This window comes from Tessaracoccus pujii (assembly GCF_054483895.1).
The window spans coordinates 340,587-394,882 of record NZ_CM137012.1 but is presented as its reverse complement, the minus strand read 5'-3'; the positions used below and the strand labels follow the sequence as shown (position 1 = coordinate 394,882).

The following is a 54,296-nucleotide window of genomic DNA, read 5'->3' as shown; positions in this document are numbered from 1 at the left end:
GTCGGCCAGGAGTTCCCGAAGCCGCTGACCGACGACGTGGTGCGCGCGGCGGACGTCGTCGTCACCATGGGCTGCGGCGATGCCTGCCCCATCTACCCAGGCAAGCGCTACCTGGACTGGGAACTGCCCGACCCCGCCGGCCAATCCACCGACGACGTCGGCCCCATCCGCGACCAGATCTCAGCCAAGCTCCGCACCCTGCTCGTCGAGCTGGGCATCCCCACCACCTGAAAGGCACGCACCCCATGACCGACAAGCCCAGCGTCCTCTTCGTCTGCATCCACAACGCCGGCCGTTCCCAGATGGCCGCCGGTTATCTGCGCCACCTCGGCGAGGGCCGCATCGAGGTCCGCTCCGCCGGATCCGCACCGGCGGACAGCATCAACCCCGCCGCCGTCGCCGCCATGGCGGAGGAAGGCATCGACATCTCCGCCGAGCAGCCCAAGATCCTCACCACCGAGGCGGTCGAGGTCTCCGACGTGGTGGTCACGATGGGCTGCGGCGACACCTGCCCCTTCTACCCTGGCAAGCGCTACGAGGACTGGACTCTCGACGACCCGGCCGGCCAAGGCGTCGACGCAGTGCGCCCCATCCGCGACGAGATCCGCCGCCGCGTCGAACAGTTGATCAGCGAACTGCTGCCGACCGCGGTCTGACCTGCGGCGCTCTACGTGGCCGACGGGGAGTTCAGCCCCCCGTCGGCGCGTATCCGGTGCCGTAGCGCTCCACGTAACCGGAGACGTCGCCCGCCTTCAAGGCGGCCGCCAGTTCCCGCGTCCGCCTCTCATCCACCCTGTTGACCGAGGCGCCGCCCACCGTGTCGAACCCCGTGATCGGCACCATCAGCGACACGACGCCGCCCGCCCCCACCGCCTGGATGGCGGGGATCAGGCCGCCGAGGTTGTCCGGGTCCAGACTCCCGGTGACCTTGACGTTGCCCACCAGGTTGGCCAACAGGTCCAGGAAGCCTGCCGGATCCTCGGCGACGCGCGACTGCAGCCGCGCGAGCATCCCGGTGAGCACGGCCCGATGCCGCTCGGCGCGGTCGAGGTCGCCCAGCGGCATCGTCTTGCGCTCACGGCTGTAGATCAGCGCGTCGGTGCCACCCAGCGCGAGGGGCCCCGACGGGAACACCACCGTCCGGCCGGTGCTCTGCACGATCACCCTCGTCGCCTTCTGGTTCTGGACCTCGAAGCCGCCGAGCCAGCGGGTGATGTTGATGAAGCCCGTGAAATTGGACTGCACGGCGTAGTGGATGGGAAGACCGCCGAGCAGGGCCGAGACGCTGCCGCTGAGGTTGTCCGTCCCACCCGCCGCGAAGCTGCCGTTGATCTTGCCGCGCCCGCCCCCGGCGTACGGCACGTAGGTGTCGCGTGCGATCGAGACCAGCGTCATCGAGCGCCGGTCCGCCGACAGCTGCGCCACCACGATCGCGTCCGCATTGCCCTGCAGGGACGTCGGTTCGCGCGAGTCGGTGCCGAAGAAGAGCACGTTCACCACACCGGCGGGCAGAACGTCGACCGGCGTGGGAGAAGGCGACGGGGAGGGGGACGCGGAGGCAGCCGGTGAGGGGCTCACGCCCGCCGCCGGGGTCGCGGCCGGCGTGGTCTCCGGATTCGACGGTAGGGACGTGGAGGATTGAACCCCCGACGGGGCGGAGCAACCGGTCAGGAACGTGGCGACCACAGCCAGCCACGTCAGGAAGGTGCGGAGGGCCGGGGAACCCCCACTCACCGGGTGATCGCCCGGCGGGCACGCGCCTCGAGCGACGTGCGACGCTTGGCGATGGTGTTGATCGTCACCGCGAAGACGACGAGCCCCAGCAGGGCACCGCCGATGGCCATCAACCGGTCCGTGCGCCAGCCGCCCTCCTCGTCGCGGACCTGGGAGGCGGCCGCGTCGAACTCGGCCTTCGCGAACCCCTTCACCTGCTCCACGCCTGCGCGGGCGATGTTCTGGGGCTTGACGGACTCCACGGCGTCCGACGTGGCCTGGGCGAGCTTCGCCCGGGCCGCGGCAACATCGGCGCGGATCTCATCGACGGATCGCTGTGAGCCATTAGACATGCGGTTCTCCTCCACTGACAGCCCCAGCCTAGTCAACCAGACCACCTCTCGGTCGAGGCCCCTAGAATGTGGCGCATGACCGCACGCCTCACCACCGGCTCCACCGCCCCCGCCTTCACGCTTCCCAACCAGGACGGCGACGACGTCTCGCTGGCGGACCACGCCGGACGCGCGGTGATCCTCTACTTCTATCCCGCCGCCATGACCCCTGGCTGTACGACGCAGGCGGTGGATTTCTCGTCCGCCCTGGACGCCTTCACGGCTGCCGGTTACACGGTCCTCGGCTGCTCGCCCGATCCGGTGGAGCGGCTGGCCAAGTTCAAGCAGAGCTCGGAGGTGGGCTTCACCCTCCTGGCGGACCCGGAGAAGACGGTGCACGATCTGTACGGCGCCTACGGACCGCGCAAGCTGTACGGCAAGGAGATCGAGGGCGTCCTGCGTTCCACGTTCGTCATCGACGTCGACGACGCCGGGGTCGGGACCGTGCGCCTGGCCCAGTACAACGTGAAGGCCACGGGGCACGTGGCGAAGCTTCGCCGCGAGCTTGGTGCCTGACACCGTTTTCCGCACCATCGACGCGGACTCCGGTGGGGGCGTCGACGTCGAACTGGAGGTGAGGCGGTCGCGGTTCCTGACGCGGCTGCGCAGGGTGGCGACGGAGGATGCCGCCCGCGCCGTCGTCGAGGACCGGCGCTCGGTCCACTTCGAGGCCCGGCATCACTGCTCGGCGTTCGTGCTGGGTCCGGAGTCCCGCACCGCGCGGAGCTCGGACGACGGCGAGCCCGCCGGGACCGCCGGGGTGCCGATACTCCAGGTCCTGCAGAAGAATTCGCTCACTGACGTGGTGGCCGTGGTGTCCAGGTACTTCGGGGGTGTCAAGCTGGGCGCCGGCGGCCTCGTGCGGGCCTACTCGGACGCGGTCGCGGCCGCCGTCGACACCATCGGCGTGCGCGAGGTTCGGCTGTGCCGGGTCCTGCGCGTGGACGTCGCCTTCGCGGATGCGGGCTCGATCGAGGACCAGTTGCGCGGGCTGGTGCTGCCGTCCGGCGCGCCGGTGGTGGTCGACGGCGTCGAGTGGACCGACGGCGCGCACATCTCGCTGGCTGTGCCCGCCGGTCGGGAGGCCGAGGTTGCCGAGGCCCTGGCGACGATGTCCGCGGGTCGGCTGAGTCCCGTCGCCACGGGCGAACGCTGGGTCGGATAGACGCGGCACTGCCTGGGTATCAGGAGCCGGCCGCGATCCTCCTGCACCATGAGACCGCCGGACGGCGGCCCTCTGGGAGGGAAACCATCATGAGCAACGAACCTATCCCCTATGCCCGCCTCGCCCGAGTCGTCGCTACGCGTGAGGCCTTGACCGAAGCCCCCGACGAGGGGGTGACTGAGACGCTCTTCCTCACCGGCCGGGAACCCATCCCCGAGGTGCGGCAGGTCGAGGTGGTGGAACCGTCGGTCTCCCTGACCGGCGAGAAGACGTTCCGCGTGGATCTGGCCATACCTCGCCAGGCCATCGGGGTCCACTCGTTCGGCCCCGGTGTGCAGAGCACCAGGCTCTCGGGCCGCCGAACCCTGTTGACCGAGGACGAGCACGTCGACGCGGTCACCGGCTTCCTCCCGGACCACCTGGATCTGCGGGTCAAGCCGGAGAAGCTCGATCGCAGGCTGCGCCGTCGTCTCAAGGGACGTATCCCGCGCCTGGATGATCCGGACGCCAAATGGGCCACCACCGTCTTCGGTACCGACGACCGCTACGACTTCAGCGACACCGGCTTCCCCTGGTGCACGGCCGGCCGGGTCGAGACCTCGAACGGAGGGTGGGCCTCGGGCGCCATGGTGGGCCCCCGCCACCTCCTCACCTGCAGCCACGCCATCGGCTGGACCACCAACCCGGACCCGTACGTGGCCGGCTGGATCAAGTTCATGCCCAGCTACTTCGACGGCAGCACCCCGTTCGGCACCGCCTGGGGCATCCACATCTACTGGCAGGAGCAGGTCTTCGGGCCCACCATCGAGGGAACCGAGGAGCGCCACGACTACGTGGTGGTGGTGCTCGATCGCCCCATGGGAGCCCTCACGGGCTGGATGGGATCGCGCACCTACTCGGACTCCTGGGACGGCGGCGCCTACTGGAGCCACATCGGCTACCCGCAGGACATCGCCGGTGGAAGCCGTCCCTGCTTCGTCGGCGACTTCAGCCTCAACGGACACGACTCACAGCCGGAGACGGCGCAGGCCATCATGCACCAGGCCGACGTCATCCCCGGCCAGTCCGGTGGGCCGATGTTCGGGTGGTGGGACGGGGAGCCTTGGCCGAGGGTGGTCGCGGATCAGAGCTGGCAGAGCGCCACGACCAACGGCGCCAGCGGCGGGTCGCACATGGTGGACCTGATCATCCGGGCCCGCAACGACTTCCCGTGACTCGCTCGGTGCGCGGCCACCGGTGGCATCAGTCCTCGGGCGCCTCGGCGAAGGCCCGCTTCGTGCCGTTGTACCAGTCCAGCGAAAGCTTCGGGGGCATCCAAAAGTCCGCGCATCTCGTTGTTGTCGCACGTGGAGGGTACGGAGACGCGAGAACGGCGTCGATCGTCCATGACCGGGGTAGTCAGAGCCATTACCCGAAGTACCGAAGAAGGGACTTGAACCCTCACGCCCGAAGGCACAGGATCCTAAGTCCTGCGTGTCTACCAATTCCACCACTTCGGCTCGCCCCGGAGGGCCCGTCCAGTCTAGGCGACCCACCGGCGCCTCGACCACTCGATCGCTGAGCTGCGCCCTTGCGCGACGGGGCGCCCCCTGCCGTTCGTCGCGATGAGCCGGATCTGGATCTCGTGAGGAGTTGAACGCTCAAAAGGGGCGCCGCCGACGTCGACCCTGGAGTCAGGCTCATGCACCTTCGATGAGAGCCGTGTCCGGCTCCACGCACGTCGTTGAGAGCCGTGTCCGGCTCAACTTCCTGCCTCCCCCAGCGGGAACCGCGACACCACCCCGTAGCGCGCCCCCGAACCCCGGGACTCCACCAGGCATACCTCCTGAGCAAGCCAACGCCAACCGGGAAAGGAATCCAGCACCTCCAGCCATCGGACCGCCACCACGCCGCGGCCGTGCCTCGCCAGGGTCAGGTGCCCGACGAAGCGGGCGCCGTCGGCCTCCACCCCTGCCCGGCTCGCGGCGGCACGGCACGACGCCGACAGCGCGGCCAGCTCGTCGTGGCCCTCACGGACTCCCAGCGCCAGCACCTTCGCCTTCGCCGCGTGCGGGAACGCCAGCCCGCCCCCGACGCCCACCCCGAAAGGCCGCGACCGTGCCGCGACGCCGGCCAGGTTCTCCTCCAGCCGGTCCAGGGCGTCCGCCGGGACGTCGCCCATGAACGACGTGGTCAGGTGCCAGCCCTCCGGCCGCGACCATCGCAGCGTGGGATCCACGTCACGGCGGGGCTCCAGCAGGGCGCCGAGTTCCGCGACCAATGAGGCGGGCGGAAGGACGGCGGTGAACATGCGCGCTCCCATGCCGCCAACCCTACCGAGGCGCCTCCGCGCGCAGGGATGGGAAGGTCCGCGGCTGGTGAAGGGCGTTCCAGGCCTGAGTCCTAGCGCTCGTCGTCGAGGACGGCGCGCGGCAGCGGATCGATGTCGGCCGGGCGGAGGGTCGGGTCGTCGAGCGCGAACGTCCGGATCGGCCCCGGGCCGGAGTGGCGGGTCTCGAACCGCACCGTGACGCGCCCCAGCCCCGATCCCCACACCCAGCCGCGACCGTGCTCGTCATGCACCACATCCGCCCCGGGATGGAAGCCGCGACCCCTGACGCCGCTCAACCCCACGTCCTCGCCATGGCTGATCTCCGTGACCGAGGCTGCCGCCTCCTCGTCGCCGAACAACCGTTCCTGCGCGGAGGTGGCGAAGTTGGACACCCCGATCCCCAGGAGCCGGACCCCGGCCCGCACATCCACCTCGCCCAGCAGGTCGAGCCCCGCGGCGGTGATCACGTCGACGGCGTCGGTGGCCCCGCCGAGGCTGCGCGCGACGGTGCGGGTGGTGAAGTCCGGGAACCGCACCTTGACCGTCACCGTCCGGGCGAAGTAGCCGGCGCGGGTGAGCCGCCCGGCCACGGACGCCGCGTCGCGGCGGAGGATCATCTCCAGCTGGGTGCGGTCCGTGAGGTCGGTGGCGAACGTGTCCTCCGTCGAGATGGATTTGGGGTCGCGCTGCGGGTGGACGACGCGGTCGTCACGGCCCCACGCCAGCGCGGCCAGCCCTTCGCCTGCGGCCTGCCCCACCTCGCGGATCAGCTCGGCGGGGTCGGCGGCGCGCAGGTCCTCGACGGTGTAGGCCCCGATGGCCACCAGGCGTTGCTCCGTCGCCGGCCCGACGCCGGGGATGGCCCGCACCGGGAGGGGCGCCAGGAAGCCGAGCTCCTCCCCGGGGTCCAGGATCCGGGCACCGTCGGGTTTGGCGGCCTCCGAGGCCAGCTTGGCCAGGAACTTCGAGGTGGCCACCCCGACGGAGGCCGTCAGTCCCTCAGTCCGCTCGGTCAGCTCGGCACGCAGCGCGGCCACGCGCTCAGCCAACTCAGCCTCGCCCCACCCTGTGGGCGCCAGGTCCACGAACGCCTCGTCGAAGCTGAGGGGCTCCACCAGCGGCGACACCTCCCTCAGGAGCTCCATCACGATCCTCGACGACTCGCGGTAGGCCGCGAACCGCCCGCCCAGGAACGCGGCGTTCGGCGCCCGTCTCCGCGCCTCCGCCCCGGACATCGCGGAACGCACCCCGAAGCGGCGCGCCTCGTAGGACGCCGTCGCCACCACCCCGCGAGGCCCGGCGCCGCCCACCACGACCGGCCTGCCGCGAAGGCTGGGCTTGTCGCGCTGCTCGACTGCGGCGAAGAAGGCGTCCAGGTCGAGGTGCAGGATCCGACGCGCCATCGGGGCGTCAGCCGACGGCCGGGGTGGGCCGGTACTGCGCGAAGTCGAACCCCTGCCTGATCTCGCGGGAGACCTCGGTCCATTCCCGCGGCGAGATCATGGGGAAGCGGGCCCCGCCGTCGGGGTCCTGGTGGACGTGGGTGATGTCCAGCTCGGTGAGGTACGGCCACGCCGCCTCGTAGACCTGGGCGCCGCCGCCTACGTAACACACCCGCTCCGGGGTCTCGGCCGCCAGGTCCAGCGCCTCGGTGATGGAGTGCGCCACCTCGACGCCGTCGTCGCTCCAGCCATGGTCGCGGGTGACGACGATGATCCGACGGTTGGGCAGCAACCCGATCTGCTCGTGCGTGCGGCGCCCGAAGATCACCGTGTTGCCGGTGGTCACCTTCTTGAAGCGGCGGAAGTCCTCGGGGATGTGCCACAGCATGTCCTCGCCGGAGCCAATCACCCAGTTGTCGGCCACGGCCGCGATCGCGACGATCCTCATCGCGGTTCCATCGGCCGGACATCGATCGTCTCGCCGGCGGCGTCGACCTGGACCGACCCGGACTCACGGCCGTCGACGGCCGTGACCCGCACCGTGGGATCGCCGGCGTCCGTCCACAGCAGCAACACCTCAGTGACTGAACCGGTGAGATTGAGCGCAGCCGTCTCCAGCGCCTTCGGGACGAGCCCGTTGACCAGATCCAACTCCGCGAGGTTGACCGGCCCGGCCACGGTGGATCCGCTCATCTCGATGGGCCCCATGCCCAGACGGGAGAAGGTGGTGATCTCGCCGGGCGCCCGGGCCTGCGACCCGACGCCGGCGATCTCGTCGACCGTGATGCGCAACTCGACGAGGGAGTCCAGGCCGTGATCGAGCAGCAGCGCCGAGGTCTCGGCCCAGCCCTCGAAGAACATCGGGTCCAACTCGAGCGATCCCCCGGCCCACTCGGGCTCCGGCATCATCGGGTTCATACCCCCCGTCACGGACTCACTCATCATCATGCCGGAGAACCCGATCACCCCCAGAACCCCCAGCCCCACGACGGTCGCCCCGACGCCCAACAGGACGCGGCGGCCCACGTCACTCGACGGCACGCCGCGATACACCTCCGGCAAGGGCTGGAACGCCTGCGGCGGCCCAGGTTGGGGGCGCGGAAACGCCGGCGTCACCGGAACGATGTTGGGCTGCGGCAGGCCCTGGAACTGGGCCATGGCATCGCGGTGGGTCACCGCGGCGAGCACGGCGTTGCTGCGCGTCTCGAACTCGGACTCGTCGAGCCGGCCGTCCGCGTACGCCGTGGACAGCAGCTCGAGATACCGGTCCCGCTCCTGGAAGGAGGGCCGCAGTTCGCTCATGAGGGTTAGGGTAGCCCGCCTACACGGCGATGGGCGCCTTGATGGCGGGGTGCGGGTCGTAGCCGACCACCTCGATGTCGGCCAGCGTGAACGCGTCCAGCTCGGTCACCTCGGGGTTGAGCCGCAGCCTCGGGAGTGCCCGCGGTTGCCGGGTCAGCTGCTCGGCCACCTGGTCCACGTGATTGGAGTAGATGTGCGCGTCGCCCAGCGTGTGCACGAACTCCCCCACGCGCAGCCCCGTCACCTGCGCGACGAGGTGCGTCAGCAGAGCATAGGAGGCGATGTTGAACGGCACGCCGAGGAAGACGTCCGCCGAGCGCTGGTAGAGCTGACAGCTGAGCAGGGAGGGCCCACCGTCGTCCGCCGGCGCCACGTAGAACTGGAACATCATGTGGCACGGCGGCAGGGCCATGGCGTCCACGTCCGCCACGTTCCACGCGGAGACGATGTGACGGCGGGAGTCCGGCCTGGTCTTAAGGGACTCGACGACGGCCGCCAGCTGGTCGATGTGGCGACCGTCCGGCGTGGGCCAGGAGCGCCACTGGTAGCCGTAGATGGGGCCCAGGTCGCCGTCGGCGTCGGCCCATTCGTCCCAGATGGTGATCTTGTTCTCGTGCAGCCAGGCCAGGTTCGTACTGCCTCGGAGGAACCACAGCAGCTCGCCGAACACCGACCGGGTGTGGACCTTCTTGGTGGTGAGCAGCGGGAAGCCCTCGGCCAGATCGAAGCGCATCTGGTAACCGAACACGGACCGGGTGCCGGTGCCGGTGCGGTCCGGCTTGTCCACGCCGGTGTCCGTGACATGGCGCAGCAGGTCCAGGTACTGCTTCATGCGGCCCCCTCCGCCTCGAGGCTCTTGAGGTAATCGACGAAGGCGCGCACGGCGTTGCCGCGGTGGCTGATCGAGTCCTTCTCCTCGGCCGTCAGCTCGGCCGACGAGACGGCCAGGCCGGCGGGGATGAACAGGGGGTCGTAGCCGAAGCCGTTCTCCCCGTCCGGCGCCTCCGCGATGCGGCCGGGCATCGTGCCGTGCCAGACCCTCCGCTCACCGGTGGGCGCCACCATGGCCAGCGCGCAGACGAAGCGCGCGGTGCGGCGCTCGGCCGGCACGCCGTCGAGTTGCGCCAGCAGGAGCTGGTTGTTGTCCTCGTCGTCGCACGCCGGCCCGGCCCATCTGGCCGAGCGGACGCCGGGCATGCCGTTGAGTTCGTCCACCTCCAGGCCCGAGTCGTCGGCGACGGCCATCAGCCCCGTCTCCCGGGCGGCGGCCGAGGCCTTGAGGAACGCGTTGCCCTCGAAGGTGCGCTCCGTCTCCGGCGGCTCGGGGTAGCGCGCCACGTCGCCGAGCCCCAGCACCTCGACCCGCACGCCCTCGCTCACCAGGATGCGGCGCAGCTCGGCGAGCTTCTTCGGGTTGTTGGTGGCCAGCACCAACCGCTCGGGCAACCTCATGCCAGTGCCTCGCGCTGCAGGCTGGTCAACTCCGCACAGCCGGCCGTGCCCAGATCCAGGAGCGTGCCCAGCTCGTCGCGGGTGAACGGCGTGCCCTCCGCGGTGCCCTGCACCTCGATGAACGTGCCCGAGCCGGTCATGACGATGTTCATGTCCGTGCCCGCCGCGGAGTCCTCGTCGTAGTTGAGATCCAGCAGTGCGTGTCCGTTGGCGTTGAACCCCACGGAGATCGCCGCGACCGAGTCCTTCAGCGGCTCGCCCTTGAGCGCCCCGAGGCGCCGCAGGTGCTCGACGGCGTCCGCCAGTGCCACATAGGCGCCGGTGATGGCCGCGGTGCGGGTTCCACCGTCGGCCTGGAGCACGTCGCAGTCCAGCACGATGGTGTTCTCGCCCAGCGCCTTGTAGTCGACGACGGCGCGCAGCGAGCGTCCGATCAGGCGCGAGATCTCATGGGTGCGGCCGCCGAGCCTGCCCTTGACGGACTCCCTGTCCGACCGGGTGTGCGTGGCCCGGGGCAGCATGGCGTACTCGGCGGTGACCCAGCCCAGGCCGGAGCCCTGCCGCCACCGGGGCACGCCGACGGTGACGGAGGCGGCGATCAGGACCCGGGTGCGGCCGAACTCCACGAGCACCGACCCCTCCGCGTGGTCCAGCCAGTTGCGGGTGATGCGCACCTCGCGCAGTTCATCGGGGGCGCGGCCATCGCCACGGCGAAACGTCATGGCGCCCAACTTAGTCGATCGTCACGTGCTCGACATTCGTGACGAACCCGCCCAGCAGGCGCCGCCCGATGCCCTGGAAGTCCGAGGCGTCTCCTGTGGTGAGGAACCTGCGCTCGGCCTCACGCGGCTGGTGGTGCAGCAGGCCGGCCTGGGTGAGCTGGGCGTAGGTGGACTGCGCGCACGCCTCCGCCGACGACACGAGCGAGACGCCCGTGCCCAGCACATAGCTGATCACCCCGCTGAGCAGCGGGTAGTGCGTACATCCGAGGATCAGCGTGTCCGCGTGCGCCTTGATCACCGGCTCCAGGTATTCACGGGCCACGTCGAGCAACTCGTCACCGCCCGTGATGCCGGCCTCGACGAATTCCACGAACCGGGGGCACGCCTGCGCGGTGAGGGTGATCTGGGGAGCGATGGCGAAGGCGTCGTCGTAGGAGCGCGAGTTCACCGTCGACTCCGTGGCCACCACCGCCACGCGACCGTTGCGGGTGGCCGCGACCGCACGGGTGGCGGCGGGTAGCACCACCTCGGTGATGGGCACGTCGTAGCGCTCCCGCGCGTCGCGCAGCACGGCCGACGAGGCGGAGTTGCAGGCGATCACGAGGGCCTTGACCCCCTGCGCGACGAGGTGGTCCAGGCCCTGCAGCGCGAAGCGGCGGACCTCGGCGATGGATCTGGGGCCGTAGGGCGCGCGGGCGGTGTCGCCCAGGTAGACGAAGTCCTCGTTGGGCAGCTGCTCCACGAGGGAACGCAGCACGGTGAGGCCGCCGAAGCCGGAGTCGAAGACGCCGATGGGCCGCTCGATCAGGTCACTCATCGGCCGGCTCGAAGTCCATGGGGTCCAGGCTGGCGTCCAGCCTCAGGCAGGTGGCGCGTGACTCGAGCAGGTCCTCCAGCAGGTAGCCCAGCCATTCGATGAGGTCGTGCAGCCCGCTGGCCTCGACGTTGGGGTCCGGTTCCGCGAGGCGCTCGGGGCCGGCCAGTTCCGTGTACCAGAACAGCCGCACCGCACCGAGCACCTTCACCCAGGCGTCGGCGCGCCCCAGCGCCACCGGCACGAACTCGTCCCAGCCCTCGAGGTCCTCCACGACGATGCGCGCGGCCGCCGTCCGGGCGCGGGCCTGGTTGTGGATGGAGTCGCGCCAGAAGTCGTCGGCGCCCTTCGCGTCCGGCATCGCGGGCGGGAACAGCCGGATCAGGCGGGGATTGCCGAGCATGCGGTTGGTGGGGTCGTCGGAGAGGTCCGCCACGATCTGCTCGAACGCGTCGTCGCTCTCGGCCGGCAGCAGGGTGGCCAGCTGGGAGGTGTAGAGCTCGATCATGTTGCGCAGCCCCTCGGCGCGGCCGTCGCGGCCGTCGAAGGCCCACACGATGTCCTCGTTCTCCAGCGTCATGCCTGCTCCATCGAGGCCCACAGGTTGTAGCCCTGCATCGCCAGCACGTCGCGCTCCATCGCCTCACGGTTGCCGGTGGAGACCACCGCCTTCCCGTCGTGGTGCACCTTCAGCATCAGCTCCTCGGCCTTCTCCAGGGGGTACTTGAAGTACTCCTGGAACACGTAGGTGACGTAGCTCATGAGGTTGACCGGGTCGTCCCAGACGATGGTCACCCACTGGCCCACCGTGCCCGGGGCCTCGGTGGGGGCCTCGAGGACCTCGACTCCGGCATCGCCTGCACTGCTCATGGCCCCAGGATAGGGTGCCGTGCATGACCACCGCGCTGCTCACCGACCACTACGAGCTCACCATGGTGCAGGCCGCGATGAACGCGGGCACAGCCAACCGGCGCAGCCTCTTCGACCTGTTCACGCGCCGCCTGCCGGAGGGGCGTCGCTACGGCGTGGTGGCGGGGCTGGGGCGCGCCGTCGAGGCCATCGAGCGCTTCCGCTTCGACGAAGCCGAATTGAGCTGGCTTCTGGAGCGCGGGATCATCCAGGACAACCTGGCCGAGTGGCTGGCGAACTACCACTTCTCGGGAGACATCTGGGGCTACCCCGAGGGCGAGGTCTACTTCCCGGGCTCACCGGTGCTCTCCGTCGAGGGCACCTTCGCCGAGGCGTGCCTGCTGGAGACGGTGCTGCTGGCCATCTACAATCACGACTCCGCCATCGCCGCCGCTGCGTCGCGGATGACGTCCATGGCCGGCGACCGGCCGTGCGCGGAGATGGGGTCGAGGCGCACGCAGGAGTGGTCGGCCGTGGCCGCTGCCCGGGCCGCGTACGTGGCAGGATTCGCCTCCACGTCGAACCTCGAGGCGGGGCGCACCTACGGCGTGCCGACCATCGGCACCGCGGCGCATTCCTTCACCCTGCTGCACGACACCGAGGAGGACGCCTTCCGCGCACAACTCGCGACACTGGGCGAGGCCACCACGCTGCTGGTGGACACCTACGACATCGACGCCGCCATCCGGCTGGGCGTGGAGCTCACGGGCGGGCGGCTGGGAGCGATCAGGCTGGACTCCGGCGACCTGGCGCTGGTGGCGCGCGAGGCCCGTGATCTCCTCGACGACCTCGGCGCCACCCACACCCGGATCATGGTCACCTCGGACCTCGACGAATGGCAGATCGCCGCGCTGCAGGGCGCCCCCGTGGACGGCTACGGCGTGGGCACCGCGCTGGTCACCGGCTCCGGGCACCCAACCTGCGGGTTCGTGTACAAGCTCGTGGCGCGCGCCGCCTCGGACGATCCGAACGCGCCGATGACGCCGGTGGCGAAGAAGTCCAAGGGCAAGAACACGCTGGGCGGCCGGAAGTTCGCCATGCGCCGCCGCGGGGCCGACGGCAGGGCCGAGTCCGAGGTGATCGGGATGGGCACCCCGCCCGCCAACGACGGCAACGACCGCGACCTCCTCGTCCCCGTGTTCCGCGGGGGCGAGCTGGTCTACCGCGCCACCCTCGACGACGCGCGCCGCCGGCACGTCGAGTCCCTGGCGGAGCTGCCGGTGGGCGCCCACCGGATCTCGAAGGGCGATCCGGCCCTGGAGACCCTCATCCTCGACGAGACCGGCAACCAGTCCACCAACCCGTATCAGGCCGCGCCGCTGGTGCCGAACCTCTGACCGGGCGCTCCGACGTGCGCTGTCCCCGGTGGGCGGGGGAGTAATCAGGGAGTCAGGCCCGGGATCCCGGGCCGTGAACTCCTGCCCGCGGGGCCGAGGGTGGCCGGCTCCTGCTTCGGCCCGCTGGCGGCGATGGGCACACCCAGGCGCCTATCAATCCTTGTCAGAGCGAGTATCACAGTGCGGCAACAGTTCACACCCACGCCTTGCGTCGCACACCTGTTCTATTTATACTGGACTCATGCTTCAACGACGGCTCACCACGGACCAGGCGCTCGGTGCGCTGGAGTCCACGCTGTCGCTGGTGGACCACGCGGAGCGCGAAGGGCTGGAGCCCACGGCCAGGCTGCGTCTGATGCAGCGGGCCAGGCGGCTCGCCGAGCGGATCGAGTCGCTCGCACTTGTCCTCACTGACGAGGCCAACCGGGCCCAGGCGTCGATGAAGTCCGCAGGCACTCCGCTGACGTCCTTCCTGGCCGTCAGCGAGCAACGTGACACGAGGGAGGCCGCCGCGCAGGTGTTCCAGGCCCGGGACCTCGCCACACACTCGCAGGTCCGGCAGGCGGCTCTCGAGGGCGACGTGTCGCCCGGACATGCGGTGGCCATCTGCAAGGGCATGGCGCAACTCCCGGCCGGGTTGAGTGCCGAGCAGGTGGAGCGGGCGCAGGCAGTGTTCATCGGGCGCGCTGCCAGCGCCACGCCCCGCAAGCTGGCGCAGGCGGCGGCGCTCGTTCTGGCGGAGGTCGCGCCGGAACTGATGCCCACCGCGGCGGAGCAGGTCGCAGACATCGAGGCGCAGACGCGCCGGGCGCGGGCCAAGCGGTCGTTCAGCTACGGCGACGACGGCGACGGCTCCGTGTGGTTCCGCGGCTCCCTGCCTGAGGTGGACGCGGCGCCGCTGATCGCCACCCTGGAGGCGTACGTGCAGGCGGATCGACGAGCGGCGCGGGGCCGTCTCGCCGGCGTCCGCTCCCTGCGCCCCGGGCCGCAGCTGCTCCGGAGCTACGCTGCAGCCGATCAGGGCCGCACGCCCGACCAACGCAGGGCCGACGCGTTCACCACCATCGTGGCCGAGCATCGCGGGGCGCCGACAGCGGCCGGAGACCGGCCGCGGATCGTGATCACCATCAGCGAGGCGGACCTACGGGGTCGCGCGGAGGCATTGGGCTTACTAGCGTCGGGTGCGGAGATCGCACCCGGAGACCTGCGCCGGCTCTGCTGCGACGCGGACCTCACCCCGGCCGTCCTGGGCGCTGCCTCGGAGATCCTGGACATCGGACAGACGAAGCGGCTGGTGAACCCCGGCATCCGCAAGGCACTGTCCCTCCGCGACGGCGGCTGCGCATTCCCCAACTGCACCGCACCGGATTCGGCGTGCGAAGCACATCACGTGATTCCGTGGTATCTCGACGGGCCCACGTCGCTGGGAAACATGGTCCTGCTCTGTGCACATCATCACGCGGTCATCGAGCCCCAACGATTCAACGCCGACGCCGATCAATGGACAGTCACGTTCGATCCGGTCACCCGGAAGCCGGTGATCTCGCCGACGCGGCGGATGCAGGTCCACCTGGCAAGTCAGGACCGCCCGGGGCCTAGGATCCGGGCGGCGGCAACAGGCCGCTCGCCCAGGAGCGCCGCCCACGATGCCGGGCCAGGAGTGTGGCCATCGCCGGCGTTCGTCAGCGGTCCCAGCGGGATTCGGGCTGCTCGTCGAGCCCGTTCATCACCGCGGCAAGGCGGCGCGGAAGCGGCGCCTTGAAGATCTCCTCCAGCGAGATCCGCTTGCCACGCATGTCCGCCAGCGGCACCCGCCAGTTTGGGTACTCGTCCACGGTGCCCGGCTGGTTCTGCGCCCGGCGCTCCCCCACTGCGTCCGTGAGCGCCGCGAGCAACACCTTCGACGGGGTGCGCAGCAGGAACTTGTGGAGCGCCAGCATCACCTCGACGGGCTCATCACGCTGATCCTCGGCGAGCAGCCCCTCGTCGACGAGCTTGGCCAGCCAGCCGGCCTGTTCGCGTTGCGCAGCGTCGAGTTCCTCCTGGAGCGGCTCGGTGAGCAGGCCGAGGTCGTCGCGCAGCCGCACGTGGTCCCCAGCGAGGTAACCAAGCGTCGGCGGCAGATCGTGGGTGGTGACCGAGGCCATGCAGTACTGGCGCCACCACTGGGCATCCAGCGGCTCGCCCTGCATCCCCGCCTCGAACCACAGCACCGAGGTGCCGAGGATGCCCCGGCGGGACAGATAGTCGCGCACCCACGGCTCGACGGTGCCGAGGTCCTCGCCGACGATGAGTGCCTGGGCCCGCTGCGCCTCCAGCGCCAGGATCCCGACGAGCGCCTCGTGGTTGTTGCGCACGTAGGTCCCGTTGGTGGGCCCCGCACCGATCGGCACCCACCACAGCCGGAAGAGGCCGATGATGTGGTCGATCCGTACGCCGCCCACCCGCCGCAGCGCGGCCGACACCATGGCCCGGAACGGCGAGTAGGCGAGCTCCTCGAGCTTGTCCGGGCGCCACGGGGGCTGACCCCAGTCCTGCCCCGCCTGGTTGTACTGGTCCGGCGGGGCCCCCACGCTCATGCCGGAGGCGAACACCTCAGGCATCATCCAGGTCTCGGCGCCCTGGCGGTGCACGCCGACGGCGAGATCCGTGACGATGCCCACCGGCATGTTCACCTCCGCGGCCACCGTCTGGGCGGCGGAGATCTGAGTCTGTGCGATCCACTGCAGCCACTCGAAGAAGTCCACGTCCCCTGCGTGCTCCTCCGCGTAGGCCGCCACCGCGGGCGACGACGGCCGGCGCAGCTCCTCCGGCCATTCCGTCCACAGCTGGCCGTGGGTGAGCGACAGGCAGGACCAGAGCGCGAAGTTGCGCAGCCCGATGCCCTCGCGACGGCGGAAGTCCTCGTAGGCGATCCGGCGGGCCGAGCGCATGCCCGATTCGTGGATGAGACGCAGCGCCTCGATCTTCAGCGGCCAGATGGCGTTGCGGTCCACGATGCCAGAGGTGTCCGCCGCGGCCTGCGCCTGGCGACGCAGCGCCTTGATCCGGAGCCGCTCGGCACGGCCCAGGGTGGCGTACTCGGGGATGGCCTCCGGGCGGATGTAGCTGGGGTTGATGAAGCGGCGGCTGGCCGGGAGGTAGGGCGAGGGCTCCATGGGGGGCACGGGCTGGGCCGCGTGCAGGGGGTTGATCAGCACGTAACCGGCGAACTGCTTGGTGCCGGACCACGTGATGAGGTCCGCGAGGTCCGCCAGGTCCCCGATTCCCCACGACTGGCGCGAGGTCACCGAATACAGCTGCGTGCCGTAACCCCAGATCCGCTGGTTCCGCATCGCCGCCGGGAAGCCGACGACCGATGGCGTGACGATGAGCATGCCCGTGTGCACGCCGGTAGCCGTTCGGGCCACGATGTGGTGGTAGCCGGTGGGCAGGTCGTCGCCCACCCAGAACGACGCCTCGCCGATGGCCTCGCCGTCGACCCACCGGTCCGGCGCGACGTTCTCGCTCTGCCAGGTGCGCCGCGTCTCCCCGGATTCGAGGCCGATGTGAACGTCCACCTCGGTGCCGGCGGGCAGATGGATGGGCACGTGCGCGCCCTGTCCCTCCTCGAGGACGGTGCACGAGGGCACCACGCGGCGCCAGCGCTCGTCCTCGAGCCGGGTCAGCGACGCATCCGCGGCCTCGGGGGTGCTCGCATCCACATCGAACGCGGCCAGGACGCCGATGATCGTCTCGGCGGGAATGGGCACATGGCGCCCCTTCCAGTCCCAGAACTCCCGGGCTATGCCGAAGCGTTCGGCCAGCTGGATCAGGCCGTGGTTGAGGTCAGTCACGATGAAGAGCCCTAGCGGATCTTGAGGACGTGGGTCTTGGCGATCATGTCACCCAGAGTCTGCTTCTCGCGCGTGAACGCGGCGAACAGGCCGTTGAACACCCAGATGACCTCGTAGAGGATGGCGCTGGCGATGCCGCGGACGGCGGCCGTGGTCCAGTCCAGCTTCGAATCGGCCGGTGCGCCGGCCTTGACCACCCGCATCCCCAGCAACAGCTGGCCGACGGTGGCGCTCATGGTGCCGTACAGGACGGTGCGGTAGGCGGCCATCAGGACGGCGCCGACGATGCCGCTGTAGAGCAGAGCGGTCCAGAGGTCCGCTCCCGGGACGGGGATCTCGCCCACGGGATTGTCCGCGTAGACCATGACGTCGCGCTGCCAGCGGGCCATGGCCGTGTCGATGGCGACCGTGAGTCCCAGGACACCCGCGACGAGCTGGGTGACGATGCCCAGCAGGATGGAGTCGATGATGAAACCCAGCACGCGCCAGCCGAATCCGGCGTAGGGCCGGCCGGACTGCGGCTGGAACCGGGGGTCGCCCATCGGTGCGCCGTAGCCCTGCTGAGGGGCCATGGGCGGCGGCACGTGCGGATCCCGAGTGGACTGCGACCACGCGAGCCCGTCCCAGTAGCGCTCGCCGTCGGAGCCGGCCGGGTCTGGGTACCACCCTGCGGGCGGCTGCTGCGGGGAGTAGCTCATGGGTCCAAGGATGCCATGAGTAGCTCGTTGGGAATGCGCCCGATCCGGCGGCTGACCACGATCGCGGCCACGGAGGCGACGCTGAGCGCCCCGAGCGCGACCGAGTAGCTGAGCTTCTCCGGCGGCACCACCAGCAGCGCTGTGTAGAGTCCCCCCGCCACGGCCGTGATGACGGAATTGCCCACGGATTCGGCCACCTGCATGGAGGACTGGTTGCGCCCCTGCTCGAACGCCGACGACAGGCTCATCACGGCCACCGCGGAGCTGGGCATGGTCAGGCCCATCCCGAGGCCACCCAGGATCCACGCGCCCAACCCCACCCAGAGCGGGATCACCGGCCACCAGGCGAACGCGGTGATGGCCACGATGCCCGCCGTCGAGAAGGAGGCCCCCAGCGTGACGTAGGTGTCGCGGTGCAGGCGCACCCATGCCTGCGACTGCAGCCACGATCCGGCCGACCAGCCGACACTGCCGACGGTGAGCGCCAGTCCCACCTCGAATGGGCTGAGCCCACGCAACTGTTGCAGGGTGACCAGCAGGATGGTCTCGGCGGCGAAGAACGTCCCCGCCTGAAGGGCACGGGACAGGACCACGCTGGGGATGCCGGCTCCGATGCCCAGGGTGCCGGGCGCGAGGATCCGCGGCAGCCCCCACAGCAGCGCGCCGACGCCCACGACGGCGGACGCGGCGCTCAACCAGCCCAGGTTCTGGCCGCCCACCAGGATGAGCGAGGGCCCCAGCGTGACGGCGACCGTGGGCCAGACCGCGACGGGCGCCACCTCGCCCTCACCTGCCCGGAAGCGTGCCTGGACCCCGCGCAGCCCCGGAAGAGTCATCAGCAGCGCCACGGCCACCAGCGGCAGCATCGTGGCGAACACCAGCCGCCAGTCGTACCCGGTCAGCCAAGCCGCGAACGGCGGTCCGATGAACGCCGGCAGCAGCCAGCAGAACGACACCAGCGCCATCACGCGCGGCCGCTCCCGCGGCTCGAATCCGTGGGCCACCGTGACCGCGAGCGTGAGGTTGAGGGCGCCGGCTCCCAGGCCCTGCACCAGCCGGGCCGCCAGCACCATCCACACCGACGCGGCGGACCAACCGAGCAGCAGGCCGACGGCGAACAGCACGAACCCCGCATACATCGGGGCGGCGGGTCCCCGCGTGTCCGCGACCCGGCCGCTGATGATGGTGGCCAGCAGCATCCCCGAGATCATCGTGGTGAACGCCCACGGGTACAGGTGCGAGGCGTCGAAGGACTCCATGATGGTGGGGACGGCCGTGGCCAGCCCGATGGACTGGAATGCCACCGAGAACACCGCCAGCATGATGCCGACGATGAGCAGCCGTCTCCCCGGACCCGCCATGCCCCCACCTCCGTCCGTCATTGTTCCACCAGCACTACCATGGGCCGCATGACTGAGCTCGCCCCCGGATCCCAGACCGTCACTCAGGAGCGCACGGAAACGTTCGAGGACGGCGACCAGGACCGCTTCTCCCACTACGTGCCCAAGGACAAGCTGGTGGCCGCCATGGTCAACGGCACCCCCGTCGTCGCGCTCTGCGGGAAGGTGTGGGTGCCCACCAAGAACCCCGAGAAGTACCCGGTGTGCCCGGAGTGCAAAGAGGTCTGGCACTCCATGAACCCGGACGGATGAGCCAGGTTCAGTAGCGGTAGCTGTCCGGCTTGTACGGGCCGGAGGGGTCCACACCCAGGTAGCCGGCCTGCTTGGGCGTGAGGGTGGACAGTTCGACGCCGAGGGCGGCCAGGTGCAGCCGGGCCACCTCCTCGTCGAGTGCCTTCGGCAGCGTGTGCACGCCCACGGGGTACTCATCGGCCCTGGTGAACAGCTCGATCTGGGCGAGCACCTGGTTGGTGAACGAGTTGCTCATCACGAACGACGGGTGGCCGGTGGCGTTGCCGAGGTTGAGCAGCCGTCCCTCACTGAGCACGAGGACCGAGTGTCCGTCCTCGAAGCGCCACTCATGCACCTGGGGCTTGATCTCGATCTTCTCGACGCCGGCCCGGGTCTCGAGTCCGGCCATGTCGATCTCGTTGTCGAAGTGCCCGATGTTGCCGACGATGGCCTGGTGCTTCATCCGGGCCATGTCGTCGGCGGTGATGACATCGCAGCAGCCGGTGGCGGTGATGAAGATGTCCGCGCGGTCCACCACCGAGTCCAGCGCGGCCACCTGATAGCCGTCCATGGCCGCCTGCAGCGCGCAGATGGGGTCCACCTCGGTGACGATGACGCGGGCGCCCTGGCCGCGCAACGACTCCGCGCAGCCCTTGCCCACGTCGCCGTAGCCGCAGACCACGGCGACCTTGCCGCCGATCAGCACGTCGGTGGCCCGGTTGATGCCGTCGATGAGCGAATGGCGGCAGCCGTACTTGTTGTCGAACTTCGACTTGGTGACCGAATCGTTGACGTTGATCGCCGGGAAGAGCAGCGAGCCCTGGCGGGCCATCTCGTAGAGGCGGTGCACGCCCGTGGTGGTCTCCTCGGTGACCCCCTGGACGGAGGCCGCCAGCGCCTCCCAGTCCACGACGCCCTGGGTTTCGCGCAGCGTGTCGAGGATGACGCGCCACTCGTGCGAGTCGCCGTCGGCCGCCTCGGGCACGACCCCGGCGCGCTGAGCCGCGACACCCTGGTGAACCAGCAGCGTGGCGTCGCCGCCGTCGTCGAGGATCATGTTGGGCTGACCCCCGTCCGGCCATGCCAGGATCTGCCGGGTGCACCACCAGTACTCCTCGAGCGTCTCGCCCTTCCACGCGAACACCGGGATGCCGGCGGCGGCGATGGCGGCGGCGGCATGGTCCTGGGTGGAGAAGATGTTGCACGACGCCCAGCGCACCTCGGCGCCGAGGGCCACGAGGGTCTCGATGAGCACCGCCGTCTGGATGGTCATGTGCAGGGAGCCGGCGATCCTGGCCCCGGTCAGCGGCTTGGAGGTGCCGTAGCGCTCCCGCATGGCCATGAGGCCGGGCATCTCGTGCTCGGCGAGGGTGATCTCCCTGCGGCCGAACTCGGCAAGGGACAGGTCAGCTACGCGAAAATCCACGCGGCCACTCTACCCGGCCGGCGGCGTCTTGCCGGACGCGGCGATGTGGGCCAGTGCGAGGTCGTAGCCGTCGACGCCGCAGCCGATGATGATGCCCTGCGCCTTGGCCGACAACACGCTGTGCTGCCGGAACTCCTCGCGGCCGTGCACGTTGGAGATGTGCACCTCGACGTAGCTGGGCACCAGCGCGGCGGCGTCGGCGACGGCGTAGGAGTAGTGCGTCCAGGCCCCAGCGTTGATCACCACGGCAGCGCCGGCATCGGCGGCCTCGTGCAGCCAGCCGATCATCTCACCCTCGTGTTCGGTCTGCCTCACCTCGACCTCCAGGCCCAGGCCGTGCCCGGTACCGACGAGGTGCTCGGCCAGGTCCGCGTGGGTCGTGGCGCCGTAGACCTCCGGCTGGCGGGTGCCGAGCCGGCCGAGGTTGGGACCGTTGAGGACGAAGACCTTGCGCATGCGGCCTAGTCTGCCAGCCGTGGCCCTACTCTGCGGCGAGCCCGATCTCAAGGTAGGCGGCGCCGTAGAGGCCGCGCTGCAGCAGGGTGACGTAGCGTTCCACGTCGCTCAGCGCCAGGTCCTTATCACCTGAGGACACCCGCGCCACCCGCGCGCCGACGGAGTCCGCCCTCCGCGCCAGCCGCTCCGCGACCCCGCTGAGCCTGTCGGTGAGCTTGTCGTCGTCGAGCAGCACCAGGCAGGGCTGGATGTCCGTGGGCCCGTCGACGGGGTCCGCGAAGGGATCACGCGGCTTCACGGCGCACAGCAGGGTGTCCAGTTCCGCGGCGTCGGCGGCGAGGGCCGGGCGTCCGCACGCGCGGCGCACCGACTCGGCGACGCGTCGCGAGGCCCGGCCCGCGAGCACGGTACCGCCCCAGATCAGCGGAAGCGTGTCCGCCAGGCAGAGCGCCAGCTCCTTGCCGGGATTGTCCGAGAGGTCCCGGCCGGGCGCGCACGCCTCCGCCACCAGGTCCGCGGCGTCCGCCACGTGACCGGTGTGCACCGACGGGCCGAGCCCCAGGTCACCCAGCAGCGACAGGACTGCCACGGCCGCCGACAGCGAGTCCGCCTCGACGGTGGGGATCAGGGTGGTGGCAGGCGAGGCCGTCTCCTGCGCCAGACGCGAATGCTCCGGCGCGGCCACGATCATCGAGGAGCCGCGCCGCATGGCCTCCACGGCACACTGCAGCACCCACTCCGGGGTGTCGTCGTCTCCCAGCACGACGGTGAGGTCCAGGGGACCCACCCACGCCGGCAGGCCGGGGCCCGGCCAGGCCATGAACGGCACCGGACAGGCCACCTCCAGCACGGCCCGTACCAGGCGCGCCTCCGTGCCGAGTGCGAGGATGCCGCGCGGCCTGTCGGCCCGCTCCAGATGGCCCACGGGCTCGGTGAGCGCCGCGCGGCGGATCCGGGCTCCGGTCATTGCCAGCCACCTCAGGCCCTCATGCGCGTCAAGGCCCGGGGCCTCCAGCCGCGAGTCGTCGAAGAGCTGGCCGTTCACAACGTGCTGCGAGCCTGGTCGATCAGGAGCACCGGGATGTCGTCGCGCACCGGGTAGGCCAGGCCGCAGGCCTGGTTGGTGCACACCAGCTCCTGCGCGTCGTAATCCACGGCGAACTTCGCGTGGCACGCCGGGCACGCCGCCACCGCCATGAATTCGGGCGAGAGCTCCATCGTCTTGTCTGCCATCGTCGACCTCCTCGAGTCTGTGAAGAAAGAATCTACCCGGCCCGTACGAGGCCGAGCACCTCGTCACGCAGCGCCCGCATGGTGGCCTCGTCGCGGGACTCTACATTGAGGCGCAGCAGCGGTTCGGTGTTGCTGGGCCGCAGGTTGATCCACCATCCCTCGGCCCGGTTGCGCACCGTCAGCCCGTCGCCCCGGTCCGCCTCGCCGCGACCCTCGAGCTCCCGCGCCACCCGGTCCATGCACAGGTCCGCGTCGTCGACGGTGGAGTTCAGCTCGCCGGAGCGGTGGTACCCGTCGTAGACGGCGGCCAGCTGGGACAGTGGGCGGTCCGCCCGGCGCACCAGCTCGACGACATGCAGGGCGGCGAGCATGCCCGTGTCCGCAGACCAGAAGTCGCGGAAGTAGTAGTGGGCCGAGTGCTCTCCGCCGAACACGGCGCCCGTCTGAGCCATGAGGGCCTTGACGTAGGTGTGGCCGACGGTGGACTGCACCACGCGGCCCCCACGGCCCTCCACCGCCTCCCCGACGCACCACGACGTGATGGTGTTGGTCACGATGGTCGAGCCAGGGTGCTTCGCCAGCTCCGCCACCGCGATCATCGCGGTGACCACCGACGGGTCCACCACGCCACCGAGCTCGTCGATGATGAAGCAACGGTCCGCGTCGCCGTCGAACACCAGGCCCAGGTCCGCGCCGTGTTCGAGCACAGCGGCCTGCGCATCGACGAGGTTCTCCGGCTCCAGCGGGTTGGCCGGATGATTGGGAAACGTGCCGTCGAGCTCGAGGTAGAGCCCCACGACGTCGAGCCCCCGGCCGGCGAGGGCCGTGAGGGCCGTGTGGCCGGCCATGCCGTTGCCGGCGTCGACCACGACGGTGAGTTCGCGCTCCCCCGTGACCGGCACCAGGTCCCCGAGCTTGTCCGCGTACGCGTCGAGCGCGTCCAGCTCGCGGTACCCGCCCGTGGGTTCGGCGCCGAGCTCGACGCCGGCCGCCGCGTCGCGCAGCCTGGTCATGAAGTCCGCAGGGACCGGCCTGGCATCGGTGAGGCAGAACTTGAGCCCGTTGTAGGAGGCCGGATTGTGGCTGGCCGTGAACTGGACGCCGGGGAGGCTGAGCCAGCCCGAGGCGAACCACAGCTCATCGGTGGAGCTGAGCCCGATATCCACAACGGAGGCGCCGGCGCGACGGGCGCCGTCGGCGAAGGCGAGCGACAGCTCGCGGCCCAGTATCCGCATGTCGCGGCCGAGGACGAATTCGACCGGGCCCATCAGCTCGACGAAGGCGGCACCCAGCGCGCGGGCACCGTCGAGGTCCCATTCGGGGTCCTCCCCCACGACGATGCCGCGGATGTCGTTGGCCTTGAAGATCTGCGGTGCTAGCACCTGGCCAGCGTATCGCCTTCCCTGCCCGCGCTCAGTCGACGGTGGGGACCAGCCGGAGGTGCCCGCCCCGGGCACCCGGCTGGGGCGTGACGTGCGCGGGAAGCGGGTCCGGAACCGGGTCGTCGTGGCGCAGCCCGATGGCGCGCACGGCGTCCGCCAGCGCCATGAGGTCGTCCGAGGGGGCCGACGGCGCGGGCGTGTGGCCGTCCAGTGGGAGCCGGATCACTTCCCAGCCTTTCGGCACGCTCGTCCGCTCGGCGTGCACGGAGCACAGATCGTAGGAGCCCGGCTCTGCGGCGAGCGCAAGGGGCCCGAGGACGGCCATCGAATCGGCGTAGACGTAGGTGAGCGTGGCGACGGCGGTGGCCACGCACGCGGTACGGGAACATCTGCGCACGCCCTGACCGTACCGGACGAGGGCTAGGGTGGCCGCATGCCACGCAGACGAGACCGGCACGGCCGCGGGATTCGCGGCCCCCTGGCAGCCCCGAACCCGTTGACGGGGCGGCCGGTGCCGCTGACCCGGCCGTCGCGGGTGGACTACTTCAACGACTGCGTCACCTCGGCGATGGCGGACATCGCAGCGGTGGCACCCGATGCGCTCAACGGCATCGTCGTGGGCGTGGAGGAAGTGCCGCACCTCAACGTCGCCTGGTCCGGGGACCGCGTGCCGCTGTCGGCGGCGCTGGAGCCCGGCCGCGGCCGCGCCGCCCAGATCGTCATCTTCGAACGGCCGCTGGAGCACCGCGCGTCGTCGCGCAGCCAGCTGCGCCGGCTCGTGCACCGCACCATCGTCGAGCAGCTCTCCACGCTGACCGGCCGCAGCCTGGACGAGCTGCTGGGCGGCGCCCCCTGGGACGACGAGGACTGACGCCGCGTTCAGCGCAGCCCGGGCAGCTGCTCTGCGGGCAGCGTCTGCACCGGCGCGTCGGCGGCCGGGCCGACGGGCACCAGCACGGTCCCCGCGTCGGCTACGGACGCGGCGGCGGCCAACACGTCGCCTGTGGCGCTGACCGAGACCACCACCGGGTCCCCCGCCGGGATCGGCACGGAGACCGTGTAGCCGGGCGGCACCTCCACCTGTCGGCTGTCCGCCACCCCGCCGACGGGGGTCAGCGTCACGTCCACCGTGACGGACTCTGAGCGGCCAGGGTTGCTCAATTGCAGCTGACCCGCCCCGGGAACCAGGGCGGCGAGATCAGTACCGGCCTCGGCCGCGACGACGGAGGCCTTCGCCCCACCGGCACCGGTGACGAGGGAGGCACCCACCGCCTCGGGCGCGGTGACGCGCACCGCGGTGGCCTCCCCGGACAGTGGCTGGGTGAGGTCCACCGCCACGGTGGTCATGGCGGGCACGGACAGCGACTCCGCCACCGCAGGCACGTACGGCCCTGCCGGGCCCATGCCCTCCAGCGTCACGTCCACGCGGTCCTCGTGCGGGTTGCTGATCAGCAACCTCGTCGAGGTGGCACCCGTGGGGGCGCCGGCGAGCAGGTGTTCGGTGGCGATGGTGGTGGGTGGCGCGAACTGGGTGGGGCGCCCCTCGACACCGGTTGCCAGCAGGGCCACCCGGCCCAGGCTGGTGGTGAACGCCACGCCGACGGGGCCCGCAGGGGCCAGCACCGACAGCGCCACCCTGCGGCTCACGCCGGGCGCCAGCGCGATGCCGCGGGCGCCCACCGCCGCGACTTCGCCGTCCGGGCCGAGCAGCGTCAGGTCCACTGCCGCCTCGGTGGAGTCGGTGTTGACCAGCACCAGCTCCACCGCGGCGGGGTCCGGGACGAGGACCATGCCGGCCGTGCTGGGCACGGCGCAGGCGGCGTGGGCGCGCTGTGGCGCCTCGACCAGGACGCCGCCGGAGATCCGTTCGTCCGCGCTCAACCCCGCCGGCCCGGACAGCGGCTCGGACACCGGCGCGGACACCGTGCGCTGCGCGCCGTCGAGGCCCGTGACCGTGACTGGGCCGGAACCGCCGATGAGGGCGGACCCGGCCGGGATGCAGGTGAGGCGGGTGCTTCGCGGCAGCTCGATCGCGTCCGTGGGCGGCTTGCGCAGCGGGCTGATGAGCGCCAGGCCGACGGCTACTGCCACGATCAGGGCGAGCGCGGCCAGGGACATGGCGGCTCTGCGGATCATTCCTGCCCCCTTCGCGCGACGGTGGAGGCGCCCAGCGTGGGCGCGGCCAGCAGCGCCAGGATGGCTGCCACGGCGAGTTGCGCCGCGACCCGCCAGGGCAGTGGACGGGGCCGCACGACCACCTCGCCCGCCTCTGCGCCCAGCTGGAAGGTGAGGCGTTCGCCGCCGTCGATCCGGGTCAGCGCACGCCCGTCGACGGTGGCCTCCCAGCGCGCGTCGGACGGCTCCGCCACGACGAGGCGGCGCGACTGGGATCCGGCCTCGACGGTGCCGCGCAGCAGCGGCTCGGCGACCTCGCCGTCGACTACCTGGATCCGCGACACGAGCCCGACGACCGTCCACACGACGGTGTCGGAGTCAGCGGCGGCGCTGGTGAGGCCGGCGGCGTTGTCCAGCTGCGCCCGAAGCTCGGGGTCGAAACCGCGCAGCCACACGTGCGACACCCCCAGACCGCGCAGCTGACCGGCCACGTCGTCCGGGAGCGCGCCGGTGGAGAACGCCTGCACCAGGGCATGGAACTCGGCCGAGAAGTCGCCCGCCGGGTTCCGCTCACCGGTGCCCCACTGCGGCTGGCGGGAGTCCACCACGTTCCACCCGAGTGTCTCGTCGGTGGTCCGTTGGATCATGAGGGCCCGGGTGTCGCGGCTCGAGTCCAGGACGTCACGCACGTACCCGGGCAGCGCCGAGGCCCGTTCGGTCACCGGGCCGGCGAAGCCCACGACCCCCCACACACCGGCCGCGAGCAGTCCGCTCAGGCCGAGCGCCAGCGCCGAGCGCGTGAGGGCGATCCCGGCTCGCTCGGCGGCCACCACCGGGGCGAGGAGCGCCGCCACCACGAGCAGCGCCCACGGTGACAGCAGCACGCGCGCGGTCCCCCCGTCGACCGTGACCACCAGCCGCGACAGCAGCGTGCCGATCAGCAGCGGCGCAGCGATGCCGATGAGGGCCCACCGCCAGGCCGGCCCGGTGAGCCGGGCCAGCGCCGCGACGGAGACCAGTGCCAGGAGCGCGAAGAAGGCGACGTTGGCCCACAGGGGAAGACCGGAGGGCAGGATGCGGCCCACCACCAGCGCGAACGAGGCGGGCGGGAAGTCCGGCCAGGCGAGCGGGTCCACGCCGGTGAGCAGCCGACCAGGGTGCGCGAACAGCTGCGGGATCCACGGCGCCACGAACGCCCACGAGGGCAGGATCACGACGGCGGAGTCGGTGACCCGATCACGGGCGCGCAGCGCCCACACGACCCCGGCCAGGGTCAGCGCGACGAGCAGCACGGGCCACACCAGCGAGGCGATGATCAGCCAGAACGCGGCGCCGGCCGGGGCGCGCAGCCGCTCGGCGCCGGCGGCCTCGTTGCGCACCACCGCATACATCGCGCGGGCCAGCAGGGGCGCTACGACGGCCAGCACCATGCCGCTGACGTCGCCCGCGGTCACGACACCGAGCAGGATCGTCGCGCCCGCCCAGGCTGCCGAGACCGCTGCCGCGACACCGGGGGCCACCGCCAGGCGGCGCAGCAGTGCGAGGGCGGACAGCCCCGCCAGGGCGGGCGTGGCCAGCAACGCCAGGAACGCGAACCAGCCGGGGCTCCCCAGCCCGGCCAGGGATGCGAGGGTCGCGACGCCCATCCACGGCGCGTCGCCGGTCAGATAGCCCTGCCAGGCGGCGCCGATCGACGCGGGGGCCGGGAGGAGCCCGCCGCCGGAGACGGCGCCCAGGCCGAGCAGGGTGCGACCGGCCGCTGCGGCCGCGACCACGAGCACCACCAGCAGCACCGTGACCGGGGACAGGACGCGGCCCTGCACGGTGCCGCCGGCGAAGTCGTCGCCGGTGAGATCATCCAGCGTGGTGTCGGCCTCCCGCAGGTCGCGGAACTTCTCCGCCACGCCGGAGCCCAGCTTGTCCACGGCATGCCGAACCGGCCAGAACCGGTTCGGCAGCAACTCGTCGGGGGTCAGGTCCTCGGCGGGCATTCGTGCGGCGAGCGCTGCGGTCAGGCCGGCCGTGGCCAGGTAGCGCCGCATCGCGGCGACCTCCGCCCCGGCGTGCGCGGGCGATTTCGCCAGCATGAACCCGAGCGCCCGGACCAGCGACGCCAGGACGACGCCGACGCGGGACGCGCCGCGGGACCCGGCGACGCGGAGGGCGGCCAGGCGGTCCACCTCGTGCGGGTGGCGTTCCGCGGGGCGCTCACCGGAACGCCCGGCGTGCCGGTGCACGAGGGCGGCCGCCGGCCAGGCGAGGACCCGGTAACCGACGGCGTTGGCCCGCCAGCCGAACTCCACGCCGTCGCGGTGCCGCTCCACCTCCGGAGCGAGCCCGCCGACCTCGCGCCACACGTCGCCGCGCACGAGCAGGCCGGCGGTGGAGCCGCCCAGCACGTCGCGCGATTCCGTCTGTTGCTGATCGACATCGCCCTCCTCCACCAGCGGTACACGCAGCCCTCCAGGCGTGATCGCCTGGCCCACCTCAGACAGCGTGTCGGGATAGTTGCGCCGCTTGGGCTGCAGCAGCTTGGGCACCACCACGTCCGCCTGGCGGGCGCCGTCGAGGAGTCGGGCCAGGGTGTCGCGACGGGGGGCCGCGTCGTCGTGCAGCAGCCAGATCCAGTCCGGCACGGCGTCGCCGACGCCGAGGGCGACGGACTCGGCGAACGGCGCGTCCGCGGTGCCGTCGATGAGCTCGTCGAGGACACCTTCGGCCGTGGCGCGCAGCAGGAGATCGCGCGAAGAATCGGCAGATCCGGCGTCCACGGCCACGACGCGGCCCGGCCGCGGATCCAGGCCCGCCAGCGCGAGGAGCTGGCGGGGCAGCCACTCGGCGGCGTTGTGCACCACCATGACGGCCGTCACGGTGGCAGGGTCGATGTCCGGGGTCTCGCCGGCGGGATCCTCGTTCTCGATCCAGGACCAGAGGTCCTCCAGGCGGCCATGCTGCGGTTCGTCGGTCAAACTGTCCTCCAGCGCGCCGTCAGGGGCTAGACGGCTGCGCGCTTGAGCTTACGCCGCTCACGCTCGGACAGCCCGCCCCAGATGCCGAAGCGCTCGTCGTGACCGAGTGCGTACTCGAGGCACTCGGTGCGGACGGTGCAGTTGAGGCACACGCGCTTCGCCTCGCGGGTGGATCCGCCCTTCTCGGGGAAGAAGGCCTCCGGATCCGTCTGTGCGCACAACGCGTCGGCCTGCCATGCGAAGGCACCGTCGTCGTCGCCCCAGAGATCCATGCTCTCGCTCACGCCTGCCTCCTCCCGTTGTAGCGAATTACACACGAGTGATTTTGATCGGTCAAGCGGATCAGGCGAATTCGTCCCCTGCCTGTGCCCGGACGAGGGCCACCAACTCCTTGATCCGCTCGGCATCGGAGAGCGGGGCGACGAGTGTCGCGGCGGGGGTGGCGACCACCAGGGAGTCGCGCAACCCTATGGTGCCGATGACGTGGTGCGGCCCCACGGCATTGACCAGCACGCACCCCGACGAGTCCAGCGTGACACTCTGCCCGTCGACGGCGTTGCCGTGCTCGTCGTGCGCGAGCAGTTCGGCCAGCGAGGCGAAGCCCCCCACGTCGCGCCATTCGATGGCCAGGCCCACACTGACCACCTCCGCGTCGGTGCGACCCTGCGAGACGGGTTCCATCACGGCGTAGTCCACGGAGATCTTCTGCAGCGTCGGGAAGATCTCGTCCAGGCGGTCGGGCTCCGCGACCAGTGCGCGCACCTTGGCGGCGGTGTCCGGGAGGAGCTGGTCCAGCTGGGACAGGAGTGTCGCGGCCCGCCACACGAACATGCCCGCGTTCCACCAGTACTCCCCCGTGGCCAGGTACTGCTCGGCCACCTCCCTCGAGGGCTTCTCCCTGAATTCGGCCACGCGGTGCACCCCGGGGAAACCCTCGAGGGCCTGGGCGCGGCGCAGGTAGCCGTAGCCGGTGTGAGGGCTCGTGGGCACCACCCCGAGCGTCACCAGGGCGTCCGGGCGGGCCTCCGCCACGTCGAAGGCGAGCGTCAGGCTGCTGCGGAACGCGTCCACGGGCGTGATCACCTGATCCGCCGTGACCATGGCGACCACGCCGTCCGGGTCCCGGTCCGCAACGACGGCTGCGGACCAGGCCACGGCGTTGAGCGAGTCGCGACCCTCCGGCTCCCCGAGGATGTTGCCCGCGGCGAGCTCGGGGATCTGCCGCGCCACGTCCTCGGCGTAGGCGCGGCCCGTGCACACCAGGATCGCCTCCGGGGGGACCACTCCGGCAAGCCGGTCGTAGGCGAGCCGCAGCAGCGAGGTGCCCTCCAGCAACTCGAGCAGCTGCTTGGGCCGGCCCTGACGCGACAACGGCCACAGACGGGTGCCGGAGCCACCGGCCATGATGACGACGTAACGCATGCGAGGAGGCTAGCGAATCGGGCGTGCCGGTGCCCGGAATAGGATCGGCACCATGTTGATCGGCGCCCTCCGCCGGCGCGTGGCCCGTCAGGGCACGCAGCCGCTGCTCACCCACTACGACGGCCGGGACGGGTCGCGCACCGAGCTCTCGGCGGTGACGTTCGCCAACTGGGTGGACAAGACCGCCAACCTGATCGAGGATCTCGGCCACGAGGATGGCGAGCCGATCGACCTGGCGCTGGCCGACACGCACCCGGCGCACTGGGTGACATTGGTGTGGGTGGCCGCGGCCTGGCAACGGGGCTGCCCCGTCGTGCCGGGGGTCTCGGGCGCGGACCTGTTGGTGGTGGGGCCCGACGACCCTCGCCGGGCGACGCTCACCGTCGCCTGCTCGCTGCACCCGCTGGGGCTGGGCTTCCGCGTCACACCGCAGGACGCGCTGGACTACCGCGAGGTGATGGCACAACCCGACGCGCACGACCTGTCCCCGCTCGGCGAGTCGACGGTGTGGGCAGGGCGCCCCTCTCCCGAGGTGGCCCCCCGGGACACCCGCCTGCTGCTGGTGGACCCGCCCGCGGGCTGGGCCACGGTGGCCCAGGCCCTCGTGTCACCGGTCCTGGGCAGCGGATCGACGGTGGTCGCGGTGGGCCTGGGACCCGGGCGGGCCGCGGAGATCGCCGCGGCCGAGCGCGCCGTCCTGGCCTGAGGCTCAGTCGGTGCCGTCCTCCTGCGGCAGCTCCGCGGCCTGCTCCTCCGCCGGGTCCACAACGGGATCGGCGAGCACAGCCACAGCGGCTCCTCCGCCGAGGGTGGCGAGCATCTGGCGCACGTTGGACAGCTGCGAGGTGATGGAATCGCGCCGCTGGGTGACGGCGGCCAGCTCGCGGTCCGAATCGCGGCGGATGCGCTCGGCACGGGCCTGCGCCTCGCCCACCAGCTCCTCGGCCTCACGCTCGGCCTTCGCGCGCACGGCCTCGGCCTGCGAGGTGGCGTCGGAGACGATGCGCTTGGCCTCGGTCTCGGCTGCGCTGAGGTTCTCCTCGGCGGCTCGCAGCTGATCCTCCCGCTGCCCCATGGCCACGGCGAAGTCCCCGGCGGCCGCGTCGCGCCGCTCGGCCAGGGTCTTCTCGAAGTCCGCGGCCGCCTGGGCCGCGCGGGCCTGCTGAACCTCGTAGACGGCCTCGGCCTCCTCGCGGCGGGTGGCGGCCTCACGGTCCGCGTGGTCCAGGATCTCGTCGGCGCGGCGCTGGGCGCCGGTCAACCTCGCCTCAGCGTCGGCCTCGGCAGAGGAGCGCGTGTCCACGGCATAGCGATCCGCCTCCGCGACCATCGCCTGCGCGCGCCGGGCCGCATCCTCGAGCAGTACGGCGGCCTCGTCCTGGGCCGAGCGGCGGATGTCGTCGGCCTCCTCCTCGGCGAGCGCCAGCATCTGCCCCACCCGTTGTCCCAGTTCCTCGAACGTGGGCCGCGAGGCCGCCTGCTGGACGCGGGAGGCCTCGTCCGCGCGCTTCTGGGCCTCGACGAGACGCCCCTCGACGGCGGTGCGCTCCTGGGCGGCCTCCTTCGCCCGGACGCTGAGCTCACCCAGCTCGGCGCGGGCGGCGTCGAGCGCCTGCTGCAGCGTGGCGATCTCCGCGTCCACCTGGGCGGGTTCGTAGCCGCGGAGCACGGTACGGAAGTTCTGTGTGGTCATGATTCCTCGCTGGTGGTGGGGGTTCCTGGTACGGAGAGGGCTTCGATAACGCCGGAGAGATTACTGAGCTGGGAGGTGATGGTGTCGCGGCGCTGCGTCAGCCGAGACACTTCGGCCCGAGCCGCCTCCACGGTCTCCCGCGTGCTCGCGCGCACGGCCTCGGACTCGACCCGGGCGTCCGCGAGAAGCCGCACCGCCTCGTCGCGGGTGGCCCGGGCCCGCTCGAACGACGCGCGCTGCGAGCGCTCCAGATCCGCCGCGAGCCGCTCCCGCACGGCCGTCGCAGTGCTCTCGGCCTCGGAGATCCGCTCCTGGGCGCGACCCACGACGGCCTCCGCCTCGCGTCGCGCGCGCTCCAGGATGTCCGCGGCCCGCGCGTCGGCATCCTCCCTGGTCCGCGTGGCGTGCCCGGCCGCGGCCGCAAGCTCGGCGTCCGCCCTCGCGCGCACGTCGGCGGCGTCCACCTCTGCCGAGCGGAGGCGCTGCCTCGCCAGGGCCACCGCACGCTCGAGGGTGCGGGAGAGCTTGGCCCGGAGGTCGCGGGCGCGGGTCGCGTTGGTCAGGTGGGCGTCGCGGGTGATGCGTGCGATGTCCGCCTTCGCCCCGTCGAGGAGGGCCGCCACGGTGGCACGGGCCCAGGCCAGCTGCTCGGCGGCGTCGGCCAGTTGTACGCCGGCGCGGCTCTCCGCGTCGTCGATGAGCCGCGCCGCCTGGGCGGCCGCCTGTTCGCGCGCCATGTCTGCCGCTAGGGCCGCGTTCTCCCGGAGCTCGACGGCGGCCGAGTGGGCCTGCTCGCCCTCTGCCCCCGCCTGCGCCCGTATCCGCTGTGCCTCGGCCTCCGCCTCGGCACGGAGGGACTCCGCCTCCGCCCGGGCGGCGGCAAGCACGCGGTCCGACTCCGCCTCGGCCTCGGCGCGGGCCTGACCCAGGGCGGCCTCCTCGGACGCCCGCCAGCGGGCCGTCTCGGCGCGGACCGTGCCGGCGTCGGCCTGCGCTGCGGCGAGGAGCGCCTCGGCCTCGCGACCAGCGGCAGCGACGACGCCCTCGGCCTCGGACCGGGCATCTGCGATCAACTCGTCGGCCGTGCGCTCGGCCATCTCCGTGATGCCGCCGGCCTGGTGGGCGGCGTCCGTCAGCACCCGCTGAGCGTCGGAACGGGCCTCCTCGAGCCGGTGCCTGGCGAACTCCAGATCCGCCTGCACCTCGTCGCGCTGCCGGGCCAGCTCCGCCAGCTGGGACCTGGACCCGGCCACATCGTCCTCGGCCTCCTGCCGGACCCGGTCCGCCAGCCGTTGAGCCTGGAGGAGCAGTTCGCTGGCCGTCTCCGCCGAGGACATGTCAGCGCGGGAGGCCGCGGACAAAGCCGGCCCCCCAGGACAGGTGCATCACGGCGAGCACGAAGGGAAACCTCAGGCGAGCGGCCGGGGAGAGCCCGCCGACGGCGCCGCTGGCTGCGGCGACGAACGCGAGATAGGCGGCCGGCGCCAGCAACAGGGCGCTGAGCGCCCGGCTCCGCACCGCGAGGCCCACGACACCGCCGGCGAGTCCGCCGGCGATGCCCATGACGGCGAGCGGCGCCGCGAGGTACCGCAGGGACAACGTGTCCGGATGTCGACGGGCCACCTCACGTCGCCACTGTCCGGTGCTGTAGAACTGCCGCGCAAGGGCGCGGTAGCTGTCACGGGGGTGGTAGACCACCCGCAGCCGCGCGGTGAAGTAGACGAGGTGGCCCGCGCGCCGCAGACGGTAGTTGAGTTCCCAGTCCTGGGCGCGGTGGAGCGACTCGTCATAGCCACCCACGGCTTGGAGCGCCGCTTTGCGGAAAACGCCCAGGAACACGGTGTCCGCCGGTCCGTCCGGGGTGTCCTCGAGGTGGAACCCGCCGCCACCCAGGCCGGCCCGGGAGTTGTACGCCGCGGCTACGGCCTCCGAGAGCGGTGAGGTGCCCTGCGCGTCCATGAGGCCGCCGACGTTCGCGGCCCCCGTCTCGTCCAGCAGCCGCACCGCGGTCTCGATGTAGCCGGGGCTCAGCTCGCCGTGTCCGTCGACCCGGACGATCACGTCGTGGCGGGCGTGATCGATGGCGATGTTGAGTCCGGTGGGCGTGTACCCGGTGGGGTTGTCCAGAACCACGATGCGCGGGTCCGCGGCGGCCAACTCGTCGGCGATGTGGCGGGTACGGTCCGCGCTGGGCGCCACCGCGAGAAGCAACTCAAGCTCACCCGGGTAGTGCTGATCCAGCACGCGCTGCACGGCGGCGCGAAGATGCTTCTCCTCGTCCCGGAGTGGCATCACCACGCTCACAGGCTGCACTGGATCTCCTTCCTCCGGGGCAAACCTAGCCGACGGTACACACGGGTGCCAGATCGGTTGCCTGTGGACGGGGGGAGGCCGACGTGGGGCCGGGCGAGGTCTCGGGAGCCGCGGGCCTGGACGATGCCGGGGCCGCGGTGCTCGGGCCGGCAGTGGCCTCGGGCGACTTGGTCGGCTCAGCCGCCGGCTCGTCGGCCAGTTGCCCGGCTACGCGGGTGCGGATCAGGTCGAAGTCCGGCTCCGCCGCCACGATGAGCGGAGGGACGAAATCAACTGAGGTGATCCCCTGGTCGCGGACCAGGAGCGCCAACTCGGCCAGGTCGTTGATCGCGCCCGTCCCGATGTCTGTGCGCAACAGATCCTTGCCTGCCTCGCTCAGCCTGACGAACTTGGTGGCCAGCGTCATGGGATCGAGTTGCGCGACCATCGCCGACATCACGCACTTCTGGCGGAGCATTCGCTCGTAATCACTCGAATCCGACCGCGAACGGGCGAACCACAGCGCGTGGTATCCGTCGAGGAGCACGTCCTCGCCGGGCTCGATCCACTTGGTGACCTTGACACCGTTGGCCCCCCCGATGGGGATGCGACGCCCGACGTCGAGCGTGATGCCCCCCATGGCGTCGATCAGGGACTGGAATCCCTGCATGTCCACCAGCACGTAGTAGTTGAGCTCGAGGCCGAGGGTCTCTTCGACCGCCTCCTTGGTGGCCTCCAGCCCCGCCTGACGCCCCGGGTAGAGGTCGGCGTTCTCCTCGCCGAGGGTCCAGATCCCGTTGAGCATGCAGGCCCCGTCCTCACACTCGAACCCGTCGGGGTACAGCTCGTCGAGGGGGGAGGAGTCGGGGAAGGGAACGCGCTGGAGATTGCGCGGCAGCCCGAACAGGATGGTCCGGCCGGTGCGGGCGTCGATGGACGCCACGTTGATCGAGTCCGGCCGAAGCCCCTCGCGGGATTCGGAGGAGTCCGAACCGAGCAGCAGGATGTTGAGCCGGCCATTCTTGAGCCGGGAATCCCCACCTCCGCCGAACACCTGCCCGACGTTGCGCGCCGCGACCAGGGCCTCCGTCGCCGTGCTGGTCACGGCGGCCACCGCCAGAACCGTCACCAACGCCGTGATCGAGAGGGCGAGGCGAGCGCGGCGCTCCAGCCTCAGTGGGCGCGCCATCCGCCAGGCGTCCAGCAGAAGCACCAGCCAGAACACGAACAGGAGCCACAGGGCGGCGCGCAGCGTCATGGCCAGCCAGGGCTGGAGCAGGAGGCCCACGGTGGGCCCCCGCAGCACCAGGAGTCCCACGAGCACCAACCCGGCGAGCAGGGCGGCGGCCCCGAACACGCGGGTCGCGACACGCCCGACCCGTCGACTGCCCGCGAGGATCTGCACGGATCCCGGCAGCAGGGCCGACATGAGGACGAATCCGAAAGCGCGACGGGACTGGATGCGTTGCGCGTCGGTGGGTCGGGTCGGGGTCAACGTCGGGCTCCTCATCGGTGGCTCGCCCCAGTCTCGCCCGGAGGGTCGCCCCCCACAAATTCGCCACGCCAGCGCTGTCGAGGTTCCTGGGTATCCTGTCGGTCGAACAGGAGGCTCTGGTGCCGAAGAACGATGACCTGCAATGGCTGTACCGCGAGGATCCCCGGGACGAGCCTGAGCACACCGCGATCCTCTCCCCGGAAACCTCGCAGGCCTATCCGACGCACCAGTCCTCCGCTCAGAGCGGACGGGTGCCCACCTCGCCGCCCCCGATCGCTCCGCCGGCTGCCCGCGGCAGTGTCCGCACGCGGCGTCGTCGCCATCCCGTGCTCCGCACCGTGGCCGCCCTGGTCGCGCTGTGGCTGGCATTCCTGCTCGGCACGCCGGCATACGCGTGGTCGGTCACGACCAAGGTCGACGCGGTGCCGGACGGGGAGCGGCCCGGCGAGCAGCCGGGGACCACGGTGCTGCTGGTCGGGTCGGACGCGCGCGAGGGCGACGCCGGCCGAGCGGACACGATGATGCTCCTCCACGTGCCTGTGGCCGCCAAACCTGTCCTGATGTCGCTGCCCCGGGACTCGCTGGTGGCCATCCCAGGGCGCAACCGCAACAAGATCAACGCGGCCTATGCCTTCGGTGGACCCCAACTCCTCGTCGCGACCGTCGAGGAGAACACCGGGGTGCGGGTCGACGGGTACCTCGAGGTGGGCTTCGACGGCGTGGTCCAGGTCGTGGACGCGGTGGGTGGCATCGAGGTGTGCCCGACGTTCGACATCGATGATTCGTTCGCCGACCTCACCCTGTCACAGGGCTGTCAGATGGTCGACGGCACCACCGCTCTGGCTTACTCCCGGATGCGCAAGTCGGACCCGAAGGGCGATCTCGGGCGCGTGGAGCGGCAGCGCGAGGTGATCGCCGCCATCATGAAGGAGGCGCTTTCGCCCGCGAGCCTCATCAACCCCCTGCGGTACTGGCGGCTCAACATGGCTGCCGCCGAGTCACTGTCGCGTGGCGAGGACACCGGGCTGCTGGACATGGGAGCGGTGGGCCTGGGGTTCGCGGCCGCCACCACCGGAGCCGGCATCAGCATGACGGTCCCTGTGGCCGGCACCGACACAGTCGACGGCGTCGGTTCGGTCGTCCGGTGGGACGAGGACGCCAGCAGCGCCGTGTTCGCCGCGATCGCCTCAGGCGACACCTCGGACCTGGACAAGTACCAGAGCTGAAGGCCTACCGTCCCTTCATCGGGATCGGGGTGAACATCTCGGGTTCGTCGTCCGGGTACAAGGCAGTGGGGCCCCAGACCCAGTCGGTGAAGGCCCAGTCATGGGGGTCGATCGAGTCGAAGACGGCGTTGCGCTGCAGGCGTTCCCGACCCCCGAGGTGCCACAGCTCACCCCAGGCGCGACCGGTGGTGAGGATTCGCCTGCAGTGCTCGGGCCGCACCGCGTTGTAGGCGTCCAGCACGGCGTCCCAGGCCACTTCGCCGGAACCGTCCCTGTTGAGGGCGACGTGCTCGCCCATCACCCAGCCGTCCTCGATGGCCATGATGGCGCCCTGCGCCATGTACTGCAGGGGCGGGTGGGCGGCGTCGCCGAGCAGGACGATGCGGCCGTCACGCCAATCCATGATCGGGTCGCGGTCGAACATCCTCCACCAGCGGTCGCGCCACATCAGGGGCAGGCCCTTCTGGATCTGCTCGCAGGTGCCGGCGAACGCGGCGTCGAGCTCGTCCGGGGTACCCCAGTCGTCCTCGCCGCGCAGCGCCTTGGGCGACTCGAAGACCGCCACCTGGTTGAACATCTCCCCGCCGCGCAGCGCGTACTGGACGAAGTGGCAGCCGGGCCCGACGTAGGCCTGCACGGCGGTGGGGTCGATGTCGTTGGCCTCGGCCAGGTGGATCGGCACCGCCCCCCGATAGGCGACGTAGGAGGAACTCACGGGCTCGTCGTCGACGATGCTGCGCCGCGCCACCGAGTGGATGCCGTCGGCCGCGATCACCACGTCCGCCTCGTCGGTGCTGCCGTCGGCGAACGTGACGCGGGCGCCGCCGTCGGCGTTCTGATACGCCACGCACTTGCGGCCCCCGATCAGCTCGACGCCCTGGCGCTGCGCGGCACGGAGGAAGATGCCGTGCAGGTCGCTGCGGTGAATCACCATGTAGGGGAAGCCGTAGCGCTCCTCGACGCGCTCCAGGTCCAGCTCCAGCAGGACCCGGGCGTCGAGGGCATCGCGCATCCGCATCCACCGCGGCACCACGCCGAGCCGCTTGGCCTCGTCGAGAAGGCCCAGGCCGTCCAGGATCCGGGTGCAGTTGGAGGCGATCTGCATGCCCGCGCCCACCTCGCCGAACTCGTGCTGCCGCTCGTAGAGCTTCACCGTGAGGCCCTGGCGGCTGAGGGCGGTGGCGGCGGCGAGGCCGCCGATGCCGCCGCCGATGATGATGACGTCACTTCTCATGGGGCGTGTCACTCCTTGTCAGAGCCAGGGCGGGAGGTCTGGGGCGGGTCCGCCGCCGGCCGCCGTCACACCAGCGAACGGGCGGCCGGCGAGCCAGGCGGCCACCTGGGCGGGCGGTCCGGCGACGGCGGGGGGCTCGCCCTCCGCAGTGGAACGCTTGGCGGTGATGTCGTCGATCAGCGCCAGGCAGAAGTCCTCCGGGAGGTCGCCGAACGTCACGCCCGCGGAGAGGTCGACGGCGTGCACCATCACCTCGCGGGCCCGCAGCCAGGGCGCCTCCGAGGCGGGCACCGTTCGGCCCTGCGCCGTGCGCACCGGGGCGGCCCACTGCTCCACCGCCAGCTCGGCCCAGTCCGCGGCCAGCGCGTCGGCCGCGGCCTTGAAGTCCGAGACCAGGGCGGCCGGGTGCTTGGCCGCGCCCGCGACGATGTCGGCGGTGCGCTGCTCCGGGGAGGCGTACATCGGGGTCTCGACGCCGGTGCGAGCCCACCGGGCCAGGTTGCGCAGCGCGTGGGCGTTGTTGGTGAGGTGGCTGAGCAGGTAGGCGCGGCTCCAGCCGGGCAGCCCACTGGAGCGCTCCCAGGCGTCGGGCTCGGAACCGATCGACTCCACCTCCCTGTGGACGATGGCCGTGCCCTCCTCCACCCAGCGCAGCGCGTCCGCCAGCGTGCGGGTCATCCCGCCACCACGCGGTTGCTGACCGACCCGATGCCCTCGATGGTGCACGTGACCAGCTGCCCGGCCCGCAGGTAGACCGGTGGCTTGCGGGCATGCCCGACGCCGCCGGGGGTGCCGGTGGCGATGAGGTCGCCCGGGTTGAGCCGGATCATCGTGGAGACGTACTCCACGAGCGCGACGGGGTCGAAGACCAGGTCGCCGGTGCTGTCGGACTGCATGGTCTCGCCGTCGACGGTGGTGGAAATGGCCAGCGACGGGCGGACCCCGCCCAGCTCGTCGGGGGTCACCAGGTACGGGCCCACCGGGGTGGTGGAGTCCCAGTTCTTGCCCTGGGTCCACTCGCGGGTGCGGAACTGCCAGTCGCGGCAGGTGACGTCGTTCATCACGGTGAACCCGGCGATGGCGGCCTCGGCCTCCTCCCCGGTGGCGCGGCGCACCGGCCGGCCGATGACGAGGGTGAGTTCGGCCTCCCAGTCGAACTCGTCGGTCTCGGCGGGGCGGTGGATGTCGTCGGTGGCGCCGATGAGGGTGTCGCTGAACTTGGTGAACAGGGTGGGGTATTCGGGGATGGGGCGTCCCATCTCGGTGATGTGGGTGCGGTAGTTGAGGCCCACGCACACCACCTTCGACAGGGTGGGCACCAGGGTCGCGAACTCTGCGCCCCCGGCCGGGTACGTCGGGCCGGTCGCGGCCGCAGCGGCCTCCGCCCAGTCGGGCCGGGCGAGGAAAGCGCCCACGTCCGGTGCGCCCAGGTCGACGAGCGTGTCCCCGTCGACCCGGACGGCACGGGTTCCTTCGGGGGTGCGCAGCGTGGCCAGTCTCATCGGGCCACCTCCATTCGTGCCAGGTCGAGTCGTTCGAAGATGGGGGCGTCGCAGAACCGGAACAGGTCCAGCGCGTTCGAGTCGGAGCCGTCCTGGCCGGCGTCGGCCTTCGCGGTGAACGGCACCCAGCTGGGCACCACGAACATGTCACCGCGCTCCACGGTCCACGTGTAGTCACCCACGCTGACCGTGCCCGCGCCGTCGAACACCTGGAACACCGAGGACCCGGTCTCCTTGACCGGCGCGGTCTCCGCTCCGCCCGCGATGCGGTGGATCTCGGTGCGGATGGTGGGCAGGACATCCTGGCCGGTGGTGGGGTTGGTGTAGCGGACAGCCGCATGACCGGGCTCCACCGTCACGTCGTGCCCGGCCCGCTCCAACTGCAGCTGGTCGCGCAGCGCCGCATCGGTGTACTCCCAGCGGTAGGCCAGCAGCGGCGACTTCGGCGTAGGGCCCAGGAGCCGCAGCGGCGACAGCCCGGGGCGTCCCCACAGCATCTCCGCGCGCGACACGTCGGGGGTCTCCATGGCGTCGAGCTCCTCCGGACCGAACTCGAAGAACGTGGACTCGATCTCGTACTGGAACGGGATGTCCAGGCCGTCGATCCACGCCATCGAATGCTGCGACGGGTTCTGGTGCGCATGCCAGTTCCAGCCGCCCTGGGGCAGGAAATCACCCCGACGCATCGGCACCGGATCGGAGTTGACCACCGTCCACACACCCTCGCCCTCCACGACGAACCGGAACGCGTTCTGGGTGTGCCGGTGGTAAGGCGCGATCTCCTCCGGGCACAGATACTGGATCGCGGCCCACAACGTCGGCGTCGCGTACGGGCGGCCACCCAGGGTCGGGTTGGCCAACGCGATGGCCCGCCGCTCCCCGCCGCGACCCACCTCGACGATCTCACCGGCCCGTTCGGCCAACCTGATCAGGTTCCGCCACCGCCACAGATGCGGCGCGGCCTTGCTCTGCGGCGCGAACGGCATCAGGTCACCGATCTCGTACCACAGCGGGATCAGCATCTCCTCCTCGAAACCCTGATACAGCTCGATCAGCTCAGGCGTGACCGGCGGCTGGTTGGGCGCATCCCTGGCCTCGAGCCGGACCGGTGTGGGGTGGGTGTTGGGCATGGTCACTCCTTCGTGGGCGCCGTGTAGGGCAGGACGAGTCGCGACGGGTGGTCCGCGTCGCGGTAGATCTTGTGGGTGACGGGGCGCCCCACGGGCAGGTGGAACGCGTCGGGGGGCAGCAGCGAGTTGTGCTCGTCGACGAGCGGCTCGGCGTTGGACAGCTCGACCCGGAGCCGGTGACCGGGCAGGAAGGTGGTGGCGAACGGGTAGAGGCGCACCACGTACTCCTCGATGGCACCCGGCTCGACGGGGACGGCGCGGGTGTGCGGGTGGTGCGGGCTCCCCTCGGTGGTGCGCTCGTCGAGTTCCCGGTGCGAGGCCTTGAGGTAGCCGGTGGTCACGATCTGCCGCTTGCCTGTGGGCGCCACGTCCCAGAGCCTCAGGATGAGGTTGGTGTCGGGCTGGTCGATCTCGACGAACAGGTGCGCGGCGCCGGTGCCGATCATCTCGGTCGCCTCCTCGAAGGGGGCCGTGGACCAGTCGAGGATCACCACCTCGTCGGTGACGCTGAGCGGCGCCTGGTAGAAGCCGTCCGGGGCCGCGTGCTGCGCGGACATCCGCTCGGGCTCGGGCGACAGCACGCGTCGCGGCCGCAGGTAGAGGCTGCGGTACTCGACGTCCTTCGGCGGCCACTGCTCCCCGGTGACTCGTTCGCGTGAGCCCTCGACGAAGACGGTGACCGGGGGCTCGTCCATGACGCCGGTGTCGATGCCCTTGAGCCAGTGGTCGTACCAGCGCAGCATCGTGTCGTGCTCCTCGACGAAGGGCCGCGACTGCATGGGCGGGTACGGGCCGATGTCGAGCTTCTTGGGGCCCTGGAGCCGGTTGAACAGCTCGACGGTGCCGTCGATGGTCCAGCCGCGGCCGTTGTCGATCTGCAGCCAGACGGGGATGTCGATGGACTCCGCGAGGTTGACGGGGTTTCGCTCCTCGTACCACTCACCGTCGAGCTCGTTCATCACGATGTCGAACCAGGCCTCGTGGTTGACGGGGTAGTTGAGGACGTGGACCAGGTTGGGCCAGGCGGCCACGTCGGGGTCCTCGAGCCGCTCCGCCACGCGTCGCCTGATCTCGTCGGGCGGGTAGGTCTCCAGCATCCGTGACTTCACGCGGTCCGTGAACGCCCAGCCCGAGTCCCCGCCGCGACCCTCGCGCGCCGCGCGCGGCATGAACCACATCACGCCCCCGTGGTAGGTGGTCTCGTAGAAGTCGAAGTGACCACCGCTGACGAAGATGGCCTTGAGGTGCGGGGGCCGCTCGGCGGCGGCCAGCACCTGCATGGAGCCGAAGTAGGAGATGCCGATCATGCCGACGTTGCCGTCACACCACGGCTGCGCGGCGACCCACTCGATGACGTCGTAGGCGTCCTGCCCGAGCGACACTCCCCCGGCGTTGTAGTTGCCGATGTGCTCGCCCCCGGAGTCTCCGGTGCCGCGCAGGTCGCCGATCACGTGGGCGTAGCCGGCGCTCACGACGCGGTCGATGTCGCCCGCCTCGATGCACCCGTCCCACATCGGTGACGGTCGCCGCTGCGGCGGCGTGGTCAGGGCCAGCGCCTGCAGCTCCTTGCCGTAGGGGCTGAGCGCCACCAGGGCCGGGCGCGGGGTCTCGTCGGCGCCCTCGTACACGTCCAGGGCCAGCTCGACGCCGTCGCGCATGGGTGCGCGGAGGTGCTTGCGGATGCGCATGGTCATGGGTGGCTCCTGTTCAGCTGCGCGTAGCCGTGCAGCGTGGTGAAGAACGGGGACGGCTCGAGCGTCGGGTCGCCCGTGTAGCCGAGTTCATCGGCGACGGGGGCGAAAGGCGAGTAGATCGATTCGTCGGGCCGTTGCCCATGGCGCACCGCGACCTCGCGGATGCGTGCCTCGAGGTCGATGCTCTCCTGAAGTGCCTGACGGGCCTGCGCGCGGTCCAGCTCGACCCCGTGGGCCACACCGTCGGCGCCCCGGTACGGGTGGCCGAGGTACATCCGCTCGGGGCGGACCTCGGTGAGGAGATGGGTGAGGCTTGCGCGGTACGCATCCGGGTCCCCGTAGCCGGGGAACCCGCTGGCCGCTCCGTGGATCTGGACGGCGTCGCCCACGAAGGCCGCGCGATCGACCACGTAGGCCGCGGATCCCGCGGTGTGCCCGGGGATGCTGTGCACCGCCACCTCGACGCCACCACCCAGCGGAAGGGAGTCACCGTCGCGGACCAGCACAGGCGTCCACTCCCCCGGGTCGAGGTGGTGGGCGTCCGCCTCGTGGATGACCACCCGCGCGCGGCGACCGGTCAGCTCCCACAGCGCGCGTGCGCCGCCCACGTGGTCGATGTGGCCGTGGGTGAGCAGGATCCAGCGCACGTCCTCGATCCGGCGGCCGAGCGCCTCCAGCGCGGGCGCCATGCCCTCGGCCGGGGATGAGGCGATGCCGGTGTCGACGATGGCCGGCTCGGGGGCGTCGATGAAGAAGCTGTAGAGGCTGAACCGCCCCCACTGCGAGACCAGGGGGTGGACACCGACCGTCATGGCCGCCGCCCCAGGAACGCGGTGGTCTCGTCGAACACCCGGTGGAACTCGGGGATCCAGGAGAAGTTGGCCACGAAGCCGTGGTTCGCGCCCGCGTAGCGGCTCACGACCGTCTCCACCCCTGCCTCGGCGAGGCGGCGTCCGTACAGCTCACCCTCGTCGCGCAGCGGGTCGTACTCGGCGGTGACGATCAGCGCCCTGGGCAGGCCGGCGAGGTGTTCGCGCCTGATCGGCGAGACTCGCGGGTCGGCCGGGTCGGCGCCGCTGTCGACGTAGAACGCGTTGAACGGCTCGAGGAGGGCCGTCTCCAGCCCGTAGCCGGTGGCGTTCTCCCTCAGCGAGGGGTAGCGATCCTCGTCGAAGCCCAGGTCCACCGACGGGTAGTAGAGCACCTGGTCGGTGATCCGGTCGAAACCGTCGTCGACGGCCATGCCGGCGACGGCTGCCGCCATGCCCGCCCCGGAGGAGTCGCCGGCGACGACGAGCCGCCCGCCGCTCCAGGGCTGATCGGCGACCCACCTCACCACGGCGTAGCAGTCCTCCAGCCCGGCCGGGAACGGGTTCTCGGGCGCCAGCCGGTAGCCGGCGGCCACGACGGTCCAGCCGGTGGCCGCGGCCAGTTCGCGGGCCACGTGGTCGTGGGTGTCCAGGCTGCCGAGGAAGAACGCGCCGCCGTGGAGGTAGACGATCACCCCGCCCGAATCGCCGTCATGGGCGCGGTAGACGCGCACCGGCACGTCGCCCGCCGCGAGGTCGTCGACGGAGTGCAGCGGCAGCCGCTGGTCCGTCGGCGGCACCTGGGCCTGCTCGCCCGCCCGGATGGCTGCCGGGTTGATCGGCCCCTCCGGCGGGGCGGGCAGGGAGGCGAGCACCTCGGCGATTCTGGGGTGGAGCGTCATCGGGCGGGCTCCTCCTCGCGCATGGTGGCGGGCTTCTGGCCGGGGAACACGTCGTTGACCTCGTCCTCACTCCAGCCCTGGCGGGAGATCCGCTGCAGCTCGTCGGTGACCGGCTTGCGGGTGGCCTGGTAGAGCTCGAGCGCCTCCTTGACCGAGTCCGCCTGGAGCAGGGCGTCGGCGAGACCGCCTGCGTCCATGATGGCCGAGTTGGCGCCCTGGCCCTGGTGGTGGCACATCGAGTGGGCGGCGTCGCCGAGCAGCGCGACGCACTCGGAGTGCCAGTTCTCGACCGGGTCGATGTCGTAGACGGCGCGGACGATGACCTTGTCCCAGTCGAGGTCGCGGACGGTGGCCACGATGCGCTCGTCGAAGCCCTCGACGGTGCGCAGCATGTCGTCCTGGGTCACCGCGGGCGTCCAGGTGCTGTCCGGGGCCAGCGCGGTGACGTCGAAGGAGAGCTGACCACGGTGGCGCAGCGGGAGGACGTAGACCTTGGTGCCGCGGCCGAGGTACATGCGCAGGTTGTCGTCGACGACGAGGCCGTGGGCGGCGTCGGCGTCCACCACGACGCGGTACGCGTGCTCGCCGGCGAAGACCGGCTGCTGGTCGCTGAACAACTGCGTGCGCACGGTGGACTTGATGCCGTCGGCGCCGATGACCAGGTCCGCGGTGGCGGTGGTGCCGTTGGTGAAGGTCAGCTCGGCGTGATCGCCCAGGTCCTTGATGGACTCGAGCTTGTGGCCGAGGTGAACCATCCCCTCGGGCAGCACGCCGACGAGCGCCTCGATGAAGTCGCCGCGGTGGATGAGGTGGGTGTGGGTCTTCACCTCGTAGTCGTCCATGCCCGGCCAGGAGTCCTGCATGATCGTGTGCCCGTCGGCGGTGAGGATCTCGAAGTAGTCACTGGGGGAGCTCACCTTGGCGATGGCGTCGAAGATGCCCCACTGGCGGAACAGGTCCATGGTTGAGGGGCGTAGCCCGATGCCCGCGCCCACCTCCCGGATGCTGCTCGCCTGCTCGTAGACGTCCACCTGGGCGCCCAGGAGGCTGAGCGCTTTTGCTGCCGCGGCGCCGCCGTAGCCGCCGCCGACGATGGCGATCTTGAGGTTCTTGAGGTCGGAGGACTGCATTGTTCTCTCGCTTTCGTGGGGGGTGGGTCAGCTGCGGATCGACAGGAAGTCGGCCGGGTTGGTGACGAAGAGGGTGTGGATGGTGGCCTCGTCGACGCCTGCGTCGCGGAGGTCGGGAATGAGGTCCTCGAAGAGGTAATTGACGGTGTGGCCCTTCACGCCGGGCCAGCCGAGGGGGCTGCAGTTGGCGTCGACGCCGGCCATCGCCTGGTCCAGGTGCCCGGCCGCCAGGAAGCGCAGGAAGTGGTCGAGGCGCTCCTTGCGTGGGCGGGCCCAGAACGGCGGGTCCTCGAGTTCCGTCTCGTATCCGAAGGTGTCGAAGCCGACGCGGCCGCCCTGCTCGGCGATCCATGTGTCGCGGGTCTTCGACGCGTTGACGCCGTCGTCGGCGTGCCCGAACAGGACCCGGTCCAGGGGAAGGCCCTCCTCGTTGAAGATGGCGATCGCGTTCTCGGCGTCGATGGCGAGGTGGGTGAGGACGGGCACCCCGGTCTGCCTCGCGGCGCGGGCCGCGGCGCGGTAGATCCGCTTGTCCAGCTCCGTCATCCGGCCGCCGCGGCTGACGCCGACCTTGATCACGCCTGCCTTGCTGCCCGTGTCGCCGATGCCGACGGTGATCTCGTGGACGAACACCTCCGCCAGGTACTCGACGGAGGCGCGTGCGAAGTGGGGCAGCGCCGTGTCACCGCCGACGAACCCGGTGCAGGCCACGATGTTGATGCCGGTCTTGGCCGAGAGCGACTTGTAGTAGTCGATGTCGCGGCCGTTGCAGATGCCGGTGGCGTCCACGAACGTCCCGCCGCCGTACTCGTGGAACGCGCGCAGCTTCGGCACGGTCTCCGCGTAGCGCTCCTCGGGCGTCTTCCACCAGCGGGAGTCGAGCTCGCTGCCGGGCATGCCGTATCCGATGTGCTCGTGGACGGCGACGATACCGAGCGCCTCCGCCGGGATCGGTCCCAGCACTGTGTTCACCCTGGACATGTCACTCACCTCTGGTGTCGTCGTCGATGGTCAGGAGCTCGCGCGGGTTGGCCTCGAGGATGGTGCGGAGGTCGTCGTCACCGATGCCCAGGTCCCTGAGCCTCGGGACGAAGGCGGTCAGCACTGTGCTGTAGGGCAGGTCGTGGGCGGGCAGGCCCTTGGCGACGCCGACGGCGTTGCAGGACAGCACGATCCGGTTCGCGTGGCCGGCCCGCACCAGGTCCGCGACCAGGGCGGCGCGTTCGCGGTCGGTGAGGTGGGCCGGGTCGTCGTTGAGTCCCACGTGGTCGATGCCGACGAAGGCGCCCAGGCGGGCCACCTCCGCGGGCGCGCCAGCGGAGACGGCGTCCCTGCGGTCCAGGCCACCGACGAGCACCCGCCCGGCGGGCAACCCCTCGTCGAGGAGGACGGCCAGCTCGGCGGCGGCATCGCGGCCGAACCGGAACGAGACGGCCGCCCCTGTGTCGCGGGCGGCGCGGGCGGCGCCTCGGGCCAGGCTCTCGTCCGTGGGCGTCATCCCCTCGCGGGTGGCGGTGGTGGTGACCAGGCCCGCGGCGGCCCGGCGCTCGAGCCGAGGCACCACCATGCCGTCGGTGACCTCGGCCGCGAACAGCGCGCCGAACCGGTCTGCCGGCCAGGGCGTGGGCGGGTTGGTCTGCGGGGTGAGGAAGTAGCCCCCGAGCAGCTCCTCGGGGCCCATGCCCGTCGATGCGACGATGTGGACGCCCGTGGTCCGCGAGAGGGCTTCATAGAGGGTGAGGTCGCGGCCGTGGAACATGCCCGTGTTGTCGACGATCGCGCCCCCGCCGGCGGCGCGGAACTCGGTCAGCCGGGCCGCGAGGATGTCGAAGATCTCGGCCCGGTCGATCGTGATGTCGGGCGCGTACTGGGCGCCGGGCAGCACCGAGAGCAGCGCCTCGTGCATCGCGACGACGCCGAGCTCGTCGGCGGGGATGGCGCCGAGCACCGTGTTGGCGGTTCCGGGGGTTGCCGACATGGCACACCTTTCGTCGTCAGGGGACGCCGGGGACGGCGTCGGGAGAGGGTGCGGAGCGCTGTTCGGGTGACAGCGACGTGCAGGTGAACCAGGAAGCCGCGTCTCCGCTTGACGGGCCGCAGTCCACTGCAGTGTGGGTGGCGTTGATGAACTGTATCCCGTGGGGTGGCGGTCAGGTCAACGGAAATGTTGACCGGGTTGCTTATCAATCCGACGCATCTAGGTATTGGACTTCGCATGGGTACGGCGTGCGAAGCTCAATGCATGATCGTGATCTGTGAGCCCGTCCGCACGCCCGTCGGCGCCTACCTGGGCGGTCTGTCGAGCCTGTCCGCGGCCGAGCTGGGCACCGTCGCGGTGCGCGAGGTCGCCCGCCGCGCCGGGCTCGGGGAGAACTCGGTCGACGACGTCATCCTCGGCAACTGCAACCCCTCCGGCGAGTTCCCGGCGCTCGGCCGCGTCGTCGCGCTGGACGCCGGCCTCGGCGTCGGTGTGCCTGGCCAGCAGGTGGACCGGCGCTGCGGATCCGGGCTGCAGGCGGTGCTCACCGCGGCGATGCAGGTCCAGGCGGGCGTGAGCCGACTGGTGATCGCCGGCGGCGCCGAGTCGATGAGCGGTGTGGAGCACTACGCGCTGCTGAGGCAGGGCGTGAAGGGCGACGGGGTGCAGCTGACCGACCGCCTTGCCCGCGCCCGTGCCACGGCCGGGGGCCGCGACCATCCCATCCCCGGCGGCATGATCGAGACCGCGGAGAACCTCCGGCGCGAGTACGGCATCAGCCGGGAGGCGCAGGACGAGTTCGCGCTGGCCTCGCACCGGAAGGCGGCCGCGGCACAGGCCGCGGGGCTCTTCGACGCGGAGATCGTGCCCGTGGAGGTGTCGCGGCGGGGCGGGGTCACCACCGTCGCCTCCGACGAGCACATCCGGCCGGACACGACGATGGAGGCGTTGGCCCGGCTGCGCCCGATCCTCGCGGGGTCCGACCCCCAGGCCACCGTGACCGCCGGCAACGCGTCGGGACAGAACGACGCCGCGGCCGCGTGCATCGTCACCACCATGGAGGAGGCCGAGCGGCGCGGCCTGACCCCGATGCTCGAGCTCAGGGGTTGGGGGCTGGCCGGCGTCGAGCCGGAGCGGATGGGCATCGGGCCGGTGGCCGCGTCGGCCGCCGCGCTCGGCCGGGCGGGCCTGACCCTGGCGGACCTGGACCTCATCGAGCTCAACGAGGCCTTCGCCGCGCAGGCGCTGGCGGTGCTCACCGAATGGGGGCTCTCCCCCACCGACGAGCGGCTCAACCCCAACGGGTCGGCGATCTCGCTCGGCCACCCGGTCGGCGCCACGGGGGCGCGGATCCTCGCGACGATGGCCCACGAGCTGCGCCGCTCCGGGGGCCGCTACGCGCTGGAGACGATGTGCATCGGCGGCGGGCAGGGCCTGGCCGCGGTGTTCGAGCGGGTGGCCTGATGGACAAGGTGGTGGCCTCGGCCGCGGAGGCGGTGGCCGACATCGCGTCCGGCTCCCGCATCGCCGTCGGCGGGTTCGGGCTCGCCGGCATCCCCTGGATCCTCATCGACGCGCTGCTGGAGCAGGGCGCGACGGACCTCGAGATCGTCAGCAACAACCTCGGCGTCGACGGCGCCGGCCTGGGCAAGCTGCTCGAGGCCCGTCGCATCCGCCGCGCCATCAGCAGCTACATCGGCGAGAACCGGGAGTTCGCTCGCCAGTTCCTCGCCGGCGAGCTGGAGGTGGAGCTCACCCCGCAGGGCACGCTCGCCGAGCGGCTGCGCGCGGGCGGCGCCGGGATCGGGGCGTTCTTCACGCCGTCGGGCGTCGGCACGCTGGTCTCCGACGGCGGGATGCCCTGGCGCTACGCCCCCGACGGGTCCGTCGCGCTGGCGTCGCCGCCGAAGGAGGTTCGGGTGTTCAACGGGCAGCCGATGGTGTTGGAGGAGGGCATCGTCGCGGACGTGGCACTGATCCGCGCCGCCGTCGTAGACCGCCACGGCAACTGCCGCTTCCACGCCGCCGCGCAGAACTTCAACCCGCCCGCGGCCATGTCTGGGCGGCTGACCATCGTCGAGGCGGAACGGGTGGTGGAGGCCGGCGCCATCGACCCGGAGGACGTGCACCTGCCCGGCGTCTTCGTCGCCCGCGTCGTGGCCCTGACTCCGGAGCAGGCGGTCGCGAAGATGATCGAGAAGCGCACCACCACAGTCCGCCCCGACCTGGAGGCCTGAGCCATGCCCTGGACCCGCGCACAGATGGCCGCCCGCGCCGCGCTCGAGCTGTCGGACGGCCAGTACGTCAACCTCGGCATCGGGCTGCCCACCCTGATCCCCAACCACCTGCCCAAGGGCGTGCACATCGTGATGCAGTCCGAGAACGGCATCCTCGGCACGGGCCGCTACCCGTACGACGACGAGGTGGACCCTGACCTCATCAACGCCGGCAAGGAGACCGTCACGGTCGAACCGGGTGCCTCGTTCTTCGACTCGGCCACCAGCTTCGCCATGATCCGCGGCGGCCACATCGACGTGGCGGTGCTGGGCGCCATGGAAGTGGCCTGCAACGGCGACATCGCCAATTGGATGGTCCCCGGCGCCCTGGTCAAGGGCATGGGCGGGGCCATGGACCTCGTGCACGGAGCCAAACGCGTCGTGGTGGTCATGGACCACACCACCAGGGCGGGCGCGCCCAAGCTGCTGGCGCAATGCGCCCTCCCGCTCACCGGACAGGGCATCGTCGAGCGCGTGGTGACCGATCTGGGCGTATTCGACGTCCGCGGCACCCACTTCGAGGTGGTCGAACTCGCGCCGGGCGTGACGCTGCAACAGGTGGTGGACGCCACCGGCGCCCCCGTCAGCGCACCAGCGCCTCGAGCCGTGTGAGCACCTGCTGGACCACGCCCGACGGCGCCGCCTCGCGCCACGCCGCCACCAGGTCCAGCGTCGGGCCGGGCTCGTCGGCGAGCGGCAGGTAGACCACCCCCGGGATCTGGACGTTGCGCACGCCCTCGGGCACCAGCGCGACCCCGAGCCCGGCGGCGACGAACGCCACCAGCGTCGACGTCTCCCGGACCACCGAGCGCATCTCCGGCTCGAAGCCGGCCGCCAGGCACGCCGCGAGAACCGCGTCACCCGTCGCCGACGCCTTCCGCGGGTAGCCGACGAAGGCCTCGCCCGCCAGGGACGCCAGCTGAACGGGCTCCTCGCCGGCGAGCCGATGGTTGACCGGCACCGCCACGACGAGCGGCTCGCGGCGCAGCACCTTGGAGCCCACTCCATCGGTGCGCGGGAACGGGCGCAGGACGCCGATGTCGCTGCGTCCCTCCACCAGCGACCGCTCGACCTCCGGGCTCAGCAGGTCGCCCTGCAGCTCCAGACGGAGGTTCGGCAGCTCGGTGGCCAGGGCCCGGGCCAGTGTCGGCATCAGCTCATAGGTCGACGAGCCGATGAAGGCCAGGCGGACGGTGCCCTCCTCGCCGGCGTGGACGCGGCGCACCTCGTCGACAGTGACATCGATGACGCTGAGGATCTCGGTGGCCCGCGCGAACAACCGCTCCCCCGCGGGCGTCAGGTCGACGCGCCGGGTGGAGCGGTTGAACAGCTGGACCCCGAGCTCGCTCTCGAGGGACTTGATCTGCTGGGAGAGGGCGGGCTGGGCGAGGAACAGCCGGGCGGCCGCGCGGCCGTAGTGGCGTTCCTCGGCCAGCACAACGAAGTACTTGAGGCGCCGCAGATCCATACCGGTCAGCTTGGCACCTCGACGGCGGGTCCGTCAGCGATTGGCGCCCACCGGTGCCTGCTGGGGCGCGCCGCGGCGCGGGTTCCAGCCCGGCCCGGCGACGGCGTCGGCCGCCTTCCCGCTGACCACCACCATGATCGCGGTCATCACGGCGCCGTAGACGAAGAACCCGGCGATCGCCAGGAGCCCCGCGGGGGGAACCAGCGCGGCGGGGGCTCCGGGGTTGTCGCCGATCTGGCTGAGCACCATCATCACCATGAGCGACTCGACGAAGCCGAGCAGGACCACCGGCACCATGGCGAGCGGCGTCTTGCCCAGCACGGTCGGGTGGACGGCGAGGATGAGGAAGATCACCAGCGTGATGCCCACTCCCAGCACCAGCGGCGCGGAGGCGGGGTCGGCCGCCAGCATCGGGCCGGCCACCAGCGCGAACAGGAAGCCCCACACCACGCCGGCGAGGAAGCTCAGCACCATCGGTACGAGCCCGCCGAGGGGCAGCTGCAGCGCGAAGAACACGATGATGGGGACGATGAGGAACGGCGTGTAGGCGGCGTACTGCGGGAGCAGGATCTGGAACGGAAGCAGCAGCAGCGTGATCAGCACGGCGCCGAGGATGGCCTCGACCAACGTGCCCTTGACGAAGTTTGACATGGATCTCCTTGGGCTCTCCAGCGCGTCGTCGCGCGGCATAGTTCCACGGTAGGAACAGCAAAACCCCAGGTCAATACATCATTAAGACCCCGACGGCACCGATTGAGTCGGGATCGCGATAGCTGGCCTCTCCGCAGTGGGAATCCCGGGACCTGGCCGGTATCGGGGCCCGTCTCCCCGGATTCGCCCCCTTTACGGCTGCTGGCCGGACGCCTCGCGGACGACCGCGCCTTTGGCCCGGGCGGCGTCGCGCAGCGACTCCTGGAAGTCCAGCATGCGCTGGATCAGCGCCTCGTCCGAGGCGGCCAGGATCCGCACGGCGAGCAGGCCGGCGTTGCGGGCGTTGCCGATGGCCACCGTCGCCACCGGCACCCCGGCGGGCATCTGCACGATGGACAGCAGCGAGTCCATGCCGTCGAGGTACTTCAGCGCCACGGGCACCCCGATGACCGGCAGCGGCGTGAGAGCGGCAAGCATGCCCGGCAGGTGCGCCGCGCCCCCCGCGCCGGCGATGATGACGCGGACACCGCGCTCGTGCGCGCCCCGCCCGAAGGCCACCATCTCGTCGGGCATGCGGTGCGCCGAGACGACGTCGGCCTCGAAGGGCACGCCGAACTCGGCGAGCGCGTCGGCGGCGGCAGACATCGTCGGCCAGTCGGAGTCCGACCCCATCACGATCGAGACGAGCGGTTCAGGCATTCGGGTCTCCCATCAGGTAGCCGGCGGCGTGGTGCGCGCGGCGGCGGACGTCGTCGAGGCTGGTGCCGAGGGCGGTGACGTGACCCACCTTGCGGCCGGCCTTCACCTCCTTGCCGTAGAGGTGCACGCGGATCTCGCGATCCCGGGCGAAGACGTGCATCAGCGCGCCCGTGAGGTCCTTCTCGGCGCCGCCGAGGACGTTGGTCATGACCACCACGTCGTCGCGCAGCTCCGGCGACCCCAGCGGCAGGTCGAGCACGGCCCTGATGTGGTTCTCGAACTGGCTGGTGCGGGCGCCGTCGATGGTCCAGTGGCCGGTGTTGTGGGGGCGCATGGCCAGTTCGTTGACCACGATCCGGCCGTCGCGGGCCTCCATCAACTCGACCGCCAGCACGCCGACCACGCCGAGCTCGTTGGCGATCCGGATGGCCATCTGCTGCAGCCCGGCCGCGCGGTCAGGGTCCAGCCCGGGCGCGGGGGTGACGGTCTCGACGCAGATGCCGTCGGTCTGGACGGTTTCGCTGATCGGGTACGCCACGACTTGCCCCGAGGGAGAACGGACGACGATGGCGGAGAGCTCGCGAGCGAAGTCGACGAACTCCTCCGCCACGATGCGCACCCGCTCCCCCGCCGACGAGTGCGCGATCCCGTCGAACGGAGCCTCGGCCTGCGAGTCGTCGTCGAGCTTCCACACGCCCTTGCCGTCGTAGCCGCCGCGGGAGGTTTTGGCGATGATGGGCCAGCCCTGCCGCTCGCCGAAGGCGGACAACTCGTTGACGGTGTCGCATACGGCGAACGCGGGGCAGTCCACGCCGAGCTCGGCCATCTTCTCGCGCATCAGCGCCTTGTCCTGCGCGTACACCAGCGCGTCCGGGCCGGGGCGCACGGCCACCTTCCGCGACACCTCAGCCAGGTGCCGCGTGGGTACGTGCTCGTGGTCGAAGGTGAGCACGTCGACGCCGTCGGTGAAGGACATCAGCGTGTCGAGGCTGCGGTAGTCTCCGACGACGGCGCCGCGGACCACCTGCGCGGCGGACACGTCCGGCCCCTCCGCGAGCAGGCGGACGTCGATGCCGAGCGGGATGGCTGCCTGGTGCATCATGCGGGCCAGCTGCCCACCGCCGGCGATGGCCACTGCGTAGCGACGAGTCACCGGGGCAGCATACCCAAGCGGCTACTCGTCGCTGTCGTCCTGCTCCTCGAACAGCAACTCCGTGATGGTCACGTGCACGCGCTCGACGTCCGGCACGTCGGGCAGCCGCAGGGGCTGGCCGGCCGCCGTCTCCAGGATCAGCGTGCCGCAGCCCAGCATGCGGTCAGTCAGCGAGCGCTCGTAGTTGACGTTGTTGATGCGGCGCAGCGGGAGGTCGTGGCCGAGCTTGTTGATGAT

58 protein-coding genes and 1 tRNA gene (2 of these 59 cut by a window edge) are annotated in these 54,296 nt (G+C 71.3%); 14 read left to right on the top strand and 45 right to left on the bottom strand.

Annotated elements, in window-relative coordinates:
• Positions 1–231 carry the final stretch of a metalloregulator ArsR/SmtB family transcription factor gene (locus tag ACX1D0_RS01865; RefSeq protein ID WP_459019219.1) on the top strand. The gene continues 762 nt to the left of window position 1, outside the view, so the window shows 231 of its 993 coding nt (coding positions 763–993); its start codon lies beyond the left edge, outside the window; its stop codon occupies positions 229–231.
• A gap of 14 nt (positions 232–245) precedes the next feature.
• Positions 246–656: an arsenate reductase ArsC gene (locus tag ACX1D0_RS01860; protein ID WP_459019218.1), complete on the top strand. Its 411-nt coding sequence runs from the start codon at positions 246–248 to the stop codon at positions 654–656.
• Positions 657–687: 31 nt separating this feature from the next.
• Here the strand turns inward: ACX1D0_RS01860 and ACX1D0_RS01855 are convergent, their stop codons facing one another.
• Together ACX1D0_RS01855 and ACX1D0_RS01850 are read right to left on the bottom strand one after the other, a co-directional pair.
• Positions 688–1,578 (bottom strand): LCP family protein, encoded by an 891-nt coding sequence (locus tag ACX1D0_RS01855; protein WP_459019217.1) that lies wholly within the window; start codon positions 1,576–1,578, stop codon positions 688–690.
• A 152-nt stretch (positions 1,579–1,730) separates the two neighbouring features.
• On the bottom strand, positions 1,731–2,066 hold the full coding sequence (locus ACX1D0_RS01850) for a DUF3618 domain-containing protein (RefSeq protein ID WP_459019216.1): 336 nt from the start codon (positions 2,064–2,066) through the stop codon (positions 1,731–1,733).
• Between the two features lie 75 nt (positions 2,067–2,141).
• Here ACX1D0_RS01850 and ACX1D0_RS01845 point away from each other — a divergent pair, with 75 nt between their 5' ends.
• The 3 genes from ACX1D0_RS01845 to ACX1D0_RS01835 all read left to right on the top strand — a co-directional run bounded on the left by ACX1D0_RS01845 (position 2,142) and on the right by ACX1D0_RS01835 (position 4,484).
• Positions 2,142–2,621: a peroxiredoxin gene (locus ACX1D0_RS01845; RefSeq protein ID WP_459019215.1), complete on the top strand. Its 480-nt coding sequence runs from the start codon at positions 2,142–2,144 to the stop codon at positions 2,619–2,621.
• Positions 2,614–3,270 carry an IMPACT family protein gene (locus tag ACX1D0_RS01840; protein ID WP_459019214.1) on the top strand — a complete coding sequence of 219 codons (657 nt, stop codon included), beginning with the start codon at positions 2,614–2,616 and terminating at the stop codon, positions 3,268–3,270. Before ACX1D0_RS01845 ends, ACX1D0_RS01840 begins: the two co-directional genes overlap by 8 nt.
• 89 nt (positions 3,271–3,359) lie before the next feature.
• On the top strand, positions 3,360–4,484 hold the full coding sequence (locus ACX1D0_RS01835) for a trypsin-like serine peptidase (RefSeq protein WP_459019213.1): 1,125 nt from the start codon (positions 3,360–3,362) through the stop codon (positions 4,482–4,484).
• A gap of 203 nt (positions 4,485–4,687) precedes the next feature.
• On the opposite strand, the gene ACX1D0_RS01830 is transcribed toward ACX1D0_RS01835, so the two are convergent.
• The 11 genes from ACX1D0_RS01830 to clpS all read right to left on the bottom strand — a co-directional run bounded on the left by ACX1D0_RS01830 (position 4,688) and on the right by clpS (position 12,183).
• Positions 4,688–4,769 (bottom strand) — tRNA-Leu (locus ACX1D0_RS01830).
• Positions 4,770–5,011: 242 nt separating this feature from the next.
• Entirely contained in the window at positions 5,012–5,572 is a 561-nt protein-coding gene (gene thpR, locus ACX1D0_RS01825; RefSeq protein ID WP_459019212.1) for an RNA 2',3'-cyclic phosphodiesterase, read from the bottom strand.
• An 80-nt stretch (positions 5,573–5,652) separates the two neighbouring features.
• Positions 5,653–6,984, bottom strand: coding sequence for a DNA polymerase IV (locus ACX1D0_RS01820; protein WP_459019211.1), 1,332 nt, complete (start codon positions 6,982–6,984; stop codon positions 5,653–5,655).
• A 7-nt stretch (positions 6,985–6,991) separates the two neighbouring features.
• Positions 6,992–7,471, bottom strand: coding sequence for a dihydrofolate reductase (locus ACX1D0_RS01815; protein ID WP_459019210.1), 480 nt, complete (start codon positions 7,469–7,471; stop codon positions 6,992–6,994).
• Positions 7,468–8,325 (bottom strand): DUF1707 SHOCT-like domain-containing protein, encoded by an 858-nt coding sequence (locus tag ACX1D0_RS01810; protein ID WP_459019209.1) that lies wholly within the window; start codon positions 8,323–8,325, stop codon positions 7,468–7,470. The genes ACX1D0_RS01815 and ACX1D0_RS01810 overlap by 4 nt, the downstream gene beginning before the upstream one ends.
• A 19-nt stretch (positions 8,326–8,344) precedes the next feature.
• Positions 8,345–9,157, bottom strand: a complete 813-nt coding sequence (locus tag ACX1D0_RS01805; protein ID WP_459019208.1) for a thymidylate synthase — start codon at positions 9,155–9,157, stop codon at positions 8,345–8,347.
• Entirely contained in the window at positions 9,154–9,777 is a 624-nt protein-coding gene (gene rdgB, locus ACX1D0_RS01800; protein WP_459019207.1) for an RdgB/HAM1 family non-canonical purine NTP pyrophosphatase, read from the bottom strand. The genes ACX1D0_RS01805 and rdgB overlap by 4 nt, the downstream gene beginning before the upstream one ends.
• Positions 9,774–10,499: a ribonuclease PH gene (rph, locus tag ACX1D0_RS01795; protein WP_459019206.1), complete on the bottom strand. Its 726-nt coding sequence runs from the start codon at positions 10,497–10,499 to the stop codon at positions 9,774–9,776. The genes rdgB and rph overlap by 4 nt, the downstream gene beginning before the upstream one ends.
• A gap of 10 nt (positions 10,500–10,509) precedes the next feature.
• Positions 10,510–11,316: a glutamate racemase gene (gene murI / locus ACX1D0_RS01790; protein WP_459019205.1), complete on the bottom strand. Its 807-nt coding sequence runs from the start codon at positions 11,314–11,316 to the stop codon at positions 10,510–10,512.
• Positions 11,309–11,893, bottom strand: coding sequence for a DUF2017 family protein (locus ACX1D0_RS01785; RefSeq protein ID WP_459019204.1), 585 nt, complete (start codon positions 11,891–11,893; stop codon positions 11,309–11,311). The genes murI and ACX1D0_RS01785 overlap by 8 nt, the downstream gene beginning before the upstream one ends.
• On the bottom strand, positions 11,890–12,183 hold the full coding sequence (clpS, locus tag ACX1D0_RS01780) for an ATP-dependent Clp protease adapter ClpS (protein WP_459019203.1): 294 nt from the start codon (positions 12,181–12,183) through the stop codon (positions 11,890–11,892). Before clpS ends, ACX1D0_RS01785 begins: the two co-directional genes overlap by 4 nt.
• Before the next feature lie 23 nt (positions 12,184–12,206).
• On the opposite strand from clpS, the gene ACX1D0_RS01775 reads away from it, so the two are divergent.
• Together ACX1D0_RS01775 and ACX1D0_RS01770 are read left to right on the top strand one after the other, a co-directional pair.
• The gene (locus ACX1D0_RS01775; protein WP_459019202.1) at positions 12,207–13,559 is read left to right on the top strand and encodes a nicotinate phosphoribosyltransferase; all 1,353 of its coding nucleotides are present in this window, start codon (positions 12,207–12,209) and stop codon (positions 13,557–13,559) included.
• 241 nt (positions 13,560–13,800) lie between these two features.
• Positions 13,801–15,321, top strand: coding sequence for an HNH endonuclease signature motif containing protein (locus ACX1D0_RS01770; protein WP_459019201.1), 1,521 nt, complete (start codon positions 13,801–13,803; stop codon positions 15,319–15,321).
• Here ACX1D0_RS01770 and malQ read toward each other — a convergent pair.
• From malQ to ACX1D0_RS01755, 3 genes are read right to left on the bottom strand one after another with little or no spacing between them, the layout of a single operon-like run.
• Entirely contained in the window at positions 15,242–17,395 is a 2,154-nt protein-coding gene (gene malQ / locus ACX1D0_RS01765) for a 4-alpha-glucanotransferase (protein WP_459019200.1), read from the bottom strand. The two genes, ACX1D0_RS01770 and malQ, sit on opposite strands and share 80 nt — an antisense overlap.
• An 11-nt stretch (positions 17,396–17,406) precedes the next feature.
• Positions 17,407–18,093: an RDD family protein gene (locus ACX1D0_RS01760; RefSeq protein ID WP_459019199.1), complete on the bottom strand. Its 687-nt coding sequence runs from the start codon at positions 18,091–18,093 to the stop codon at positions 17,407–17,409.
• Positions 18,090–19,454 (bottom strand): MFS transporter, encoded by a 1,365-nt coding sequence (locus tag ACX1D0_RS01755; RefSeq protein ID WP_459019198.1) that lies wholly within the window; start codon positions 19,452–19,454, stop codon positions 18,090–18,092. The genes ACX1D0_RS01760 and ACX1D0_RS01755 overlap by 4 nt, the downstream gene beginning before the upstream one ends.
• A gap of 48 nt (positions 19,455–19,502) precedes the next feature.
• On the opposite strand from ACX1D0_RS01755, the gene ACX1D0_RS01750 reads away from it, so the two are divergent.
• Positions 19,503–19,745 carry a DUF3039 domain-containing protein gene (locus ACX1D0_RS01750; protein WP_459019197.1) on the top strand — a complete coding sequence of 81 codons (243 nt, stop codon included), beginning with the start codon at positions 19,503–19,505 and terminating at the stop codon, positions 19,743–19,745.
• A gap of 7 nt (positions 19,746–19,752) precedes the next feature.
• On the opposite strand, the gene ahcY is transcribed toward ACX1D0_RS01750, so the two are convergent.
• From ahcY to ACX1D0_RS01720, 6 genes are all read right to left on the bottom strand, one after another.
• On the bottom strand, positions 19,753–21,150 hold the full coding sequence (ahcY, locus tag ACX1D0_RS01745; RefSeq protein WP_459019196.1) for an adenosylhomocysteinase: 1,398 nt from the start codon (positions 21,148–21,150) through the stop codon (positions 19,753–19,755).
• A 9-nt stretch (positions 21,151–21,159) separates the two neighbouring features.
• Entirely contained in the window at positions 21,160–21,606 is a 447-nt protein-coding gene (locus ACX1D0_RS01740; RefSeq protein WP_459019195.1) for a type II 3-dehydroquinate dehydratase, read from the bottom strand.
• A gap of 25 nt (positions 21,607–21,631) precedes the next feature.
• Positions 21,632–22,573 (bottom strand): SIS domain-containing protein, encoded by a 942-nt coding sequence (locus ACX1D0_RS01735; protein ID WP_459019194.1) that lies wholly within the window; start codon positions 22,571–22,573, stop codon positions 21,632–21,634.
• Between the two features lie 74 nt (positions 22,574–22,647).
• Positions 22,648–22,839 carry a Trm112 family protein gene (locus tag ACX1D0_RS01730; RefSeq protein WP_459019193.1) on the bottom strand — a complete coding sequence of 64 codons (192 nt, stop codon included), beginning with the start codon at positions 22,837–22,839 and terminating at the stop codon, positions 22,648–22,650.
• A 32-nt stretch (positions 22,840–22,871) separates the two neighbouring features.
• Positions 22,872–24,221, bottom strand: a complete 1,350-nt coding sequence (locus ACX1D0_RS01725) for a phosphohexomutase domain-containing protein (RefSeq protein ID WP_459019192.1) — start codon at positions 24,219–24,221, stop codon at positions 22,872–22,874.
• Positions 24,222–24,252: 31 nt separating this feature from the next.
• Positions 24,253–24,618, bottom strand: coding sequence for a DUF3499 domain-containing protein (locus tag ACX1D0_RS01720; RefSeq protein WP_459019191.1), 366 nt, complete (start codon positions 24,616–24,618; stop codon positions 24,253–24,255).
• 36 nt (positions 24,619–24,654) lie between these two features.
• On the opposite strand from ACX1D0_RS01720, the gene ACX1D0_RS01715 reads away from it, so the two are divergent.
• Positions 24,655–25,092 carry a metallopeptidase family protein gene (locus tag ACX1D0_RS01715; protein WP_459019190.1) on the top strand — a complete coding sequence of 146 codons (438 nt, stop codon included), beginning with the start codon at positions 24,655–24,657 and terminating at the stop codon, positions 25,090–25,092.
• An 8-nt stretch (positions 25,093–25,100) separates the two neighbouring features.
• Here ACX1D0_RS01715 and ACX1D0_RS01710 read toward each other — a convergent pair whose 3' ends face one another.
• The 4 genes from ACX1D0_RS01710 to ACX1D0_RS01695 form a co-directional block, all read right to left on the bottom strand.
• Positions 25,101–26,357 (bottom strand): DUF5719 family protein, encoded by a 1,257-nt coding sequence (locus ACX1D0_RS01710; protein WP_459019189.1) that lies wholly within the window; start codon positions 26,355–26,357, stop codon positions 25,101–25,103.
• Positions 26,354–29,305 (bottom strand): glycosyltransferase family 2 protein, encoded by a 2,952-nt coding sequence (locus tag ACX1D0_RS01705; protein ID WP_459019188.1) that lies wholly within the window; start codon positions 29,303–29,305, stop codon positions 26,354–26,356. Before ACX1D0_RS01705 ends, ACX1D0_RS01710 begins: the two co-directional genes overlap by 4 nt.
• A gap of 26 nt (positions 29,306–29,331) precedes the next feature.
• Complete coding sequence (locus ACX1D0_RS01700; protein ID WP_459020360.1) at positions 29,332–29,577, bottom strand: WhiB family transcriptional regulator; 246 nt, start codon at positions 29,575–29,577, stop codon at positions 29,332–29,334.
• 70 nt (positions 29,578–29,647) lie between these two features.
• A complete protein-coding gene (locus ACX1D0_RS01695) occupies positions 29,648–30,727 on the bottom strand; it encodes a mannose-1-phosphate guanylyltransferase (protein ID WP_459019187.1) in 1,080 nt (359 codons plus the stop codon).
• Positions 30,728–30,779: 52 nt separating this feature from the next.
• On the opposite strand from ACX1D0_RS01695, the gene ACX1D0_RS01690 reads away from it, so the two are divergent.
• Entirely contained in the window at positions 30,780–31,433 is a 654-nt protein-coding gene (locus tag ACX1D0_RS01690; RefSeq protein ID WP_459019186.1) for a TIGR03089 family protein, read from the top strand.
• A 3-nt stretch (positions 31,434–31,436) separates the two neighbouring features.
• Here the strand turns inward: ACX1D0_RS01690 and ACX1D0_RS01685 are convergent, their stop codons facing one another.
• Genes ACX1D0_RS01685 through ACX1D0_RS01670 form a run of 4 tightly spaced genes read right to left on the bottom strand, consistent with a single transcriptional unit; the run spans position 31,437 to position 36,207 of the window.
• A complete protein-coding gene (locus ACX1D0_RS01685; protein ID WP_459019185.1) occupies positions 31,437–32,420 on the bottom strand; it encodes a DivIVA domain-containing protein in 984 nt (327 codons plus the stop codon).
• Positions 32,417–33,757, bottom strand: a complete 1,341-nt coding sequence (locus ACX1D0_RS01680) for a coiled-coil domain-containing protein (RefSeq protein WP_459019184.1) — start codon at positions 33,755–33,757, stop codon at positions 32,417–32,419. The genes ACX1D0_RS01685 and ACX1D0_RS01680 overlap by 4 nt, the downstream gene beginning before the upstream one ends.
• 1 nt (position 33,758) lies before the next feature.
• On the bottom strand, positions 33,759–34,733 hold the full coding sequence (locus ACX1D0_RS01675) for a glycosyltransferase family 2 protein (RefSeq protein ID WP_459019183.1): 975 nt from the start codon (positions 34,731–34,733) through the stop codon (positions 33,759–33,761).
• Positions 34,734–34,758: 25 nt separating this feature from the next.
• Positions 34,759–36,207, bottom strand: coding sequence for an LCP family protein (locus ACX1D0_RS01670; RefSeq protein WP_459019182.1), 1,449 nt, complete (start codon positions 36,205–36,207; stop codon positions 34,759–34,761).
• 119 nt (positions 36,208–36,326) lie between these two features.
• On the opposite strand from ACX1D0_RS01670, the gene ACX1D0_RS01665 reads away from it, so the two are divergent.
• The gene (locus ACX1D0_RS01665) at positions 36,327–37,433 is read left to right on the top strand and encodes an LCP family protein (protein ID WP_459019181.1); all 1,107 of its coding nucleotides are present in this window, start codon (positions 36,327–36,329) and stop codon (positions 37,431–37,433) included.
• Between the two features lie 4 nt (positions 37,434–37,437).
• Here the strand turns inward: ACX1D0_RS01665 and ACX1D0_RS01660 are convergent, their stop codons facing one another.
• From ACX1D0_RS01660 to ACX1D0_RS01615, 10 genes are read right to left on the bottom strand one after another with little or no spacing between them, the layout of a single operon-like run.
• Complete coding sequence (locus tag ACX1D0_RS01660; protein ID WP_459019180.1) at positions 37,438–38,667, bottom strand: FAD-dependent oxidoreductase; 1,230 nt, start codon at positions 38,665–38,667, stop codon at positions 37,438–37,440.
• 18 nt (positions 38,668–38,685) lie between these two features.
• Positions 38,686–39,345, bottom strand: coding sequence for a maleylpyruvate isomerase family mycothiol-dependent enzyme (locus tag ACX1D0_RS01655; RefSeq protein ID WP_459019179.1), 660 nt, complete (start codon positions 39,343–39,345; stop codon positions 38,686–38,688).
• The gene (locus tag ACX1D0_RS01650; RefSeq protein WP_459019178.1) at positions 39,342–40,169 is read right to left on the bottom strand and encodes a fumarylacetoacetate hydrolase family protein; all 828 of its coding nucleotides are present in this window, start codon (positions 40,167–40,169) and stop codon (positions 39,342–39,344) included. Before ACX1D0_RS01650 ends, ACX1D0_RS01655 begins: the two co-directional genes overlap by 4 nt.
• Positions 40,166–41,299, bottom strand: coding sequence for a cupin domain-containing protein (locus ACX1D0_RS01645; protein WP_459019177.1), 1,134 nt, complete (start codon positions 41,297–41,299; stop codon positions 40,166–40,168). Before ACX1D0_RS01645 ends, ACX1D0_RS01650 begins: the two co-directional genes overlap by 4 nt.
• A 2-nt stretch (positions 41,300–41,301) precedes the next feature.
• Positions 41,302–42,993, bottom strand: coding sequence for a CocE/NonD family hydrolase (locus tag ACX1D0_RS01640; protein WP_459019176.1), 1,692 nt, complete (start codon positions 42,991–42,993; stop codon positions 41,302–41,304).
• Entirely contained in the window at positions 42,990–43,805 is an 816-nt protein-coding gene (locus ACX1D0_RS01635; protein ID WP_459019175.1) for an MBL fold metallo-hydrolase, read from the bottom strand. Before ACX1D0_RS01635 ends, ACX1D0_RS01640 begins: the two co-directional genes overlap by 4 nt.
• A complete protein-coding gene (locus ACX1D0_RS01630; RefSeq protein ID WP_459019174.1) occupies positions 43,802–44,704 on the bottom strand; it encodes an alpha/beta hydrolase in 903 nt (300 codons plus the stop codon). Before ACX1D0_RS01630 ends, ACX1D0_RS01635 begins: the two co-directional genes overlap by 4 nt.
• Positions 44,701–45,834 (bottom strand): FAD-dependent oxidoreductase, encoded by a 1,134-nt coding sequence (locus ACX1D0_RS01625; RefSeq protein ID WP_459019173.1) that lies wholly within the window; start codon positions 45,832–45,834, stop codon positions 44,701–44,703. The genes ACX1D0_RS01630 and ACX1D0_RS01625 overlap by 4 nt, the downstream gene beginning before the upstream one ends.
• A 27-nt stretch (positions 45,835–45,861) precedes the next feature.
• Entirely contained in the window at positions 45,862–46,815 is a 954-nt protein-coding gene (locus tag ACX1D0_RS01620; RefSeq protein WP_459019172.1) for a phosphotriesterase family protein, read from the bottom strand.
• Position 46,816: 1 nt separating this feature from the next.
• A complete protein-coding gene (locus ACX1D0_RS01615) occupies positions 46,817–47,812 on the bottom strand; it encodes a phosphotriesterase family protein (RefSeq protein WP_459019171.1) in 996 nt (331 codons plus the stop codon).
• Between the two features lie 264 nt (positions 47,813–48,076).
• Here ACX1D0_RS01615 and ACX1D0_RS01610 point away from each other — a divergent pair, with 264 nt between their 5' ends.
• From ACX1D0_RS01610 to ACX1D0_RS01600, 3 genes are read left to right on the top strand one after another with little or no spacing between them, the layout of a single operon-like run.
• Complete coding sequence (locus ACX1D0_RS01610; RefSeq protein ID WP_459019170.1) at positions 48,077–49,276, top strand: acetyl-CoA C-acetyltransferase; 1,200 nt, start codon at positions 48,077–48,079, stop codon at positions 49,274–49,276.
• Complete coding sequence (locus ACX1D0_RS01605) at positions 49,276–50,049, top strand: CoA transferase subunit A (protein WP_459019169.1); 774 nt, start codon at positions 49,276–49,278, stop codon at positions 50,047–50,049. The genes ACX1D0_RS01610 and ACX1D0_RS01605 overlap by 1 nt, the downstream gene beginning before the upstream one ends.
• A gap of 3 nt (positions 50,050–50,052) precedes the next feature.
• Complete coding sequence (locus ACX1D0_RS01600) at positions 50,053–50,700, top strand: 3-oxoacid CoA-transferase subunit B (RefSeq protein ID WP_459019168.1); 648 nt, start codon at positions 50,053–50,055, stop codon at positions 50,698–50,700.
• Here the strand turns inward: ACX1D0_RS01600 and ACX1D0_RS01595 are convergent.
• The 5 genes from ACX1D0_RS01595 to ACX1D0_RS01575 form a co-directional block, all read right to left on the bottom strand.
• The gene (locus ACX1D0_RS01595) at positions 50,672–51,556 is read right to left on the bottom strand and encodes a LysR substrate-binding domain-containing protein (RefSeq protein WP_459019167.1); all 885 of its coding nucleotides are present in this window, start codon (positions 51,554–51,556) and stop codon (positions 50,672–50,674) included. The genes ACX1D0_RS01600 and ACX1D0_RS01595 overlap by 29 nt on opposite strands.
• Before the next feature lie 33 nt (positions 51,557–51,589).
• On the bottom strand, positions 51,590–52,207 hold the full coding sequence (locus ACX1D0_RS01590; RefSeq protein WP_459019166.1) for a hypothetical protein: 618 nt from the start codon (positions 52,205–52,207) through the stop codon (positions 51,590–51,592).
• Positions 52,208–52,399: 192 nt separating this feature from the next.
• Positions 52,400–52,906, bottom strand: coding sequence for a 5-(carboxyamino)imidazole ribonucleotide mutase (gene purE / locus ACX1D0_RS01585; protein WP_459019165.1), 507 nt, complete (start codon positions 52,904–52,906; stop codon positions 52,400–52,402).
• Positions 52,899–54,059 (bottom strand): 5-(carboxyamino)imidazole ribonucleotide synthase, encoded by a 1,161-nt coding sequence (locus tag ACX1D0_RS01580; RefSeq protein ID WP_459019164.1) that lies wholly within the window; start codon positions 54,057–54,059, stop codon positions 52,899–52,901. Before ACX1D0_RS01580 ends, purE begins: the two co-directional genes overlap by 8 nt.
• Positions 54,060–54,080: 21 nt before the next feature.
• On the bottom strand, positions 54,081–54,296 hold the 3' portion of the coding sequence (locus tag ACX1D0_RS01575; protein WP_459019163.1) for a PH domain-containing protein. It continues 282 nt past the right edge of the window; only the last 216 of its 498 coding nucleotides appear in the window; the start codon falls outside the window, past its right edge; the stop codon is at positions 54,081–54,083.

What these genes read in the sequence shown, in the direction of transcription:
- ACX1D0_RS01860 (WP_459019218.1), top strand. Translation starts at nt 246, where the DNA reads ATGACCGACAAGCCCAGCGTCCTCTTCGTCTGCATCCACAACGCCGGC.
- ACX1D0_RS01850 (WP_459019216.1), bottom strand. Translation starts at nt 2,066, where the DNA reads ATGTCTAATGGCTCACAGCGATCCGTCGATGAGATCCGCGCCGATGTT.
- ACX1D0_RS01845 (WP_459019215.1), top strand. Translation starts at nt 2,142, where the DNA reads ATGACCGCACGCCTCACCACCGGCTCCACCGCCCCCGCCTTCACGCTT.
- ACX1D0_RS01835 (WP_459019213.1), top strand. Translation starts at nt 3,360, where the DNA reads ATGAGCAACGAACCTATCCCCTATGCCCGCCTCGCCCGAGTCGTCGCT.
- thpR (WP_459019212.1), bottom strand. Translation starts at nt 5,572, where the DNA reads ATGGGAGCGCGCATGTTCACCGCCGTCCTTCCGCCCGCCTCATTGGTC.
- ACX1D0_RS01820 (WP_459019211.1), bottom strand. Translation starts at nt 6,984, where the DNA reads ATGGCGCGTCGGATCCTGCACCTCGACCTGGACGCCTTCTTCGCCGCA.
- ACX1D0_RS01815 (WP_459019210.1), bottom strand. Translation starts at nt 7,471, where the DNA reads ATGAGGATCGTCGCGATCGCGGCCGTGGCCGACAACTGGGTGATTGGC.
- ACX1D0_RS01810 (WP_459019209.1), bottom strand. Translation starts at nt 8,325, where the DNA reads ATGAGCGAACTGCGGCCCTCCTTCCAGGAGCGGGACCGGTATCTCGAG.
- ACX1D0_RS01805 (WP_459019208.1), bottom strand. Translation starts at nt 9,157, where the DNA reads ATGAAGCAGTACCTGGACCTGCTGCGCCATGTCACGGACACCGGCGTG.
- rdgB (WP_459019207.1), bottom strand. Translation starts at nt 9,777, where the DNA reads ATGAGGTTGCCCGAGCGGTTGGTGCTGGCCACCAACAACCCGAAGAAG.
- rph (WP_459019206.1), bottom strand. Translation starts at nt 10,499, where the DNA reads ATGACGTTTCGCCGTGGCGATGGCCGCGCCCCCGATGAACTGCGCGAG.
- murI (WP_459019205.1), bottom strand. Translation starts at nt 11,316, where the DNA reads ATGAGTGACCTGATCGAGCGGCCCATCGGCGTCTTCGACTCCGGCTTC.
- ACX1D0_RS01785 (WP_459019204.1), bottom strand. Translation starts at nt 11,893, where the DNA reads ATGACGCTGGAGAACGAGGACATCGTGTGGGCCTTCGACGGCCGCGAC.
- clpS (WP_459019203.1), bottom strand. Translation starts at nt 12,183, where the DNA reads ATGAGCAGTGCAGGCGATGCCGGAGTCGAGGTCCTCGAGGCCCCCACC.
- ACX1D0_RS01775 (WP_459019202.1), top strand. Translation starts at nt 12,207, where the DNA reads ATGACCACCGCGCTGCTCACCGACCACTACGAGCTCACCATGGTGCAG.
- ACX1D0_RS01770 (WP_459019201.1), top strand. Translation starts at nt 13,801, where the DNA reads ATGCTTCAACGACGGCTCACCACGGACCAGGCGCTCGGTGCGCTGGAG.
- ACX1D0_RS01760 (WP_459019199.1), bottom strand. Translation starts at nt 18,093, where the DNA reads ATGAGCTACTCCCCGCAGCAGCCGCCCGCAGGGTGGTACCCAGACCCG.
- ACX1D0_RS01755 (WP_459019198.1), bottom strand. Translation starts at nt 19,454, where the DNA reads ATGGCGGGTCCGGGGAGACGGCTGCTCATCGTCGGCATCATGCTGGCG.
- ACX1D0_RS01750 (WP_459019197.1), top strand. Translation starts at nt 19,503, where the DNA reads ATGACTGAGCTCGCCCCCGGATCCCAGACCGTCACTCAGGAGCGCACG.
- ACX1D0_RS01740 (WP_459019195.1), bottom strand. Translation starts at nt 21,606, where the DNA reads ATGCGCAAGGTCTTCGTCCTCAACGGTCCCAACCTCGGCCGGCTCGGC.
- ACX1D0_RS01735 (WP_459019194.1), bottom strand. Translation starts at nt 22,573, where the DNA reads ATGACCGGAGCCCGGATCCGCCGCGCGGCGCTCACCGAGCCCGTGGGC.
- ACX1D0_RS01730 (WP_459019193.1), bottom strand. Translation starts at nt 22,839, where the DNA reads ATGGCAGACAAGACGATGGAGCTCTCGCCCGAATTCATGGCGGTGGCG.
- ACX1D0_RS01715 (WP_459019190.1), top strand. Translation starts at nt 24,655, where the DNA reads ATGCCACGCAGACGAGACCGGCACGGCCGCGGGATTCGCGGCCCCCTG.
- ACX1D0_RS01710 (WP_459019189.1), bottom strand. Translation starts at nt 26,357, where the DNA reads ATGATCCGCAGAGCCGCCATGTCCCTGGCCGCGCTCGCCCTGATCGTG.
- ACX1D0_RS01700 (WP_459020360.1), bottom strand. Translation starts at nt 29,577, where the DNA reads ATGGATCTCTGGGGCGACGACGACGGTGCCTTCGCATGGCAGGCCGAC.
- ACX1D0_RS01695 (WP_459019187.1), bottom strand. Translation starts at nt 30,727, where the DNA reads ATGCGTTACGTCGTCATCATGGCCGGTGGCTCCGGCACCCGTCTGTGG.
- ACX1D0_RS01690 (WP_459019186.1), top strand. Translation starts at nt 30,780, where the DNA reads ATGTTGATCGGCGCCCTCCGCCGGCGCGTGGCCCGTCAGGGCACGCAG.
- ACX1D0_RS01685 (WP_459019185.1), bottom strand. Translation starts at nt 32,420, where the DNA reads ATGACCACACAGAACTTCCGTACCGTGCTCCGCGGCTACGAACCCGCC.
- ACX1D0_RS01680 (WP_459019184.1), bottom strand. Translation starts at nt 33,757, where the DNA reads ATGTCCTCGGCGGAGACGGCCAGCGAACTGCTCCTCCAGGCTCAACGG.
- ACX1D0_RS01660 (WP_459019180.1), bottom strand. Translation starts at nt 38,667, where the DNA reads ATGAGAAGTGACGTCATCATCATCGGCGGCGGCATCGGCGGCCTCGCC.
- ACX1D0_RS01655 (WP_459019179.1), bottom strand. Translation starts at nt 39,345, where the DNA reads ATGACCCGCACGCTGGCGGACGCGCTGCGCTGGGTGGAGGAGGGCACG.
- ACX1D0_RS01650 (WP_459019178.1), bottom strand. Translation starts at nt 40,169, where the DNA reads ATGAGACTGGCCACGCTGCGCACCCCCGAAGGAACCCGTGCCGTCCGG.
- ACX1D0_RS01645 (WP_459019177.1), bottom strand. Translation starts at nt 41,299, where the DNA reads ATGCCCAACACCCACCCCACACCGGTCCGGCTCGAGGCCAGGGATGCG.
- ACX1D0_RS01640 (WP_459019176.1), bottom strand. Translation starts at nt 42,993, where the DNA reads ATGACCATGCGCATCCGCAAGCACCTCCGCGCACCCATGCGCGACGGC.
- ACX1D0_RS01635 (WP_459019175.1), bottom strand. Translation starts at nt 43,805, where the DNA reads ATGACGGTCGGTGTCCACCCCCTGGTCTCGCAGTGGGGGCGGTTCAGC.
- ACX1D0_RS01630 (WP_459019174.1), bottom strand. Translation starts at nt 44,704, where the DNA reads ATGACGCTCCACCCCAGAATCGCCGAGGTGCTCGCCTCCCTGCCCGCC.
- ACX1D0_RS01625 (WP_459019173.1), bottom strand. Translation starts at nt 45,834, where the DNA reads ATGCAGTCCTCCGACCTCAAGAACCTCAAGATCGCCATCGTCGGCGGC.
- ACX1D0_RS01620 (WP_459019172.1), bottom strand. Translation starts at nt 46,815, where the DNA reads ATGTCCAGGGTGAACACAGTGCTGGGACCGATCCCGGCGGAGGCGCTC.
- ACX1D0_RS01615 (WP_459019171.1), bottom strand. Translation starts at nt 47,812, where the DNA reads ATGTCGGCAACCCCCGGAACCGCCAACACGGTGCTCGGCGCCATCCCC.
- ACX1D0_RS01610 (WP_459019170.1), top strand. Translation starts at nt 48,077, where the DNA reads ATGATCGTGATCTGTGAGCCCGTCCGCACGCCCGTCGGCGCCTACCTG.
- ACX1D0_RS01605 (WP_459019169.1), top strand. Translation starts at nt 49,276, where the DNA reads ATGGACAAGGTGGTGGCCTCGGCCGCGGAGGCGGTGGCCGACATCGCG.
- ACX1D0_RS01600 (WP_459019168.1), top strand. Translation starts at nt 50,053, where the DNA reads ATGCCCTGGACCCGCGCACAGATGGCCGCCCGCGCCGCGCTCGAGCTG.
- ACX1D0_RS01595 (WP_459019167.1), bottom strand. Translation starts at nt 51,556, where the DNA reads ATGGATCTGCGGCGCCTCAAGTACTTCGTTGTGCTGGCCGAGGAACGC.
- ACX1D0_RS01590 (WP_459019166.1), bottom strand. Translation starts at nt 52,207, where the DNA reads ATGTCAAACTTCGTCAAGGGCACGTTGGTCGAGGCCATCCTCGGCGCC.
- purE (WP_459019165.1), bottom strand. Translation starts at nt 52,906, where the DNA reads ATGCCTGAACCGCTCGTCTCGATCGTGATGGGGTCGGACTCCGACTGG.